At 51.4% G+C, this 54,635-nt stretch carries 63 protein-coding genes and 2 tRNA genes; 34 read left to right on the forward strand and 31 right to left on the reverse strand.

The window, feature by feature from the left end:
• Positions 1-100: 100 nt before the first annotated feature.
• The 5 genes from dnaA (at position 101) to gyrB (ending at position 6,902) form a co-directional block, all read left to right on the forward strand.
• Positions 101-1,705: a chromosomal replication initiator protein DnaA gene (dnaA, locus tag PJU73_RS00005; protein WP_237090330.1), complete on the forward strand. Its 1,605-nt coding sequence runs from the start codon at positions 101-103 to the stop codon at positions 1,703-1,705.
• A 107-nt stretch (positions 1,706-1,812) separates the two neighbouring features.
• Positions 1,813-2,916, forward strand: coding sequence for a DNA polymerase III subunit beta (gene dnaN / locus PJU73_RS00010; RefSeq protein ID WP_237090329.1), 1,104 nt, complete (start codon positions 1,813-1,815; stop codon positions 2,914-2,916).
• 191 nt (positions 2,917-3,107) lie between these two features.
• The gene (locus PJU73_RS00015; RefSeq protein WP_237090328.1) at positions 3,108-3,989 is read left to right on the forward strand and encodes an EamA family transporter; all 882 of its coding nucleotides are present in this window, start codon (positions 3,108-3,110) and stop codon (positions 3,987-3,989) included.
• Between the two features lie 83 nt (positions 3,990-4,072).
• Positions 4,073-4,345 (forward strand): hypothetical protein, encoded by a 273-nt coding sequence (locus tag PJU73_RS00020; RefSeq protein ID WP_237090327.1) that lies wholly within the window; start codon positions 4,073-4,075, stop codon positions 4,343-4,345.
• A 166-nt stretch (positions 4,346-4,511) separates the two neighbouring features.
• Positions 4,512-6,902: a DNA topoisomerase (ATP-hydrolyzing) subunit B gene (gene gyrB / locus PJU73_RS00025; protein WP_237090326.1), complete on the forward strand. Its 2,391-nt coding sequence runs from the start codon at positions 4,512-4,514 to the stop codon at positions 6,900-6,902.
• A 221-nt stretch (positions 6,903-7,123) separates the two neighbouring features.
• Here the strand turns inward: gyrB and lysA are convergent, their stop codons facing one another.
• The gene (gene lysA / locus PJU73_RS00030) at positions 7,124-8,344 is read right to left on the reverse strand and encodes a diaminopimelate decarboxylase (RefSeq protein ID WP_237090325.1); all 1,221 of its coding nucleotides are present in this window, start codon (positions 8,342-8,344) and stop codon (positions 7,124-7,126) included.
• A gap of 3 nt (positions 8,345-8,347) precedes the next feature.
• Positions 8,348-8,515 (reverse strand): LPS translocon maturation chaperone LptM, encoded by a 168-nt coding sequence (gene lptM, locus PJU73_RS00035; RefSeq protein WP_237090324.1) that lies wholly within the window; start codon positions 8,513-8,515, stop codon positions 8,348-8,350.
• Between the two features lie 403 nt (positions 8,516-8,918).
• Between lptM and cyaY the strand changes: the two genes are divergently transcribed.
• The 4 genes from cyaY to murI all read left to right on the forward strand — a co-directional run bounded on the left by cyaY (position 8,919) and on the right by murI (position 11,574).
• Positions 8,919-9,239 carry an iron donor protein CyaY gene (gene cyaY / locus PJU73_RS00040; protein WP_237090323.1) on the forward strand — a complete coding sequence of 107 codons (321 nt, stop codon included), beginning with the start codon at positions 8,919-8,921 and terminating at the stop codon, positions 9,237-9,239.
• Positions 9,240-9,243: 4 nt separating this feature from the next.
• Positions 9,244-10,050, forward strand: a complete 807-nt coding sequence (locus PJU73_RS00045; protein WP_237090322.1) for a glycosyltransferase family 8 protein — start codon at positions 9,244-9,246, stop codon at positions 10,048-10,050.
• A 69-nt stretch (positions 10,051-10,119) separates the two neighbouring features.
• Positions 10,120-10,626, forward strand: a complete 507-nt coding sequence (gene luxS, locus PJU73_RS00050; RefSeq protein WP_237090321.1) for an S-ribosylhomocysteine lyase — start codon at positions 10,120-10,122, stop codon at positions 10,624-10,626.
• A gap of 138 nt (positions 10,627-10,764) precedes the next feature.
• Entirely contained in the window at positions 10,765-11,574 is an 810-nt protein-coding gene (gene murI / locus PJU73_RS00055; RefSeq protein ID WP_237090320.1) for a glutamate racemase, read from the forward strand.
• Between the two features lie 114 nt (positions 11,575-11,688).
• On the opposite strand, the gene yihA is transcribed toward murI, so the two are convergent.
• Positions 11,689-12,345, reverse strand: coding sequence for a ribosome biogenesis GTP-binding protein YihA/YsxC (gene yihA / locus PJU73_RS00060; RefSeq protein WP_237090319.1), 657 nt, complete (start codon positions 12,343-12,345; stop codon positions 11,689-11,691).
• Between the two features lie 258 nt (positions 12,346-12,603).
• On the opposite strand from yihA, the gene PJU73_RS00065 reads away from it, so the two are divergent.
• The 4 genes from PJU73_RS00065 to tsaD all read left to right on the forward strand — a co-directional run bounded on the left by PJU73_RS00065 (position 12,604) and on the right by tsaD (position 17,967).
• Positions 12,604-13,230, forward strand: coding sequence for a c-type cytochrome (locus tag PJU73_RS00065; RefSeq protein ID WP_237090318.1), 627 nt, complete (start codon positions 12,604-12,606; stop codon positions 13,228-13,230).
• Between the two features lie 225 nt (positions 13,231-13,455).
• A complete protein-coding gene (locus tag PJU73_RS00070) occupies positions 13,456-15,414 on the forward strand; it encodes a cytochrome c biogenesis protein ResB (protein WP_237090476.1) in 1,959 nt (652 codons plus the stop codon).
• A complete protein-coding gene (gene ccsB, locus PJU73_RS00075; protein WP_237090317.1) occupies positions 15,401-16,594 on the forward strand; it encodes a c-type cytochrome biogenesis protein CcsB in 1,194 nt (397 codons plus the stop codon). The genes PJU73_RS00070 and ccsB overlap by 14 nt, the downstream gene beginning before the upstream one ends.
• A 296-nt stretch (positions 16,595-16,890) precedes the next feature.
• Positions 16,891-17,967 carry a tRNA (adenosine(37)-N6)-threonylcarbamoyltransferase complex transferase subunit TsaD gene (gene tsaD / locus PJU73_RS00080; protein WP_237090316.1) on the forward strand — a complete coding sequence of 359 codons (1,077 nt, stop codon included), beginning with the start codon at positions 16,891-16,893 and terminating at the stop codon, positions 17,965-17,967.
• Between the two features lie 394 nt (positions 17,968-18,361).
• Here tsaD and PJU73_RS00085 read toward each other — a convergent pair whose 3' ends face one another.
• The gene (locus PJU73_RS00085) at positions 18,362-18,847 is read right to left on the reverse strand and encodes a pilin (protein ID WP_237090315.1); all 486 of its coding nucleotides are present in this window, start codon (positions 18,845-18,847) and stop codon (positions 18,362-18,364) included.
• 333 nt (positions 18,848-19,180) lie between these two features.
• A complete protein-coding gene (gene aroG, locus PJU73_RS00090; protein ID WP_237090314.1) occupies positions 19,181-20,224 on the reverse strand; it encodes a 3-deoxy-7-phosphoheptulonate synthase AroG in 1,044 nt (347 codons plus the stop codon).
• A gap of 349 nt (positions 20,225-20,573) precedes the next feature.
• Here aroG and PJU73_RS00095 point away from each other — a divergent pair, with 349 nt between their 5' ends.
• A complete protein-coding gene (locus PJU73_RS00095) occupies positions 20,574-21,107 on the forward strand; it encodes an isochorismatase family protein (protein WP_237090313.1) in 534 nt (177 codons plus the stop codon).
• Between the two features lie 73 nt (positions 21,108-21,180).
• Positions 21,181-21,684: a GNAT family N-acetyltransferase gene (locus tag PJU73_RS00100; RefSeq protein WP_237090312.1), complete on the forward strand. Its 504-nt coding sequence runs from the start codon at positions 21,181-21,183 to the stop codon at positions 21,682-21,684.
• Positions 21,685-21,952: 268 nt separating this feature from the next.
• On the opposite strand, the gene PJU73_RS00105 is transcribed toward PJU73_RS00100, so the two are convergent.
• The 19 genes from PJU73_RS00105 to PJU73_RS00195 form a co-directional block, all read right to left on the reverse strand.
• Positions 21,953-23,197, reverse strand: coding sequence for an N-acetylmuramoyl-L-alanine amidase (locus tag PJU73_RS00105; protein ID WP_237090311.1), 1,245 nt, complete (start codon positions 23,195-23,197; stop codon positions 21,953-21,955).
• The gene (tsaE, locus tag PJU73_RS00110) at positions 23,185-23,655 is read right to left on the reverse strand and encodes a tRNA (adenosine(37)-N6)-threonylcarbamoyltransferase complex ATPase subunit type 1 TsaE (RefSeq protein ID WP_237090310.1); all 471 of its coding nucleotides are present in this window, start codon (positions 23,653-23,655) and stop codon (positions 23,185-23,187) included. Before tsaE ends, PJU73_RS00105 begins: the two co-directional genes overlap by 13 nt.
• 178 nt (positions 23,656-23,833) lie before the next feature.
• Entirely contained in the window at positions 23,834-25,018 is a 1,185-nt protein-coding gene (gene ubiM, locus PJU73_RS00115) for a 5-demethoxyubiquinol-8 5-hydroxylase UbiM (protein ID WP_237090309.1), read from the reverse strand.
• A gap of 711 nt (positions 25,019-25,729) precedes the next feature.
• Positions 25,730-26,068: a type II toxin-antitoxin system HicB family antitoxin gene (locus PJU73_RS00120; RefSeq protein WP_237090308.1), complete on the reverse strand. Its 339-nt coding sequence runs from the start codon at positions 26,066-26,068 to the stop codon at positions 25,730-25,732.
• The gene (locus tag PJU73_RS00125; protein ID WP_237090307.1) at positions 26,065-26,322 is read right to left on the reverse strand and encodes a type II toxin-antitoxin system HicA family toxin; all 258 of its coding nucleotides are present in this window, start codon (positions 26,320-26,322) and stop codon (positions 26,065-26,067) included. Before PJU73_RS00125 ends, PJU73_RS00120 begins: the two co-directional genes overlap by 4 nt.
• Positions 26,323-26,583: 261 nt before the next feature.
• Complete coding sequence (locus PJU73_RS00130) at positions 26,584-26,955, reverse strand: hypothetical protein (protein ID WP_237090306.1); 372 nt, start codon at positions 26,953-26,955, stop codon at positions 26,584-26,586.
• A 386-nt stretch (positions 26,956-27,341) separates the two neighbouring features.
• Complete coding sequence (locus PJU73_RS00135) at positions 27,342-29,315, reverse strand: DUF927 domain-containing protein (RefSeq protein WP_237090305.1); 1,974 nt, start codon at positions 29,313-29,315, stop codon at positions 27,342-27,344.
• 2 nt (positions 29,316-29,317) lie between these two features.
• A complete protein-coding gene (locus PJU73_RS00140) occupies positions 29,318-30,547 on the reverse strand; it encodes a DUF7146 domain-containing protein (RefSeq protein WP_237090304.1) in 1,230 nt (409 codons plus the stop codon).
• Between the two features lie 5 nt (positions 30,548-30,552).
• Positions 30,553-30,714, reverse strand: a complete 162-nt coding sequence (locus tag PJU73_RS00145) for a hypothetical protein (protein WP_237090303.1) — start codon at positions 30,712-30,714, stop codon at positions 30,553-30,555.
• Positions 30,711-30,953, reverse strand: coding sequence for a hypothetical protein (locus PJU73_RS00150; RefSeq protein ID WP_237090302.1), 243 nt, complete (start codon positions 30,951-30,953; stop codon positions 30,711-30,713). Before PJU73_RS00150 ends, PJU73_RS00145 begins: the two co-directional genes overlap by 4 nt.
• Positions 30,950-31,312, reverse strand: a complete 363-nt coding sequence (locus PJU73_RS00155; RefSeq protein WP_237090301.1) for a S24 family peptidase — start codon at positions 31,310-31,312, stop codon at positions 30,950-30,952. Before PJU73_RS00155 ends, PJU73_RS00150 begins: the two co-directional genes overlap by 4 nt.
• Entirely contained in the window at positions 31,309-31,842 is a 534-nt protein-coding gene (locus PJU73_RS00160; protein ID WP_237090300.1) for a hypothetical protein, read from the reverse strand. Before PJU73_RS00160 ends, PJU73_RS00155 begins: the two co-directional genes overlap by 4 nt.
• Before the next feature lie 87 nt (positions 31,843-31,929).
• On the reverse strand, positions 31,930-32,298 hold the full coding sequence (locus PJU73_RS00165) for a hypothetical protein (protein ID WP_237090299.1): 369 nt from the start codon (positions 32,296-32,298) through the stop codon (positions 31,930-31,932).
• Positions 32,299-32,329: 31 nt separating this feature from the next.
• Positions 32,330-32,560 carry a helix-turn-helix transcriptional regulator gene (locus tag PJU73_RS00170; protein WP_237090298.1) on the reverse strand — a complete coding sequence of 77 codons (231 nt, stop codon included), beginning with the start codon at positions 32,558-32,560 and terminating at the stop codon, positions 32,330-32,332.
• A gap of 148 nt (positions 32,561-32,708) precedes the next feature.
• Positions 32,709-33,557, reverse strand: a complete 849-nt coding sequence (locus tag PJU73_RS00175) for a hypothetical protein (protein ID WP_237090297.1) — start codon at positions 33,555-33,557, stop codon at positions 32,709-32,711.
• A gap of 63 nt (positions 33,558-33,620) precedes the next feature.
• Positions 33,621-34,898 (reverse strand): tyrosine-type recombinase/integrase, encoded by a 1,278-nt coding sequence (locus tag PJU73_RS00180; protein ID WP_272607421.1) that lies wholly within the window; start codon positions 34,896-34,898, stop codon positions 33,621-33,623.
• 370 nt (positions 34,899-35,268) lie between these two features.
• Positions 35,269-35,343, reverse strand: a tRNA-Arg gene (locus PJU73_RS00185).
• Between the two features lie 10 nt (positions 35,344-35,353).
• Positions 35,354-35,800, reverse strand: a complete 447-nt coding sequence (locus PJU73_RS00190) for a DUF441 domain-containing protein (protein WP_237090295.1) — start codon at positions 35,798-35,800, stop codon at positions 35,354-35,356.
• Positions 35,801-35,815: 15 nt separating this feature from the next.
• Positions 35,816-36,790: a polyprenyl synthetase family protein gene (locus PJU73_RS00195; RefSeq protein WP_237090294.1), complete on the reverse strand. Its 975-nt coding sequence runs from the start codon at positions 36,788-36,790 to the stop codon at positions 35,816-35,818.
• A gap of 277 nt (positions 36,791-37,067) precedes the next feature.
• Here PJU73_RS00195 and rplU point away from each other — a divergent pair, with 277 nt between their 5' ends.
• A complete protein-coding gene (rplU, locus tag PJU73_RS00200; protein WP_115225383.1) occupies positions 37,068-37,376 on the forward strand; it encodes a 50S ribosomal protein L21 in 309 nt (102 codons plus the stop codon).
• Between the two features lie 28 nt (positions 37,377-37,404).
• Entirely contained in the window at positions 37,405-37,677 is a 273-nt protein-coding gene (gene rpmA, locus PJU73_RS00205; RefSeq protein WP_237090293.1) for a 50S ribosomal protein L27, read from the forward strand.
• Between the two features lie 756 nt (positions 37,678-38,433).
• Here the strand turns inward: rpmA and PJU73_RS00210 are convergent.
• Both PJU73_RS00210 and PJU73_RS00215 read right to left on the reverse strand, forming a co-directional pair.
• The gene (locus PJU73_RS00210; protein WP_237090292.1) at positions 38,434-39,591 is read right to left on the reverse strand and encodes an NnrS family protein; all 1,158 of its coding nucleotides are present in this window, start codon (positions 39,589-39,591) and stop codon (positions 38,434-38,436) included.
• Positions 39,592-39,634: 43 nt separating this feature from the next.
• On the reverse strand, positions 39,635-40,000 hold the full coding sequence (locus PJU73_RS00215; RefSeq protein WP_237090291.1) for a hemerythrin domain-containing protein: 366 nt from the start codon (positions 39,998-40,000) through the stop codon (positions 39,635-39,637).
• Positions 40,001-40,186: 186 nt separating this feature from the next.
• Between PJU73_RS00215 and PJU73_RS00220 the strand changes: the two genes are divergently transcribed.
• The 4 genes from PJU73_RS00220 (at position 40,187) to PJU73_RS00235 (ending at position 43,130) form a co-directional block, all read left to right on the forward strand.
• Positions 40,187-40,633 carry an Rrf2 family transcriptional regulator gene (locus PJU73_RS00220; RefSeq protein ID WP_237090290.1) on the forward strand — a complete coding sequence of 149 codons (447 nt, stop codon included), beginning with the start codon at positions 40,187-40,189 and terminating at the stop codon, positions 40,631-40,633.
• Positions 40,634-40,924: 291 nt separating this feature from the next.
• Positions 40,925-41,833, forward strand: a complete 909-nt coding sequence (locus PJU73_RS00225; RefSeq protein WP_237090289.1) for an energy transducer TonB — start codon at positions 40,925-40,927, stop codon at positions 41,831-41,833.
• 198 nt (positions 41,834-42,031) lie between these two features.
• Positions 42,032-42,691 carry a MotA/TolQ/ExbB proton channel family protein gene (locus PJU73_RS00230; protein WP_237090288.1) on the forward strand — a complete coding sequence of 220 codons (660 nt, stop codon included), beginning with the start codon at positions 42,032-42,034 and terminating at the stop codon, positions 42,689-42,691.
• 4 nt (positions 42,692-42,695) lie between these two features.
• Positions 42,696-43,130, forward strand: coding sequence for an ExbD/TolR family protein (locus PJU73_RS00235; RefSeq protein ID WP_237090287.1), 435 nt, complete (start codon positions 42,696-42,698; stop codon positions 43,128-43,130).
• Positions 43,131-43,344: 214 nt separating this feature from the next.
• On the opposite strand, the gene moaA is transcribed toward PJU73_RS00235, so the two are convergent.
• From moaA to msrC, 4 genes are all read right to left on the reverse strand, one after another.
• On the reverse strand, positions 43,345-44,319 hold the full coding sequence (gene moaA, locus PJU73_RS00240; protein WP_237090475.1) for a GTP 3',8-cyclase MoaA: 975 nt from the start codon (positions 44,317-44,319) through the stop codon (positions 43,345-43,347).
• A gap of 8 nt (positions 44,320-44,327) precedes the next feature.
• Positions 44,328-44,654 carry a rhodanese-like domain-containing protein gene (locus PJU73_RS00245; protein WP_237090286.1) on the reverse strand — a complete coding sequence of 109 codons (327 nt, stop codon included), beginning with the start codon at positions 44,652-44,654 and terminating at the stop codon, positions 44,328-44,330.
• A 126-nt stretch (positions 44,655-44,780) separates the two neighbouring features.
• Complete coding sequence (locus PJU73_RS00250; RefSeq protein WP_237090285.1) at positions 44,781-45,437, reverse strand: protein-L-isoaspartate O-methyltransferase family protein; 657 nt, start codon at positions 45,435-45,437, stop codon at positions 44,781-44,783.
• A gap of 97 nt (positions 45,438-45,534) precedes the next feature.
• The gene (gene msrC / locus PJU73_RS00255) at positions 45,535-46,035 is read right to left on the reverse strand and encodes a free L-methionine (R)-S-oxide reductase MsrC (protein ID WP_237090284.1); all 501 of its coding nucleotides are present in this window, start codon (positions 46,033-46,035) and stop codon (positions 45,535-45,537) included.
• Between the two features lie 188 nt (positions 46,036-46,223).
• Between msrC and tpiA the strand changes: the two genes are divergently transcribed.
• The 13 genes from tpiA to PJU73_RS00320 all read left to right on the forward strand — a co-directional run bounded on the left by tpiA (position 46,224) and on the right by PJU73_RS00320 (position 53,429).
• Positions 46,224-46,997, forward strand: coding sequence for a triose-phosphate isomerase (gene tpiA / locus PJU73_RS00260; RefSeq protein WP_237090283.1), 774 nt, complete (start codon positions 46,224-46,226; stop codon positions 46,995-46,997).
• Positions 46,998-47,003: 6 nt separating this feature from the next.
• A complete protein-coding gene (gene secG / locus PJU73_RS00265) occupies positions 47,004-47,366 on the forward strand; it encodes a preprotein translocase subunit SecG (protein ID WP_237090282.1) in 363 nt (120 codons plus the stop codon).
• 17 nt (positions 47,367-47,383) lie between these two features.
• Positions 47,384-47,469 (forward strand) — tRNA-Leu (locus tag PJU73_RS00270).
• A 220-nt stretch (positions 47,470-47,689) separates the two neighbouring features.
• Positions 47,690-48,910: a tyrosine-type recombinase/integrase gene (locus PJU73_RS00275; protein ID WP_237090281.1), complete on the forward strand. Its 1,221-nt coding sequence runs from the start codon at positions 47,690-47,692 to the stop codon at positions 48,908-48,910.
• A gap of 88 nt (positions 48,911-48,998) precedes the next feature.
• Positions 48,999-49,283, forward strand: coding sequence for a type II toxin-antitoxin system HigB family toxin (locus PJU73_RS00280; RefSeq protein ID WP_237090280.1), 285 nt, complete (start codon positions 48,999-49,001; stop codon positions 49,281-49,283).
• A gap of 2 nt (positions 49,284-49,285) precedes the next feature.
• Complete coding sequence (locus PJU73_RS00285; RefSeq protein WP_237090279.1) at positions 49,286-49,654, forward strand: helix-turn-helix domain-containing protein; 369 nt, start codon at positions 49,286-49,288, stop codon at positions 49,652-49,654.
• A gap of 262 nt (positions 49,655-49,916) precedes the next feature.
• Complete coding sequence (locus tag PJU73_RS00290; RefSeq protein ID WP_237090278.1) at positions 49,917-50,228, forward strand: helix-turn-helix domain-containing protein; 312 nt, start codon at positions 49,917-49,919, stop codon at positions 50,226-50,228.
• A 206-nt stretch (positions 50,229-50,434) separates the two neighbouring features.
• Positions 50,435-50,743 (forward strand): type II toxin-antitoxin system RelE/ParE family toxin, encoded by a 309-nt coding sequence (locus tag PJU73_RS00295; protein ID WP_237090277.1) that lies wholly within the window; start codon positions 50,435-50,437, stop codon positions 50,741-50,743.
• Positions 50,740-51,093, forward strand: coding sequence for a helix-turn-helix domain-containing protein (locus PJU73_RS00300; RefSeq protein ID WP_237090276.1), 354 nt, complete (start codon positions 50,740-50,742; stop codon positions 51,091-51,093). Before PJU73_RS00295 ends, PJU73_RS00300 begins: the two co-directional genes overlap by 4 nt.
• Positions 51,094-51,197: 104 nt before the next feature.
• Positions 51,198-52,049, forward strand: coding sequence for a hypothetical protein (locus tag PJU73_RS00305; protein WP_237090275.1), 852 nt, complete (start codon positions 51,198-51,200; stop codon positions 52,047-52,049).
• Positions 52,050-52,228: 179 nt separating this feature from the next.
• On the forward strand, positions 52,229-52,438 hold the full coding sequence (locus PJU73_RS00310; RefSeq protein ID WP_237090274.1) for a helix-turn-helix transcriptional regulator: 210 nt from the start codon (positions 52,229-52,231) through the stop codon (positions 52,436-52,438).
• A 2-nt stretch (positions 52,439-52,440) separates the two neighbouring features.
• Entirely contained in the window at positions 52,441-52,749 is a 309-nt protein-coding gene (locus PJU73_RS00315) for a helix-turn-helix domain-containing protein (RefSeq protein WP_237090273.1), read from the forward strand.
• Positions 52,746-53,429 carry a KilA-N domain-containing protein gene (locus PJU73_RS00320; RefSeq protein ID WP_237090272.1) on the forward strand — a complete coding sequence of 228 codons (684 nt, stop codon included), beginning with the start codon at positions 52,746-52,748 and terminating at the stop codon, positions 53,427-53,429. The genes PJU73_RS00315 and PJU73_RS00320 overlap by 4 nt, the downstream gene beginning before the upstream one ends.
• On the opposite strand, the gene PJU73_RS00325 is transcribed toward PJU73_RS00320, so the two are convergent.
• Positions 53,405-53,812: a type II toxin-antitoxin system PemK/MazF family toxin gene (locus PJU73_RS00325; protein WP_237090271.1), complete on the reverse strand. Its 408-nt coding sequence runs from the start codon at positions 53,810-53,812 to the stop codon at positions 53,405-53,407. The genes PJU73_RS00320 and PJU73_RS00325 overlap by 25 nt on opposite strands.
• Positions 53,813-54,635: the final 823 nt, after the last annotated feature.

Genomic DNA, 54,635 nt, shown 5'->3' on the forward strand with positions numbered 1-54,635 from the left:
AGGCCGTCTGAAAATGCCCCGTATATTTCGGCAATACAGGTGGCTGCGTACCGCCCGCCGTTTCCGGACGTTTCCGTTTCCTAATTTTGAGCCCGACCGTATGACACTAGCAGAATTTTGGCCTCTGTGCCTGCGTAAACTTCAAATGACTTTGCCCGAACGCCAGTTTGAACAGTGGATTATGCCGCTGACGGTGGGCGAGGAAAACGGCGTGTGGGTGGTTTACGGGAAAAACCAGTTTGCCGTCAATATGCTGAAAAGCCGTTTTGCCGCCGAAATTGCCGCCGTTCAGGCCGAATTGGCGGCGGCGGGGGAGTGGGCGTTTAAAGTAGGTGTGGGTCAGACTTATGAAATGGCGGCGGAAGACTTTGGGGAAGCGGTCGAGCCGTTGCCGCAGGCGGAGGTTCGGGTAGATGAGGTTGCCGAAATGCCGGTTTCTGCGCCGCAGGTGTCAAACATACCTGCTGAGGTGCAGCCGTATCCGCTCGGCGAACAGATGAGGCCGTCTGAAAAAGCGCCGCCGTCGGCGGAACCGAAATCGGCGGTCGATATTTTGGCGCAACGCATGAAAAACCTGCCGCACGAGCAGCCGAAACCGCAGCAGGAAGCGGCGGAAACCCGCCGTCCGAAAGCGTCGGCGAAAACTCAGGCTGCCGGTGAAGGAGCGGAGGAGGTGCGTTATCAGGCAACCAATCTGTCTTCGGATTACACGTTTGAAACGCTGGCGGAAGGTAAGGGCAACCATATTGCATTGTCGGTGGCTCGTTCGATTGCCGAAAATCCGGGGCGCAATTACAACCCGTTTTTCCTTTACGGCTCGACCGGTTTGGGTAAAACCCACTTGGTGCAGGCCATCGGCAACGAGCTTTTGAAAAACAAGCCGGAGGCCAAAGTGCGCTATATGCACGCCGACGAATATGTGCGCAGCATTCAGGAAGCCTACCGCAACAACAGTTTTGATGCGTTCAAACAAAAATACAAGCAATACGATCTGCTGATTGTCGATGATATCCAGTTTATCAAAAAGAAAGACCGTACAATGGAAGAATTCTTCTATCTGTACAACCATTTCCATGATAAAAAGAAACAGTTGGTGCTGACCTGCGATGTGTTGCCGGCCAAAATCGAAGATATGGACGACCGCCTGAAATCCCGTTTTTCATGGGGTTTGACCATGGAACTCGAACCGCCCGAATTGGAAATGCGGGTGGCGATTCTGCAGAAAAAAGCCGCCGCCGCCGGCAAACACCTGACTGACGAAGCTGCATTTTTTATCGCCAATCTGATTCGTTCCAACGTGCGCGAATTGGAAGGGGCGTTCAACCGGGTCAGCGCCAGCAGCAGCTTTATGAACAAGCCCATCGATATCGATTTGGTGCGGGAATCGCTGAAAGATATTGTGGCGGTGAAACACAAAGTGATTACCGCCGATTTGATTATCGAAACCACAGCCAAGTATTACCGCATTAAAATCAGCGATATACTCGGCAAAAAACGTAACCGCAACATTGCCCGCCCCCGTCAGGTTGCAATGAGCCTGACCAAAGAGCTGACCAATATGAGCCTGCCGTCTATCGGCGATTCGTTCGGCGGTCGCGACCATACCACCGTTATGCACGGGGTGCGTACCATTACCGAATTGCGGGAAACCGATGTGGAACTGGCGCAGGATTATGAAAAACTGCTGACCATGATTCAATATTGAAGCAATAAAGCGGCCGAGGCCGTCTGAAAATGATGTGTTCCGGTACACGAATATCGCTTGCCGGACGAGAACCGTATTCAAAAATATCTGAATTGAAGGAACGATTTATGCTGATTTTACAAGCCGATCGAGACAGTCTGCTCAAACCCCTGCAAACCGTTACCGGTATTGTCGAAAGACGGCATACCCTGCCGGTATTGTCCAACGTCTTGCTGGAAAGCCGCAACGGACAGACCAATATTTTGGCCACCGATTTGGAAATCCAAATCAACACCTGCGGCCCGGAAAGTCAGGCGGGCGATTTCCGCATTACCACCAATGCCAAAAAATTCCAAGACATTCTGCGTGCCTTGCCGGAAAGTGCCATCGTATCGCTGGATTGGGAAGACAACCGCCTGACCATGAACGCCGGTAAATCCCGTTTTGCCCTGCAAACCCTGCCGGCGGAAGATTTTCCGCTGATGAGCGTGGGCGAAGACGTCAGCACCCAATTTTCGCTGACGCAGGAAATGTTTAAAAACATGCTTTCGCAGGTGCAATACAGTATGGCGGTACAGGACATCCGCTATTATCTCAACGGCTTATTGATGCAGGTTGAGGGAAGCCAGTTGCGTTTGGTCTCTACCGACGGCCACCGTCTGGCCTACGCCGCCGCCGAAATCGAAGCCGATTTGCCGAAATCCGAAGTGATTCTGCCGCGCAAAACCGTGTTGGAACTCTTCAAGCTGCTCAATCACCCTAACGAAAACATCAGCATCGAGCTGCTCAACAACCAAGTCCGCTTCCAATGCAACAATACCGTGATTGTCAGCAAAGTGATTGACGGCAAATTCCCCGATTTCAACCGTGTGATTCCGTTGGACAACGACAAAATCTTTTTGGTATCCCGCACGCAGCTGCTGGGCGCTTTGGAACGGGCATCGATTTTGGCCAACGAAAAATTCCGCGGCGCACGCCTGTTCCTGCAGCCGGGTCTGTTGAGCGTGGTCTGCTCAAACAACGAGCAGGAAGAAGCCCGTGAGGAACTGGAAATCGCCTATCAGGGCGATGCTTTGGAAGTCGGCTTCAACATCGGCTATCTGATGGACGTTTTGCGCAATATCCACACCGAAGATATGCAGCTGGCGTTTGGCGATGCCAACCGTTCGACCCTGTTTACCATTCCGAACAACCCGAATTTCAAATACATCGTGATGCCGATGCGCATCTGAGGCCGTCTGAAAACGAGCAAAGCTAAAACTTCGGTTTTGGCTTCACTAAAACTGAAAGTTTCAGCGCCTAAAAAGGTCGGACGGAAAACAAAGATAGAGCAGGGCTGTATCGATTGGATTCCGTCCGTTTTTATTTCGGGGTAATTATATCTATTCAACAATGCCCCGATTGTCTGCAAGAGGAGAAAAACATGAACATCAAAGACGGTTTGATTGCCGCCACCGTAATCGGGGTGTGGGGCATTACCTTTCTGTTTACCAAAATTGCCTTGACCGAGCTGCAGCCCATGCTCGCCGGAACCATGCGGTTTGTGCTGCTGCTGTTTCCGGCGATATTTTTTATCAAAAAGCCCGATGTTTCATGGAAATGGCTGGCACTTTACGGGCTGACCATCAGCTTTGCCCAATTTGCCCTGATGTTCAGCGCCATGGCCTTGGGTATGCCGACCGGACTGGTGGCGCTGGTGCTGCAAAGTCAGGTGTTTTTCACCGTATTGCTGGCCGCTTTGCTGTTCGGCGAAAAAATCACGCCGCAACGCTGGCTGGCGATGGTGCTGGCGGCGGCCGGACTGGGTTTGATCGGTGTCGGACAGGCGCAGGGCGATGTGCCGCTGGTTGCTCTGCTGCTGATGATTGCGTCGGCATTTTCATGGGCATCGGGCAATCTGGTGGCGAAGAAAATCGGGCGGGTGAATGCGCTCGGTTTGGTGGTATGGGGCAATGTGTGGACGGTCGCAGCATTTGTGGCGGTATCGCTGATGATGTACGGCTTTGACGGCGTGGTGCAGCAGCTTGTCGGCATGACTTGGCACGGTTGGGTCGGCGTTTTATATCTGGCATATATCGGCACATTTCTCGGCTACACCGGCTGGAGCTGGCTGCTGGCACGCCACCCCGCCGCCAAAATCATGCCGTTGGCGTTTCTGATACCGGTAGAAGCCCTGCTGGTAGGTTTTGCCATTTTGGACGAAACCCTAAACGGTTGGCACTGGGCGGGTATTTTAGCAGTTGCCGCAGGGTTACTGGTTCACTTGTTCGGCGGACGCTGGCAAATTAAATCCAAGGCCGTCTGAAATTTGTTTCACCCATTTTAGCTTCGCTGAAATTCGTTTCACTCATTTTCAGACGGCCTGAATCAGCAAGAGGAAAACCAAAAATGGTAGAACGGAAACAGGCGGTTGTTGCCGCCCACAAATTTTCGATACGCAATCGGGAGATTTTGGAACAAAGCCGCTTATGCGGCTGTTTTCACTGTCAGAAAATTTTTCCGCCCACCGAATTAAAGCCGAAGCATTTCGAGCGGGAAGCCGAAGGCGGAGAAACGGCATTTTGCCCTTATTGCGGCATAGACAGTCTGATTGGCGATCAGAGCGGTTACGCTGTCGAGCCGGAACTGCTGGCGGCGATGAAAGCATACTGGTTCGACTGATAGCATTTTCAGACGGCATGATTTGCCCGTCAAACGCCGTTGCTTGCTGAAAAATCCCGCAAAATCGGGTATAATACAGCACTATTTGCCCCGCTTTCACACATTGCCCGAAAACGCAATTCTGCGGCGGTGCGGCTTGATGTTCACTTACTGAAAGACAGAGATTATGACCGATCAAAAACACGAAGAATACGGCGCCGACAGTATTCAGGTGCTGGAAGGCTTGGAGGCAGTCCGCAAACGCCCGGGCATGTATATCGGCGACACTCAGGACGGCAGCGGCCTGCACCACATGGTATTTGAAGTGCTGGATAACGCCATCGATGAAGCGCTGGCCGGTCATTGCGATAAAATCGGCGTGATCATTCATGCCGACAACTCTGTCAGCGTATCCGACAACGGTCGGGGCATGCCGACCGGTATTCACGCCAAAGAAGGGCGTTCGGCTGCGGAAGTGATTATGACCGTGCTGCACGCCGGCGGTAAATTCGACAACAACAACTATAAAATTTCCGGCGGCCTGCACGGCGTGGGCGTGTCGGTGGTGAACGCCCTGTCCGAATGGGTAACGCTGACGATTTATCGGGAAGGCAAAGAGCATTTTGTCCGCTTCGAACACGGCAACACCGTCGAGCCGTTGAAAGTGGTCGGCGATTCCGACAAACGGGGTACGACCGTCCGCTTTTTGGCGGCGGCGGAAACGTTCGGCAATGTCGAATACAGCTTTGATATTCTGGCTAAACGTATTCGGGAATTATCGTTTTTGAACAACGGTGTCGATATCGAACTGACCGACGAACGGGACGGAAAACACGAAAGTTTCGCCCTCTCCGGCGGCGTGGCGGGTTTTGTGCAATATATGAACCGCAAAAAAAATCCGCTGCACGAAAAAATCTTCTACGCTTTCGGTGAAAAAGACGGCATGAGCGTGGAATGCGCCATGCAGTGGAACGACAGTTATCAGGAAAGCGTGCAGTGTTTTACCAACAACATTCCGCAGCGGGACGGCGGCACGCACCTGACCGCCCTGCGCCAAGTGATGACCCGCACCATCAACCACTACATCGCTGAAAACGAAGTGGCGAAAAAAGCCAAAGTCGAAACCGGCGGCGACGATATGCGGGAAGGTTTGACCTGCGTATTGTCGGTTAAGCTACCCGACCCGAAATTCTCGTCCCAAACCAAAGACAAGCTGGTGTCGGGCGAAATCGGACCGGTGGTCAATGACGTTATCAATCAGGCATTGAAAGACTTTTTGGAAGAAAATCCGACCGAAGCCAAAATCATTACCGGCAAAATCGTGGATGCCGCCCGAGCAAGGGAAGCCGCCCGCAAAGCCCGCGAAATCACCCGCCGCAAAGGCGTGATGGACGGCTTGGGTTTGCCGGGTAAACTGGCGGATTGTCAGGAAAAAGATCCGGCATTATCCGAACTGTATCTGGTCGAGGGCGATTCCGCCGGCGGTTCGGCCAAACAGGGGCGGGACCGTAAATTCCAAGCCATTTTGCCGCTCAAAGGTAAAATTCTCAACGTTGAAAAAGCCCGTTTTGAAAAAATGCTGGCCAGTCAGGAAGTTGCCACTCTGATTACCGCCTTGGGTGCCGGTATCGGCAAAGAAGAATTCAATCCGGAAAAACTGCGTTACCACCGCATCATCATCATGACCGATGCCGACGTGGACGGCGCCCATATCCGCACGCTGCTGCTGACCTTTTTCTACCGCCAAATGCCCGAACTGGTCGAACGGGGCTATATCTACATCGCCCAGCCGCCGCTGTATAAAGCGAAACACGGCAAAACCGAGCGTTATCTGAAAGACGAATTTGAAAAAGACCAATGGCTGCTCGGTCTGGCTTTGGACAACGCCAAAATCGTATCCGGCGGCCGTACCATCGAAGGCGAAGAACTGGCGAAAATTGCCAAACAATTCCTGTTGGCGCAAAACGTTATCCAACAGGAAAGCCGAGTGATTGACGATTCGGTATTGAGCGCCATGCTGTATGCCGAACCGATCAGTCTGGCCACTTCCGAAAGCACCGACCGTGCCGTTGCCGGATTAAGCCGACATTTGGACGAAAAAGAAGTCAAGCTGGAACGTATCGAAGGGCATGAAGGCGGCCATTTCATCAAAATCACCCGCCAACTGCACGGCAATGTGATGGTCAGCTACATCGAACCGAAGTTCTTAAACAGCAAAGCCTACCAAACCCTGACCCAAACCGCCGCCATGCTCGACGGCTTGATTGACGGCGAAGCCCAACTGCTTAAAGGCGACAATGCCCAACCGGTCGGCAGCTTCAAAGAAGCCTTGGACAAACTGATGAGTGCCGCCCAAAAAGGCATGAGCATCCAACGCTACAAAGGCTTGGGCGAGATGAACCCCGAACAGCTGTGGGAAACCACCATGGATCCGACAGTCCGCCGCCTGCTCAAAGTACGCATTGAAGACGCCATCGCCGCCGACGAAGTATTTGTAACCCTGATGGGCGACGAAGTCGAACCCCGCCGAGCCTTTATCGAAAACAACGCCTTGGTGGCACAAAACATCGACGCATAAAGCAGAAACAGCCAACCCGACCGAATTGAATGCGGTCGGGTTTTTTGCGGTTGGAAAGAAAGGCCGTCTGAAAATCGCATTTTCAGACGGCATGATTGTGTGTTTTGAGGGGAAGATGGCCGGTTTATTTCACGCTTCAGATACGCAACAGGATTTTTCAAACTGTCTTTTGTTCCCATCAAAAAAATCCCCTGTTTATTTAAAAACAGGGGATTTTTGAATTACAGACAGGCCAACTCGTTTGCCATTTGCTGTTCCAGCGTTTCCCGATGTCGGATCAGGCGGGCGGTGTCGCCATTCACCAATACTTCGGCGGCACGGTTGCGGGCGTTGTAGTTGCTTGCCATGCTGGCGGCGTATGCGCCGGCGCTGCGCACTACTAATAAATCGCCGCTTTCGCAGGCAATTTGGCGGTCTTTGCCCAAAAAGTCGCCGGTTTCGCAAATCGGGCCGACAATATTGGCAAGGATTGGTGGTGTGTGTTTTTCTTCTGTGTTTTCAATATGATGGTAAGCATCGTATAGCGCCGGACGCATTAAATCGTTCATCGCCGCATCCACCATCACAAAATTTTTCTCTTCTCCGTGTTTTACAAATTCGACACGGGTCAAAAGATTACCGGCATTGCCGACCAAGCTGCGGCCGGGTTCTAAAACCAGTTTCAGTTGGCGGTTGCCGAACAGGCGTTTGACGGCAGCGGCATAGGCGGCCAAATCCGGCACCTCTTCGTTTTGGTACACAATGCCGACCCCGCCGCCCAAATCAACGTGTTCCAACACAATGCCTTCCGCCGCCAGCGTGTCCACCAGCGCCAGCAGGCGTTCGCAGGCTTCGGTGAGCGGGGTGAGGTCGGTCAGTTGCGAACCGATATGGCAGTCGATGCCGACCACGTTCAGATTCGGCTGCGCTACGGCATGGCGGTAGGCAGCCAAAGCATCATCATAGGCAATGCCGAATTTATTGGCTTTCAAGCCGGTAGAAATATAAGGGTGGGTTTTCGGATCGACATCGGGATTAATCCGCAGCGATACCGGTGCCGTTTTGCCCAAACGTGCCGCCACCGCCTGAATGCGGTCGATTTCGGGCAGGCTTTCCATATTGAAACATTTTACGCCCGCATTCAAAGCATATTCGATTTCCGCTTCACTCTTACCCACGCCCGAAAAAATCACTTTCGCCGCATCGCCGCCGGCCGCCAAAACCCGTGCCAGTTCGCCGCCCGATACAATATCGAAGCCGCTGCCCAATTCGGCGAAATGTTTGATAATACTTAAATTACCGTTGGCTTTAACGGCATAGCAGACCAAAGGATTCAAATCCGCAAAAGCGGTCTGATAGGCGGCAAAGGCCTCGGTCAGCGCTGATTGGCTGTACACATACAGCGGCGTGCCGAACGTTTGCGCCAGTTGGGAAAACGGCATTTCTTCGCAATGTAAAGTCATAGATTACTCTTGGGTGTGTTTGGATGGTTGGGGAATTTTTTGTTCGAACTGCAAGCCCGTCTGAATCACGCCGAAGCGTGCCTTATCATTTTCTTTGGGCAGATACAGATCGCCTTTATAGCCGCAGCCCGCAAGCAGGCAGAGTGCAGCGATTGTTATACAGGATTTCATGATGTTCCTTTATTGCAGCCGCCAAATCCGCAGCGGAAAGAAAGATGAGTTTTAATATCTATAGTAAATTCACTTTAAAAGTATGACAACACAAACCACCGTTTCCCAATTTTAGCTTCGCAGAAACTCGTTACGCTCAGTTTCAGACGGCATTCATGTGGAATTTAAAGAACACGTGCATGCTTAGGCATGCACGCTACACCTAACCTCGTACCGCTGGTGGAAAGGGGTTAGGAGAAGGGTGGTTCACTTGGTTGCAATATTTTTTGGTTAATTCACTCTATCGCTAAAACCTTCGGTTTTCAGACGGCCTCGCATCGGATTTTTCCCGATAATCTTCCTTCCGCCGCACAAATGTGGCAAGATTCGGTATCTTAAACAAAAACCACCCAAAAATAAAGCCATGACCGAGAGCGAATTTATCCGTTTGAGCGAAGCCCTGTTTCAACACATCGAAGACCAAATCGATGAAAACGGCTGGGATTTCGACTGCTTGCCCAGCGGCAACGTCCTCACCATTGAAGCCGAAAACGGCACGCAAATTATCGTCAACCGCCACACCCCCAACCAAGAATTATGGATTGCCGCCAAAAGCGGCGGCTACCACTTTATCGAAGAAAACGGCACATGGCGTTCCACCCGGGACGGCAGCGAATTTTTCGCCGTATTAAACACCGCCCTGAGCGAAGCCGCCGGCGAAACCGTAACCATCAGCGGATTGTAAAACCATGATGAACATTGTTTTAGCAGCCGATTTGCGCATGGCAGAACAAGTTTTAACCGTCATCAAATCAGTTTGTTACCACAATCAAAACGTCTGTTTCTACCTGTTGCACAAAGAATATTCGCCCGAATGGTTTGCTCTGCTCAACCGCTATTTGGTAAAAATCAACTGCGAAATCAAAAGCATTCCGATTGATGCCACCTTGCCTGAGATATTTAAAGTGCCGCATTTGAGCGAAGCGGCGCTGTATCGGCTGATTATCGACCAAGTTGTTGATAAAAAAGCACTCTATTTAGATTGCGATATTGTCGTTACCGCCAACTTGCAGGAACTTTACCAAACCGACATCAGCCATTATTATGTCGCCGCCGTAGATGATGCCTTTATCGCCCAAACAGACGATCACTATTATCTCGAATTTCCCGATATGAAACCGTATTTCAATTCGGGCGTATTACTGATTAATGCTGAAAAATGGCGGGAAAACGATGTATTGACCAAATCCGTTAAGATGTTGAACGAATATAACTTTATCTATGCCGATCAAGATATGCTCAACATCCTGTTTGTCAAACAATGGCTGCAGCTTGACCCAAGCTATAATTTCCAATGCCACGCCCAATATGCTCTATCAGAGGAAAACTGGCAGGCATACCGTCAAAGCATCAGCGGCATACCCAAAATTATCCATTACACATCAGGGTTCAAGCCGTGGAAAAATAGCGTAGAATGCCCGTTTCGGGAACAATATTGGTTTTACTACGGTTTGGAATGGAACGACATTATCCGCCACCACCAACAGGCCGTCTGAAAACCCCATTTTCAGACGGCATTACCCCATCTTGAATCTTGAACACACTTAAATAAAAAAGGAACCATCATGCCCTTACTGGACAGCTTCAAAGTCGATCATACCCGAATGCACGCCCCCGCAGTACGCATTGCCAAAACCATGACCACCCCCAAAGGCGACACCATCACCGTCTTCGATTTGCGTTTCTGCCTGCCCAATCAGGAAATTCTGCCCGAAAAAGGCATCCACACCCTCGAACACCTGTTCGCAGGCTTTATGCGCGACCATCTCAACGGCAACGACGTAGAAATCATCGACATCTCCCCGATGGGCTGCCGCACCGGCTTCTACATGAGCCTGATCGGCACCCCAAGCGAACAAGCCGTCGCCGACGCATGGCTCGCCGCCATGCAGGACGTATTAAACGTACAAGACCAAAGCAAAATCCCTGAATTAAACGAATACCAATGCGGCACCTACACCATGCACTCCCTCGCCGAAGCCCAAGAAATCGCCCGCAACGTATTGGCACGCAAAGTCGCCGTCAATAAAAACGACGAACTGACCCTAGATGAAAGCCTGTTGGCAGAATAAAGCAGCCTGTTAAGCAACAAATAAAGCCGTCTGAAAATCGCATTTTCAGACGGCCTTTCTGCGGGCGGCGGGCGGAATGATTGAACCGTCTTTGAAAGCGTGTACAATAACGCCGTTATCTTTTATTTGCGGTGTCCCATGAAAAGCAACAAACAGCGTCCGATAGGGGTATTCGATTCCGGTGTGGGCGGGCTGACCAATGTCCGTGCCTTGATGGAACGGTTGCCGATGGAGAATATCGTCTATTTCGGCGATACCGCCCGTGTGCCGTATGGCACTAAGTCCCGTGCTACGATTGAGAATTTTGCTATGCAGATTGTTGATTTTCTGCTGGAGCAGGAAGTCAAGGCGTTGGTGATTGCGTGCAACACGATTGCGGCGGTTGCCGGTCAGAAAATCCGTCAGCAGGCGGGGGGGATGCCGGTGTTGGACGTGATTTCGGCGGGGGCGCAGGCGGCTTTGGCGGCGACCCGCAACAACCGTATCGGTGTGATTGCCACCAATACTACGGTCAACAGCAATGCCTACGCCCGTGCGATTCACGCCAGTAATTCCGAAGCATTGGTGCGCACGCAGGCAACGCCGCTGCTGGTGCCGCTGGTGGAAGAGGGCTGGCTGGATCATGAAGTTACCCGCTTGACGGCACGGGAATATCTCAAGCCGCTGTTGGCCGATAATATCGATACGTTGGTGTTGGGCTGCACTCATTATCCGCTGCTCAAGCCTTTAATCAGTCGGGAAGCCTCGGGCGTGGTGCTGGTCGATTCCGCCATCACTACCGCCGAATCGGTTGCCAAAGCCTTGGCGGAAGCGGATTTGCTCAACGAGGGCGGCGGTGTGCCGGATTACCGTTTTTACGTCAGCGATATTCCGCTGCGTTTCCGCACCATAGGCGAACGCTTTTTGGGGCGGAGCATGGATCAGATTGAAATGGTGAATTTGGGTTAGGCAGGCGGGGCATACTTAAAATGGGTATGCCCTTGATGTTGAGGCCGTCTGAAAATCTGATTTTCAGACGGCCTTGTACAAGCTGATGATGGGTATCAGTATTTCAACTGTATATCAGCTCGTCGTTTCGGGCGTTTCTTCTGCGATTTGTGCCATGCTTTCTGTTTCTACCTGATGGCGTTCAAACCATGCGCCAACGGTTTGGTTGACTTCGTCAATGCCCTGTTTTTTTAGGCTGGAAAACAGTTGTACGCTGATGGTTTGGCGTTCCATATAAGGTTTGAGCGATTTTTTGACGTTGCCCAAGGTTTTGATTTGGTCGTTTTTGGACAATTTGTCGGCTTTGGACAACAAAATATGCACCGGTCGGCCGGTGATGTGGAAAAAATCCAGCATTTGAATGTCCAAAGGTTTGAGCGGGTGGCGTGCGTCCATAATCAGCACCAGCCCGATCAGCTGGCGGCGCTGCTGCAGATAGTCGCCCAGCAGGCTTACCCAGTGGGCGCGGATGGCTTCGGGAACTTGGGCATAGCCGTAGCCCGGCAGATCGACCATAAAATGGCCGCTGCTCAGTTCGAAAAAGTTGATGTGCTGCGTGCGCCCCGGCGTTTTGGAAACGTAGGCCAGACGGACGTGGTTGGTCAAGGTGTTGATGGCGCTGGATTTTCCGGCGTTGCTGCGGCCGACAAATGCAATTTCGGCAGGTGTGTCCGGCAGGTCTTTCAAGTGATTGACGGTGGTGAAGAATTTTGCATTCTGAAAGAGGTTCATTTGATATTCCTTAAAGAGCTGTCGGGCAGCCTGTATTACAATGCCGGAACGGAAGCCTTTGCGACAGGCAGGCGGACAGTGTATCGCTGTTGCCGCACATCTTGCGCCGCATTGTAGTAATTTAATGTAAATAATGTAAATTTGGTATAGAATACCATGTTTATAGAACCATCGGTTTTAATCGGGTAAAATTTCGTCCGGTTTTGAGTATATCAAGGGCATTGTTGCGCTAGGCAATGCTGTAATCAGGAGCACTCCATGAAGAAATATTTGACTTTACTGGCCTTGGGTTTGGCAGCCGGTGCCGCCACCGCAGCACCGAAAGCCGACATTGAAAAAGGCAAACAGATTGCGACCACCATTTGCGCAGCTTGCCATGCGGCAGACGGCAACAGCGGCATTGCCATGTATCCGAAACTGTCTGCACAACACGCCGCCTATATCTACCAGCAAACGCAGGAGATTAAAGAGGGCAAACGTACCGCCGGTTCTTCCGCTGTGATGAAACCGCTGGTAACCGGCTTGTCGGAGCAGGATATCCGCAACGTGGCGGCCTATTATGCCAAACAGCAGGCCAAACCGGGCGAAGCCAATCCTAAAGAAGAATTGGAATTGGGCGCACGCATTTTCCGCGGCGGCTTGGCGGATAAGAAAATTCCGGCATGTATGTCTTGCCACGGTCCGAGCGGCGCAGGTATGCCGGGCGGCGGCACTGAAATTCTGGCGTATCCCCGTATCGCCGGCCAACACAAGGCTTACGTGATGACCCAGTTGAACGCCTATAAGAGCGGCGCACGCCAAAATGCGATGATGGCCGATATTGCCAAACGCATGAGCGAAGAAGAAATGAATGCCGTTGCCAACTTCATTCAAGGTCTGCACTAAACGCAGTCTGACATGAACCGACGCATAAGGCCGTCTGAAAACCGATTTTCAGACGGCCTTATGTGTTATCCTGCTATCGGCATGATTGTTTGAGAGCCGCCCGGGTTTCGGTATAATTCCGCCGAAGCCGTTTCAAAAGATGTTGTATAGAATCCACACGCTATGAGCCTATCTTCAAAATCCGTTCCGCTGATCCGCCGCCCGTGGTTTGCCTTTCTCAGCTCCATGCGTTTTGCCGTGGCGCTGCTCAGCCTGCTGGGCATTGCTTCCATTATCGGAACGGTGTTGCCGCAGAATCAGCCGCAGGTCAATTATCTGGTCCAGTTCGGGCCGTTTTGGTCGCAGATTTTCAATTTTCTCGGCATCTATGACGTTTATGCCTCGGGCTGGTTTGTCGCCATCATGCTGTTTCTGGTGATTTCCACCGGCCTGTGCCTGACCCGCAACGTGCCGCCGTTTTTGCGGGAAATCCGCTCGTTTCGGGAAAACGCCCAAGAAAAATCGCTGGCGGCGATGAAACATTCCGCGCAGTTGGAAGCAGGGCTGTCCCCCGAAGTGGCGGCGCAGTATCTTTCGGTACAGGGTTTCACCACCAAAACCGTCAGCCGCCAAGACGGCTCGGTACTGTTGGCGGCAAAAAAAGGCGCAGCGGGCAAATGGGGTTATATTTTTGCCCACGCCGCTTTGATTGTGATTTGTACCGGTGGCTTGATCGACAGCAATCTGCTGCTGAAAATCGGGATGCTCACCGGTAGAATCGTGCCGGACAACGAAGCCGTGTTCGCCAAAGATTTCAAACCCGAAAGCGTGATGGGGCGGAGCAATCTTTCATTTCGGGGCAATGTCAATATCAGTGAAGGGCAGAGCGCCGACGTGGTGTTTCTGAATGCCGACAACGGTATGCTGGTGCAGGATTTGCCGTTTGAAGTCAAACTCAAAAAATTCCATATCGATTTTTACGATACCGGTATGCCCAAAGATTTCGCCAGCGATTTGGAAATCACCGACAAAGCCGACGGCAGCAAAATCGAGCAGACGATACGGGTGAACCACCCGCTGACGCTGCACGGCATCACTATTTATCAGGCAAGTTTTGCCGACGGCGGTTCGGATTTGAATTTCAAAGCGTGGAATCTGAACGACCCGAAACGCCAACCGTTGAAGCTGAAAGCAACATCTATGCGGGATTTCCCGCTGGACATCGGCGACACCAAATACAAACTCGAATTCGACCAGTTTACCGCCATGAATGTGGAAGACATGAGTATGCCGTCTGAAAAAAGCGGCGGCATACAGTCGGCGGTGAACGATGTGCGTTCGGTGGTGCAGGAAAACAAACGCTTTACCAACATCGGCCCGTCGATTGTTTACCGCCTGCGCAATGCGGCGGGGCAGGCGGTGGAATATAAAAACTATATGTTGCCGATTAAGCAGGACGAAGATTATTTCTACCTCACCGGCACCCGCACGGCGCTCGACCAACCTTACCGCTGGCTGCGGATTCCGACAGACAAAGACGGCAAAGCCGATACCTTTATGGCTTTGCGGGAATTTCTGAAAAACGACACCCTGCGCCGCCGTGCCGTTGCCGATTCCGCCGCAGCCGCACCGCAGGAAATCCGCAGCCAGTTTGTCCAAGCAGCGGAAAACACGCTGGCGATTTTTGCCAAAGGCGGCTATCTGGCGCTTGATGAATTTGTCCGCCAGAATATTCCGCAGCAGGAACAGGAAAAAATGCAGGGCTATTTCTACCAAATGCTGTTTGGCGTGATGAATGCCGCATTGGAACAGACCATTCGGGAATACGCCTTGCCGCAGTGGCCGCAAAGCGAACAGCGCAACCGCTTTTTGCTGCACAGCATGGATGCCTACACCGGACTGACCGAATATCCGGCACCGGTGCTGCTGCAGTTGGACGGCTATACCGAAGTGCGTTCGTCCGGCCTGCAGATGACCCGTTCGCCGGGGGCGGCGCTGGTGTATTTCGGCTCGTTTTTATTGGTATTGGGCATCTTTTTCATGTTCTATATCCGGGAAAAACGGGCGTGGCTGCTGTTTTCAGACGGCCATATCCGCTTTGCAATGGCCTCGGCCCGCAGCGAGCGGGACTTAAAAAAAGAATTTCCGCAACATACCCTGCATTTGCAGCAGTTGCTTAAGGATTTGAACCATGACCGAAAATAATCAGAAACCTTCCCTACCGCAACACGAACTGTTGGCAAAAAAAACCGTGTTCGGCACGCTCAAACTCAGCGACTGGCTGTTTGCCGCCCTGATTGCGGCATTAGCGCTGTTTGCCCAAACCCATGTCGGCCATCATATGGACGGCTACGAAACCGCCATTTTATGGGGCAGCGTATTGATTGCCGTCTTTTTGGGCTGGCTGTTTAAGCCCTTGCGGATTTTTATGCCGCTGAGTGCGGCGCTGGCGTATGCGGCGGTTGCGCTGTATCAGGGCAATATCGGCAACGGCAGCCATTTTCTGCTTAAATTTTTCTTGAGCAGCCAGTCGGCGGTAATGTGGCAGTGTACCTTCGTATTTTTGGCATGGTTTGCCTATCTGGTCGGTCTGGCGCTGGCAGTACGCAAAAAAAGCGATAGCAATATCCTGCTGACGATGGGAACGGCGTTTGCATGGATTTCCGCTTTTGCCGGATTTACCGGCCTGTTGGTGCGTTGGCACGAAAGCTACCTGATCCGGCCGGACGCAGGGCATATCCCTGTTTCCAACCTTTATGAAGTGTTTATCCTGTTTTTGGTGATTACGGCGCTGATGTATCTTTATTACGAAGCCAAATTCGCCATGCAGAAACTCGGCGGTTTCGTGTTTACCTTTATGGCGGTGGTGGTGTGTTTTGTCTTGTGGTACAGCATTTCCCGAGATGCCCACACCATTCAACCGCTAATTCCCGCTTTGCAGTCGTGGTGGATGAAAGTCCATGTGCCGGCAAACTTTATCGGCTATGGCGCATTCTGTATTGCCGCCATGCTCGGCGTGGCGGAATTGTGGGCCATCCGCAAAGAAACGCAGGGCAAAGCCACTTGGTTGCCCGATTCGCAGGCGATTGAAGAAGTGATGTACAAAGCCATCGCCGTAGGTTTCCTGTTTTTCACCGTCGCCACCATTCTCGGCGCACTGTGGGCGGCAGACGCATGGGGACGCTATTGGAGCTGGGACCCGAAAGAAACTTGGGCGTTTATTGTATGGCTCAACTATTCCGTGTGGCTGCATTTGCGGCTGGTTGCCGGTTGGCGGGGCAAAGTGCTGGCATGGTGGGCAGTGGTCGGCCTGCTGATTACCGCCGTCGCCTTTCTCGGCGTGAATATGTTTATGAGCGGCCTGCATTCTTACGGCACATTATAGTGAACTCACTATTAAAATAGTACGGCATTGGCTCGCCTTGCCGTATTATTTATACTGTCTGCGGCTTGCCGCCTTGTCCTATTTTAAATCGAACCCACTATAGTTAAAACACTGAATTTTCCATACAAAAGTAGGCGTAGGTTGTGGTTAGCGAGGCACGAGCATAACCCAACAAAATCTTATGTTCAAGGTATTTTCAATCGTGTTGGGTCTCGACCCAACCTACGCCCTGTTTAAAAACCGTATGAATTATTCAGTGTATTTACTATATATAATTTTCAGACGGCATCACAATTATGTTGGTATTAGGAATCGAATCTTCATGCGATGAAACCGGCGTTGCCCTGTACGACACCGAACGGGGTCTGCTGGCGCACCATCTGCACACTCAAATGGCGATGCACGCCGAATACGGCGGCGTCGTCCCCGAATTGGCGAGCCGCGACCATATCCGCCGCTTGGTGCCGCTGACTGAAGGCTGTTTGAAAGAAGCCGGCGCAGCGTACGGCGACATCGATGCCGTCGCCTTTACCCAAGGGCCGGGCTTGGGCGGCGCACTGCTGGCAGGCTCAAGCTATGCCAACGCCTTGGCGTTTGCCTTGGGCAAGCCCGTGATACCCGTCCACCATCTCGAAGGCCACCTGCTTTCTCCATTGCTGGCAGACGACAAACCCGAATTCCCGTTTGTCGCCCTGCTGGTATCGGGCGGACATACCCAATTTATGGCAGTTAGAGGCATCGGCGATTACACATTGCTCGGCGAAAGCGTGGACGATGCCGCAGGTGAAGCCTTCGACAAAACCGCCAAACTGCTCGGTTTGCCTTATCCCGGCGGAGCCAAACTTTCCGAACTCGCCAAATCCGGCACAGCCGACGCTTTCGCCTTTCCCCGTCCTATGCTGCATTCGCATGATTTGCAGATGAGCTTTTCCGGCCTGAAAACCGCCGTATTGACCGCCGTAGAAAAAGTGCGTGAAAGCGAAGGCAGCGTGTCTGATCAAACCCGAAACGACATTTGCCGGGCGTTTCAAGATGCCGTGGTCGATGTTTTGGTGGCCAAGTCCCAAAAAGCCCTGCTCGATACCGGCTTCCGCACGCTGGTGGTGGCCGGCGGCGTGGGGGCTAACTGGAAACTGCGGGACGAATTCAGCCGCCTGAGCGTGAGGCCGTCTGAAAACAGCAAATCCCGCACCAACCGCAAACAGCCGCCCGCCGAACCGGTCAAAGTCTATTTCCCGCCGCTGGAATATTGTACCGACAACGGCGCTATGATCGCCTTCGCCGGTGCCATGCGCCTGCAAAACCGCCAACCGGCCGGCAGCTTCAACGTCAAACCCCGCTGGCCGCTGTCGGATATTGTGCAGACATCGTAGCGGATATGGTGCAGATATTTTGAAGCAAGGTGGGATATTGAAAACAGGGCAGCCGAAACAACGGCTTGCCCTGTTTTGATTGAACCAGCTGGACGGAGAGCAAAGTGTAGCGTGCTTGCCCAAGCATGCACGTGTTTTTTAAATTCCACATAAATGCCGTCTGAAAACGAGCGTAGCGAGTTTCTGTGCAGCTAAAATCAGATTTTCAGACGGCTTCGACACAAAACTCACAGAACAGGTGCGTGCTTTGGCCCGCACCCTACAAGTGCCGAATTAAATGGTATGGATTATTCAGTTAATTCACTATAAAACCGAAGGTTTTGCTAAAATCGTACGGTTTATTAAGTGAATTTGCTATAAAAATTCAGCTTACTCTGTTTCAGCGATATTGGATTTATTGCCCTTCATCTGCTGGTGCTGGTTTGCTGCGGCAGGCAGACGGCAGGTATTTGCCGTCTATATCGCTTTCGCAGGTCCAGACAAATGAACCCAAGTCGGCTTTTTTGTCTTTTGGAATCTCGATTTTTAACGTGAGTTTTCCGTTTTGTAAGGCCTTATTCACGCCGTCTTGTTTCATGGTGGCAATGATTTTTCCTTCGGTGTCGTTGCCTTCAATTTTTACACTTTCCACATATTCGCCTTTAATCTCCTTTTCTGTGGCAACGCCTGCTGCGGCATTGCTTTCTGGGAAGGTGCCTTTGTCCGAATAATATTCAATCAGTGCGATTTTTTGGCCTTCGGCAAGCGAAAAGGCTTCTGTAACTTGGGCTCGGGCGGTTTTGTCTTGGTAAACGGGCAGGGCAATCAGGGTCAGAATGCCGACAATGGCGATGACAATCATCAGTTCGATTAAGGTGAAACCTTGTTGGCGGGTAGGCATGATTTTTCTCCTTTATGGTTGGTTTTTATCGTGCAGCCATACAGGTTCTGTTTGCTCCGCATGGCTTGATGATATGTTTTAATCATAACCATAATGGATTGTCTGATTTTTTTCAACAGATTATTTTTTAAACATAAAATCGTGGCAAATAAATTTATGAGGCGGAATTTGCGGGCGGTTTTATTGCGGAAAATTGGGCGAGTTGTAGAAAAATCTGCTGATTGGCAGAATAAGAAATGGTTTGAATGGAAACTTTTTCAGATATCGTGAAATAACCGCATTTTCAGACGGCCTGATATTTCAAGGCCGTCTGAAAATGCGGTTGAGCGTAGATTATACCCGGCTGCGGTTGGCTTCGGCGAGCAGGGAGAGCAGCTCTTCGGTGGTATCCCAACCGATGCAGGCATCGGTAATGCTTTGGCCGTAGGTTTCCGGTTTGTCTTGGCGGCCTTCGACCAGATGGCTTTCGACCATTACGCCCATAATGCTGTTTTCACCGTTGCGCAGCTGCTGGGCAACGTCGGCGGCTACTTCCATTTGGCGGCGGTAGTCTTTGCGGCTGTTGGCGTGGCTGAAGTCGATCATCAGTTTGGCCGCCTGTTTGGCTTCGCTCAGTTGGCGGGCGGCGGCTTGAACATGTTCGCTGCTGTAATTCGGTTCTTTGCCGCCCCGTAAAATCACATGGCAGTCGGGGTTGCCGCTGGTGTGGACAATGGCGGAATGGCCGGTTTTGGTAACGGAGAGGAAATGGTGTGGATGCGATGCTGCGCCGATGGCGTCGATGGCGATTTTCAGATTGCCGTCGGTGCCGTTTTTAAAGCCGACCGGGCAGGACAGGCCGCTGGCGAGTTCGCGGTGGACTTGGCTTTCGGTGGTGCGTGCGCCGATTGCGCCCCATGAAATCAGGTCGGCGTAGTATTGCGGCGTAATCATATCCAAAAATTCGGTGGAGGCGGGCATACCCATATTGTTGAGGGTCAGCAGCAGCTCTCGGGCTTTGCGCAGGCCGTAGTTGATGTCGAACGTGCCGTCTAAATGCGGATCGTTAATCAGGCCTTTCCAGCCGACGGTGGTACGGGGTTTTTCAAAATATACCCGCATCACAATCAGCAGCTCTTTTTCGTATTTTTTCCGCAGCGGCAGCAGGCGTTCGGCGTATTCGAGGGCGGCTTTGGTGTCGTGAATCGAGCATGGGCCGATAATCACCAACAGGCGGTTGTCTTTGCCGTGTACCAAATCGGCGATTTCCTGACGGGTTTGGTGTACCAGACCGGAAGCCTGTTCGGTAATCGGTAATTCGTAAAGATGGGCGATTGGTGGTAATAATTCTTTGATTTCTTTAATTTTTACATCATCTGTTTGGTAGGCTTGGTTCATGGTTGCGGCTTTCTTAAGTTGATTCGTATTTTATAGATTATATCAAAACAAGAAATCGCCCAGCGTGTTTTCTTGTCTGAATCCACAAGGAAAGGAAGTTAGATTACCATAATCAGAATATTTGTCAAAAAGCAATTTTATTTTAAAAATATATTATAATCACAATTATTTTATTTAAAATGCCAAAAATTAGTATTTTGAAAGATATAAATATCAAATTTAATCTGTTAGTAAAAATTAACCGCCATATTGTTGCCGTCTGAAAATTGCCGGCGACGGGCGGTATCTTTTTCTGACGGAATCAGTTTATAATCGGCAGACGGCAACAGTTTGCCGCAAGGAGAAAAATATGAATGCAGAAAATACGTTATGTATCGTGGTCGATATTCAGGAACGGTTGCAGCCGGTGCTGTTTGAAGCCGAATATGCCGCAGAACGCAGCCGGATTATGATTCAGGGTTTGCAGGCTTTGGGTGTGCCGCTGGTGCTGACCGAGCAATATCCCAAAGGTTTGGGCAAAACCATTCCTTCGGTGCAGCTGCTGCTGAAAGATGTGCCGGTATTTGAAAAAACACAGTTTTCGGCGCTGATTCCCGAAGTAAAAGCCGTTTTGCAGGAGAAAAATATCCGCAACGTGATTTTAGTGGGCGTGGAGGCGCATGTGTGTATGCTGCAGACCGTGCGCGATATTCGGGCGCTGGGCTTGGAAGTGTATGTACCGTTTGACTGCACCACGTCCCGCAATCCGGCCAACAAAGAAAACGCCTTGCAGCAGATGAGAGGTTTGGGTGCGGTGGTGTCGAATACCGAAAGCATTTTGTTTACGCTGCTGGGCGATGCCAAACATCCGGCATTTAAAACCGTATCGAAACTGATTCAGTAAATATTCAGTGATGAAACAAGGCGGCAGACCATGCCGCCTTTTGTGTATAAATGGATAGAAAGGCCGTCTGAAAATGAGTTATTTTTTTCGTGAAGCCACCCAAGCCGATTTGCCGGAAATTGTTACCATCTACAACAGCACAATCGCAGCACGCAGCTCGACAGCGGATTTGCAGCCGGTCAGCGTGGCGCAGCGGCAGGCGTGGTTTGATGCCCACGGCGGCAGCCGTCCGATTTATGTGCTGGCAGAGGGCAGTGGCTGCATCGCTGCATGGGGCAGCTTCAGCGATTATTATCCCCGTCGGGCGTATCACATCAGCGCCGAAATCAGCATTTATGTGCGGCAGGAACAGCGGGGCGGCGGATTGGGGGCGCAGTTGTTGGAAAATATGCTCGCAGCAGCACCGAAATTGGGTATCCGCAACGTGCTGGCGGTGGTTTTTGCCCACAATCAGGCCAGCATAGCGTTGTTTGAGCGTTTCGGTTTCCAAACATGGGGCAGATTGCCACAGGTGTGCGATTTGGAAACCAAGCTGGCGGATATTGTGATTTTGGGGAAATGTTTGGACACGGTGTGAATCCACTATATAGTAAATCAATCAAATTCCAGTACATTCCAAACCTAACATGCCTGTCATTCCGACGAAAGTCGGAATCCATCTAGGCGGCTTAGGTAACTGTTTTTTCTTGACGGTTTCCGAATCTGAAAGATGGATTCCGACTTTCGTCGGAATGACGAGTCTGCTTGAAAATCGTACGGTTTATTAAGTGAATCCACTATAGTATGAACGGATAGGCCGTCTGAAAACCGTGTTTTTGTATTACCGGTTTTCAGACGGCCTTGAATCAGCGTTGCAATACCGCTGTTTTGAGGTATTTCTGAATCCCCTGAGAAATGGACTGGGCGCATTGTTGGCGGAAGGCGGCGCTGGCAAGCAGACTTTCTTCTACGGGGTTGGAGAGGAAGGCGGTTTCCACCAGAATCGACGGAATATCGGGCGCACGCAATACGGCGAAGTTGGCTTCGTCCACCCGTCCTTTGTGCAGTTGGTTGAGTTTGCCCAATTCGGTCAGCACATATTGGCCGAGTTTGCGGCTGTCGCGCATGGTGGCGGTTTGGGTCATGTCCAAAATCACGTTGTCCACATTGGGGTTGCCGCTGGTGCGCACGCCGCCGATGGCATCGGCGTTGTTTTGGGTTTGCGCCAGAAATTTTGCCGCTGCACTGGAAGCACCGTTCGGATTGAGGATATACACGCCCGTTCCCCGTGCGGTCGGGCTGGTAAACGAGTCGGCGTGTATCGATACGAATACATCGGCACGGCGGGATCGGGCTTTGGCGACCCGTACGCCCAAGGGAATGAAAATATCTTCATTGCGGGTCATATATACTGCATAACCCATTGCTTCCAGACGTTTTTTGGCTTCCCGTGCGATAGACAGCACAATGTCTTTTTCACGGATACCGTTTTGGCTGATGGCACCGGGGTCTTCGCCGCCGTGGCCGGGATCGAGCATGATAATCGGGCGGCGGTTGGTGCGGTTTTCAGCGACAGTGTAGCTCGGCTGCGCCGGTTCGGCAGGGCGTTTTTTGGACGGTTCGGGATTGAGCGTGCCGTTGAGCAGCGCCATCATCGGGTCGTTCACGTCCACGCCCTGCGGATAAAGGTCGATAACCAAGCGGTGTTTGAAGCTGCTCACCGGCGTGAGCGTAAACACTTGCGAATACACGCTCTGTTTCAAATCAATTACCAGACGGACGGTGGTGGCGGTGTTTTGCCCGACACGGATGCTGCGGATAAACGGATCGTCCGCCAATACTTTTTTCGACAGGCTTTGCAGCACGCTGTTGATATTGGCACCTTGGATATCGACCACCAGCCGGCGGGGATTGTCCAGCGAAAAATGCTGGTAGCTCAAGCCGTGGCTGCTTTCCAGCGTAACCCGGGTATAGGCGTGCGCCGGCCAGATGCGGGCGGCGATAAACTGTGCCGACGGAGCGGCTTTCGCCAGTGCGGAAGAAATCGGTGTCAGGGTAAAAAGCAGACCCGCCGCCCGGCGGACCATTTGTCGTCTTGTCAGTTTAACCATGCTTGTAAACTTTTCCGGCCTTGTGGCGTCAGGGCAGTTACGGTGCAGTTGCGACCGTTGTCTGCGTGGGTGAGGGCGATGGTGAGATCGGCAGCAGGCGTGAATGCGCCGCCTTGCTGCGGCCATTCAATCAGGCAGACGCTTTCTTGGGTGAACAAGTCGTCTAAGCCCGCATCTTCCCACTCTTCGGGCGAAGTGAAGCGGTATAAATCGAAATGATGGACGCTCAAAGCCGCCAGCGGATAGGATTCGACCAGAGCATAAGTCGGGCTTTTGACTGCGCCCTGATGGCCGAGCGCCTTGAGCAGCCCCCGGGTAAACGTGGTTTTGCCCGCACCGAGGTCGCCGAGCAGATACACCACCAGCGGGGCGGTCAGGCTTGCAGCCCATTCTGCGCCCAGTTGCAGCGTGGCGTGTTCGTCGGGCAGAAAACGGGAAACGGTTGCGCCGTCGTTCATTGTATTCAGTCTTTTATCGGTACAAAGGCTTAATTATGCGGGAATCGGACGGATTTGGAAACCTTAGGACGGGATTGATTGGGATTTTTTATCGGGAATTTACGATAAGGCCGCATAACAAAGGCCGTCTGAAAATGAGCAAAGCAAATTTCAGACGGCCTCGAAGAAAAGGGACAGATTAACCGGTCAGCTGTTTGGTAATCAGTTTTTTTAGTGGCGGGAAATTGTTGCTGGCACGCAATACCAAGCCGCGCAGCAGTTTGGCCGGTGCGGTTTCATTGGTGAACAGTTTCAGCAGCATATTGGTGCCGTGGTACATCGGATGGGCGTGCAGCATATGTTTGCTGTTGTAGCGTTCCAAAAGTTTGGCCGAACCGATGTCCTGACCGTTTTTCTCGGCTTCCAAAACCAGCTTGGCAAGCGTGTCGGCGCTGGACAGGCCCAAGTTGAAACCGTGGGCGGTAACCGGATGCATACCGACGGCGGCATCGCCGATTAAGGCACTGCGTTTGCTGTAAAACCGTTGCGCCAGCATACCGACCAGCGGATAGTTGTGGAAAGTGCTGACCACTTCCATATCGCCCAAACGGCCTTTGAGCTGGGCTTTGACCATCGCCGCCAATTCTTCGTTGCTCAGGGCTTTGATGGTGTCGGTTTTGTCGGCATCTACGGTAATCACCGTATTGGTGATGTATTCTTCCAGCGGCAGCAGGGCGATGGTGCGGCCGTAGTGGAAGCATTCGTAAGCAGTATGCTGGTTGGACAACGTATGTTTCATGCGGCCGACAAACATGGTGCGGCTGTAATCGTGCATATCCGACGAAATACCGAGCTGGCGGCGGGTTTGCGAGAAACGGCTGTCGGCGGCCAGCAGCAGGCGGGCGGTGAGGATGTCGCCGTTTTCCAACACAACCTGCGCCTCGTCATCGGAAGTTTTGACCTCTTTAACGGCGGTATCGGTGAGAATGGTGATGTTGTCCAGTTGCGACACCACACCGTAAGCCGCTTTGCGGATATTGTGGTTGGAAACCAGATAACCCAGACAATCCGCCGGTTCTCCCCGTGCCTCGGTCGGTTGCGGAAAATGCAGTTGGTAGTCGGAATGGCCGTTTAACACTTTGGCATCCCGCAGCGGATAAATTTCATCTTCCGGAATCAGTTGCCACATACCCAAACGCTGCATAATCTCACGGGAAAGATGGGTCAGGGCGATTTCCCGGCCGTCATACGGCGGATTCTGTAAAACAGCCAGCGGACTTCTTTCAATCAGGGTAACGCTCAGCCCGCTTCCGGCCAGTTCTGCGGCAAAGCTCAAACCGGCAGGGCCGGCGCCGACGATGAGGATATCGCTGTGTGAACTCATGGGGTGTCCTTTAATGGGTTGGTTCGGGGCGGATAATTTGTTTGACTGCATTTTCAGACGGCCTTTCCAAAGCCGTCCGGCAGAGTGTCCGCATATCAGGCAGATTATAACAAAAGATTGGGCAAAAAGCGGAGACAGATTCGGCAGAGCCGACAGTGTAAACCGGTTTTTACTTTGGGTTTAACACAGCTCAAAAAGATTCGGATTTTAAGGGGTAAATTTAACGGTATCGTGAAATAACTCCAAAACACGGCATCATTGGCTTCGCCTTGCTCAAAGAGGACGGTTTTTGTAACCGGATTAAAAACAATCCGGACAAAACCTGTCCCGTATTACTCATATAGTTAAAACACCGAATTTTCTGTACAAATCGGCAAGCTAAGTTTGCCACCTGCACTTTGTTCCCCGTCCCGCTGGCGGGAAGGGGGTAGGGGAAGGGTGGCTCGCTGTGGTGTCATATTTTTTCGGTTGATTTACTATACTGTCTTCGGTTTGCCGCCTTGTATTGCTTTTGGGTGATTCCACTATACAAATGCCGTCTGAAAAATGCGTTTTCAGACGGCCTATAGAAAAGCCTTTCGGTGAATTAATTGGCCTCGCCAACAGAGGCCTACGTTAGCCGATAAAAATATGATTTTTAATGTGAAAATTTTTTATATTTTTGCATTACCCCTAAAATTACCCCTAATTTGAGGCTTGCTAGGGGGATTTTCAGCCTATTTGGGCGGCTCGGTCTAATGTTCGGCCTACCCATTCGTTCAGACTGATATTGCTTGCAGCGGCCGCAGCGGCGGCGGCGGCGTGAACCTGCGGGCTTACCCGCACGTTAAAGCGGCCTGAATAGTGTTTGTATGGCTCTATTCCCTGTTCTTTGCATACGTCTAAAAACGTTTGCAGGCTGATTAAGCCCTCTTTCTGCAAATCCGCCACGTTGTCGGCGTAAAAGTCTGCGCCGCCGTTCAGCCCGATAAATTCGCCCCGCAGCATTTCTGTTTCGGGGTCATATTGGATTACGGCCTGATGGCCGTTGATGTTCATCAAATTGTTCATTGCGGGGTTACTCCGTTTGCTTCCAACCATTTGCGCACGGCGGCTACTGCGCCTTTGTCTGTATCGGGGCTGGGGTGTGGGCGGTGGAATACCTGCACCTGCCCGAACAGAATAACGGCTATCCTGCTGCCCTCACGCTCCTGTATTTCCGCCCCCAATTCGGCAAACAGGGCTTCTATATCCGCCCACTTGATGCTGCCCGATACGGGGCGTTTGAAGATAAGGGCTAGTGTTTTCTGATGTTTCTTTTTCATGATAGTACCGTTTTTCAGTACCGCTATTATAGCCATGCCCCCCGACTGGCGCAATATGCCGCCACGGGGCAAGGGCGGGGTGGGTGTGTTGTGGGTGTTTGTGCTTGTTTTATATTGGTATTTTATGCCAATTTAAACCCTGTTAATGCTGGTGTTAATTTTAACAAATAGTCGAAAAATACGAAAAAATCCATGCGTGAGAATGCAGGCGGTCTAGAAAAGTCAGGCCTGCTTAACTTTCTGCGCCCCCTCCCTTTGGCTTCACTTGCGGCCTGTTGCTCGGTCTATCAGTTTGAACAGGCCGCCGTTGCCTTGCTGCTGTTTTCTTAGATAGCCGTTTATCAGTGATTTAACCGTTACTTTCAATACGGTTTGCCTGATGCCGAATTCGGTTTCTTCTGTCGGTGTGATGATGCCGCACACGGTCAGCACTTCGCCCGCAGAGCAAGCGGCCATCTGTTGAATCAGGGTTTTGTCGAATACGATTAAATCGGCGTTTAAATGTTTTGTCGGTAGTGTGCCGACAGGGTAGGCAAATGCCCGCATTTTGGCAATCAGATAGGGCGAACCTCTGCTGGTTCGCATCATTTTGGGTCGCAATAACAGTTTTCCGCTGATGATTCCGTCTATCATGTTGTTATTCCTGATATTTTCTATTTTCTGTTTTTTTCTTTATAAGCAAATCGAAAAAGTTGTAGGTTTTGTAGGTTTTGTAGGTTTTTCTTTTTAAATCAATATCCTGCAAGGGTCGATTTGTAGGTATTTTGTAGGTTTTTGAGTAGGTTTTTTCAGGCGGCGGTTTTCAGACGGCCTGCATCATACCTACTGCATACCTACAGAAAACCTACAAAAAACCTACAAACGTTTTTAGCTAACTATCGCTGTTAAATATATATTGTTAAAGGGTTTATTGTGTTGTTAATATCTATCATACCTACAAAACCTACCGATTTTTGAAATTTGCTCGCTGCGTGAAAGAAAACAGGGCAAACAGGTAGCGCCTGCTTGCCCTGTCGGCTCTAAGTATCCGTGCCGCTTTCCTCCGTTTCGGGCGGGGCGATACCCCTTAGGCAATACATTCTTGTGTTCTTTGGAAGCAGATTCTGGCCTATCAAACTTGGCGGGACTCTGCGTTTATAGTTTCTGCCATCACGCCATAACCAACCCGCCGCCTCCAGTACGCTGCACACCAGCCGTATATTTTTGCCCTTGCAGATTTCTTCTTCAAATACCTTGTCGAGGATATACCATGTGGGCGTTTCGCCTGTTCTGCGGGCATCCAGCCTAAAGCCTGCGTGGTTTCGATTGGTTTCGATATTTTCGCCCAAATAATCAATCTCGCCTGCCGCCTGCTTAGGGTCTCTAGTAAAGCGTTCGCTCAAGCCGTAAAGCATCATGAAGCTGCGGGCTGTTTTCATAATATCGCTTTCCTCTTTGTTTTCCTTGCCTGCGTGTTCTAGCCAAGCATCAAAACAGGTTTTGACACCAGCCGCACCGACACCTTGGGCTAGGCCTGTAATGCCCCATTCGCCTGCCAATTCCAAGGCGGCACAGGCCAAGGCAAAGCGTTTGGCGGCTCTTATCGGCTGGCTGGATAAGTCAGAGGGTAGGGCGGACAGAAACGCATTCTGCAAAGCCAACAGGCGGGCTTTAAACGCTGATGAATCCTGCTGCATGGCCTGCGTTAATTGCGACAGATACGCCCGCCACGCTGCGCCGTGATACAGGTTTACGCTCTGTTCTAAATGCGCCGCCAAGAGTTCGGGGCGCTCGAAGCCGTGCAGGGTGTCAAACGTGCCGTAACCTGCGCCTGCATCGGCGGGAATGGCGGGCAAACGCACCGCCTGCCCTGCCTGCCATTCGTAGTTGTACTTGCGCATAAAGTGTTCAGGCTCATATTCGCCGTTAGAGATAACCAGCACCCGCCAAGTAAGATGCTCACGGTTGCCGCCCTCTTTGGCTGCCTGCCCTTTCTTAACGCCGTTAAACACGGCATAAGAGGCATAATCTAAGGCTCTGCCGTCTGCCTGTCCCATTTCGTCAAGAAACAATGCACCGTCGCTGTTGGCTGCGGCGTAGTTGTCGAAACTCAAACCCGTGCCGTTCCATTGGATTTTGAGTTGTTCGGGATTGCCGATAACCGACATCGCCACTTTGCCCGATATGCTCTTACCGATTGACGAACTGCCGAAGAAGTGAAAGCCGCCGCCCTCTTGTTTGGTAATTGCCAGCAGGGGTGCAGCAAACACCGCCCCCAACGCCAGCAGCAGGCGGCTGTTGCCCTCGGTATAGCGGGCAATATGCTGTTGCCAGTCCTCAAGGCTGCCCGCCTGCTTGTAGGCTTTGTGTTTGCTCAAATCGCCGATATAGAACACGGGTTTTGCTGCTTCGCCGATAATTTCCCCATTCGCTAGGACGTAGGCCGTCTGCGATTCATCACACCAGCCGCCTGTTTTTGTGAAGCGGTATTCTGTCTGTTCGCCCTCCCATTGTAGGTAATTCGCCAAATGTGCCATGGTTACGGTGTTTTGTCTGATACCTGCGCCATGGCTGCGCAGAAATGCCCACCCGTCAGGCCTGCCTACCGATTCCAGCGGAAACGCTATAATTTCCTCTTCACGGCTGCCTGTCGGTTTGACTTTCAATAGGCGGTAGGCCTTGCCGTCTGTACTCTTTCCTAGTCCGATAATGGTTATCGGGTCAGACAGTTTCACAGGCGGTTTTATGTATTGCGTGCCGTCTTTGGCCGTGCCGACATCGTAGAAATACAGGCCTGCATTGATGCCCGATTTCACAAGATTGTAATACGGCTTTTGGCTGTCGCCCTCTGCCTGCGTGATATTCTGCAAGGCCTCTAAATCGCTTTGGTTCAGTTCGATAACGTTTGGGCGGGGTTTGCCCTTGCCTTTGCCCCGTTTGCCTGTTTGGGCGGCTTCTTGGCCGTCTGAAAATGCGGTTTTGCGTTCGGTTTCGTGGGTTGTCTGCTTATTCATGCTCAAACTCCTTTTTGAACATTGGCCGCCAATACGTCCAGCGCATCTGCACCGACACAATCGGGCTGCCAAATCTTAATGCTGTCTAATTTGCCGTGATAGCGGCGTTGTAAGGCTTTGGCGGCTTCTATGCCGGTACGGTTCGGGTCGTTGTCGGCAATGATTACCAGTTCCCGAATGCCGTCAGGCAATACCAGCGTTTTCATGCCGTGTGCCGAGCCGCAAGCCCACACGGCCACGCCCGATATATAGCGGGCGGCTACGGCTGTTTCTATGCCCTCGCATACGCCTAAAACGCCGTTTTCGGGCTTAAACAGGCGCATGGCCGCACCTGTCAGGCTGCCTGCCGCTACCGTCTGCATTTTCTTGGCGGGTAGCCGCTGGTGTGTTTTCGGGTCAAACAGCCGCACTTTGTCGGTTTCGCCCTGATTGGACACGTTCAAATAGGTTTGGTGCAGGCCGCAGGGTTTGCCCTCGGCATCACGGTAAACGGCCACCATGGCGGGAAAATGCCCGATAATCCGCCCCGAATGCCAGTAGCCCAAGTTCGGGTGCAGGCGCAAATCGGAATGAATCGGCAACATTTCGGGGTAGGGAATCCCCCGCTTGTGCAGATAGTCGGCAATATGGCGGGTTTCCTGCCACGGTTTGCACTCCTGCCACAGTTTCGCCAACCGTTGCCGCTTTTCGGGGCTGTCGGCTGCTGCTGTTTCGGTTTGGGGCGGGGCTTTCAAGTCCACGGCGGCCACGCTGCCGCCCATGCCTAACACGCCTGCTACTGCCTGCGCCGCTTCCGTGAAGCTGTAACCCGTCAGCAGCATAATTAAATCAAAGCCGCTGCCGCCATCGGGGGTGCAGTGGTTGCAGATGAAGCCGCCGCCTTGTTTGTAGTCGGTAAAACGAAAACGGTCTTTACCGCCGCAGGCGGGGCATGGCTGGTGTTTGCGGGGGTCGGTGTAGTGTTCGGGAATGCCTAAAGCCGTCAGAATCTGCGGCCATCTGCCCCGTGCCGCTGCTTTGAGGTCATCAAGGCGGCCGTAGGACGGTTTTTGTTTGTCTGTTCTCATGATTTTGCCTTTCCAAAGGCTGTAATCAGCCCGCCCTAGCGGGAAAACGTCCGCTAGCGGGTCTGAATTGCAGAATTTAGGGGATTTAATCGAAAGGTAAGGGGTCAGGCCGTCTGAAAAGCGAAAGGCCGTTAAAACGCAGTTTTGGGCGTTTTCAGACGGCATGGCCGTTAGTCGGGGCGTGCGGTCAGACACACCGTCCACGCTCCGCCTGCGGTTTGCAGCAGGCACAGGCGGGCATAATCGGGGCGGTTTGCCAGTGATGCAGCGTATTCGGCCGCTTCTTTGGCACTGTTTGCCTGATACAGAGTGCATAAAATGCGGATAGTCATACTCTGCACCCTCCGACTGCCTGTAAAAGCTGCTGCTCACGCAAGGCCTGCTGGTCTTGCTCATGCACCCGAAACACCAGCCACACGCCTGATGTGTAAAACATACCGAAGCGTACGTTAGGGTAGGCTGTTACCAATGCCCGCAAGGCGGCATAGGCGCTTTCATGGCTGGTGTGTTGGTGTTGCGGTACGACACACAGCGGCTTTGGCGCTCGCTGGTGTAAGTTGACGGTATTCATTGCACAGCCTCCACCTGCTCGAAAAAGCGGCATTGCAGCGCTGTTTTGCCGATAAAGCGAAAATGGCGGTACAGCTCCTCGGTTCTAAGGTCAATATCCCGATATATCGGGTTATCGCACACCAGCCGCAAGCCTTTTAGGGAAAGACAGACACGCCGCAGCAGGATAGCGCCCGTGTCAAGGCTTTGCAGCAGGTACACGCCCTCGCCGATAAAGCCGCCGCAGGGGCGCAGGCCTACTGTATCGCCGACATGGAAAGTCGGTAGCATACAGTCGGATTCAAGCGTATAGGTATGCAGGGAAACGCCGCAGAAGTCGGTAACGGGAAGCGCAGAAGTGGAAAAGACAGCCTGTTTCATGCCGCACCTCCCGAAACGATACGGGAAACCGCCCATGTATCGGCTGCGGTCTGCTGGATATTGAAGCGGTAGGCCTGCGCCAGCCCCATTTTGCGGGCAACAAAGCGCTGCGCCTCGTCAAGAGAAGAGAAATTGCGGATAAAGTGGGTAATCAGTGGGCGTGAATAGCCCTTACGGATTTTTGCCATGATGATATGCACCTTTTCGGATTGGTTTTTCAATCCCGCTTTCACGCTGTCAAACGTGTGGGAGGGAAACAAAAGGCGGGTTGACAGACTGGACAATCCGATTCCAGCAGGCGTAAAGCCTCCCGCCCCCTGTTTCCCATTGGAAAAGGTGCAACAAGGGAATGCAAACGAATAGCCGCAGAAAAGGCGGCTTGTTTGCCGGATTGTATTAGGGCTGTCAAACCCTGCTGCCCGATTGAGGGCTGCGGGTTTATTCTGCGGCTGCGGTTGGAATTTGTCAACCGCCGATTTGCCGACAGCGGCGAGGCCGTCTGAAAACCGTTGTTTTGTCGTAATTTTCATGTATAATGCCCTTTCAATTTGTTGTATTGCTTTCGGGGCTTTGCCCCACAAGGCCGCCACCCCCCTTAAGAGAATGGCGGCCTTTCCTTATGCGGCCTGCTGCGCTTCAAGCTGCGCCGCTGCTTCTTCGTATTGAATGCGGTAGGTGTCGGACTGATAACGGCACAAATCCCGTTCTAATTCGGTCAATACCGCTTCTGCGGCTGCTGCTGCCTCTTTATCCAGTTCCATATAGTCAAGCTGTTGCCGTGCTTCATGGATACACGCCAGCAGGTAATCAACGCTTTCAGTCGGTACGCAGTCTTTGCCTAACAGGTCTTCTTCGCCACCGCTGGTAATGGCGGTAATTACGTCATGATTTGCCAGCAGGGCAAACAGGCCGTGGCTTTGGCGGCGGGTACAGTCTGATTCGGTTTGTTGGACGGTTTCGCTTAATGGGGAAAATTTAAGTTTCATGGTATAGCTCCTAAAAAAGTAAAAGAAAAAATTAATGCTGGTGTTGGTTGCGGCTGGCGGCTATGCGTTTGTCCAGCCATGCCTGAATGCCGTCAGACGGCCACGCTACGGCATTTGCCGCAAGGCTTACACGCATTGGAAAATCAGGGTCAAAACGTGCCTTGTCTTGCGGATTACCCTTAGCGTAAATCGCTGCACGGCTCAAACCTGTAATGCTCATTACGTCAGGTAGGCGCAGCATTCGGATTTGAATATCAGTCATTATTCAGCCTCATTCAGTCGTATAAAGAAAAACCCTGTGCCTCTCTGCTGGGTTGTAGCAGCAGTGAACACAGGGTGTATGGTAGTGAATAGGGAAATAAAATTTAAGGAAGTAACGGCGTTACTTCCGGAAATAACGCCGTTACTTCCTATTTTATTTTGCTTCTATGTTCTTGTATTAATTCATCTATCCATTTTTTGATTGTTCTTTCGGATAAAGATTGATTCGGGACTGAAACCCTCCGTTTTTCCCGTTTTGCCACAAGAACTTTTCCATCGTACGAATCTTGAATTCTCTTAATCAAGGCTGTTTTTTCGCCCCGTTTGAACAAACCGTTAGGCGAATTGTTCAGATGTTGGCGAATCAGTGGCTTGGCAATGTTTTCTTTGAATTCTGTCTTAAATGCTTTACTGATGCCGCTTTGTCTTGCTTTTTTACTCTGTTCGGATTTTTCAATTTTTTTGCCGATAGAAAATACGGAATAGTTCCCTAAAATATTGGCGGCTCGTGCCAGCAGATAAGAGGTATCCCGTAAAACATCAAACATTTCATTAATTGAGTTTCGGCTTACTGCCCCTGATAATATGCTTTCAGCGTATCCAATAATAACCATTGCGGCTGCACAAAAATAATACAATCCTTGGAAAACGCTTTCATCTGCTTCAAGTTTCTTCAAATAATAGATGCTGCCATATTCGACCCCCTCCCACAGGTTTTTTCTTAAAGAATCCGAAACGATATTTACCCCTGAATCATCGGTATCTATGATTAAGCCTAATTCTTTATAATATTTTTCCCGATACTCATAGCCGAGAGTGCAGGCCGCCCTGTAATATTCCAAGCAATCAAGTAGCACCCGATACTCTAGCTCTTTGATTTCATCGGCTGTAACCTTGATTTTTTTGAATATTTCAATAATATTCAGATAACTGCCTAGAATCCTTGGTTCTACTTCCAAGTCAATCAGTACACGTTCATACTCTAGTAAGCCTTTCATTAAATCCCCCTGTTCAATTTGTCGGTTTGCTCAATTTGTCTGCATTGCAGTTTTCAGACGGCCTCACAGCTTGGCTTGCAGGCGGGCGATTTGCTCTTCTGCAAGTTCTCTTTCGGCTTGGCGGTAACGCTCGTACAGCCAGCCTGAATAGAAAGCCATCATTTCAGCCCTCCGCTCGAATAAATCAGAGCGCATATAGGCTTTATCTACGCCTTTGGGCTGGTGTGCTAGGGCTTGTTCTGTCAGTTCGGCTGAATAACCCTGTTCCATGCACAGCCCTTTCATAAAACTTCTAAATCCATGCGGTACAGCCTTGCTTTTGCCCTCGTGTTTGCCGTCATAGCCCATTGCCGACAGCAGCCGCCCAATGGCCGCACCCGATATAACCGTGCCTTGTCCGCCGCCCCGTTTGCTTTGCGGAAACAGATAGGGCGTATGGCCTGAATGGGTGTGTAATTCTTTGAGTAACGCAACCGCCCAATCAGACAGCGGGATTTTTACGGCGTTTTTCATCTTCATGTTTTCAGCAGGAAACAGCCACACACGGCCTGTCAGGTCTATATCGCTCCATTTGGCAAGGCGCAGGGCTTCGTTTCTCATGGCGGTTAACACCAGCAACAGCAGGGCATAGCGGGTTACAGGTTCGCCGCCGCATTGAATAAAGGCTTTGAAGAATGCCACGGTTTCAGACGGCCTGATTGTCGGCTGGTGTTCTGTCTCGTGTTGAATCAGTAATACAGACGTATTGACTGCCCGCATCAGGTTTAATTCCACCAAGCCTGCGCTGGCGGCATAGTCAAACACCATGCTGGCTGTCTGCATAATCTTGGCTGCTTCGCCGCTGATTCCCTTTTCATTCAGTGATTCCGCCAGCCGTACTATATCGCTCCGTTTCATTTCTGCTATCGGGGTGTGTTCAAACAGCGGGTACAGATGGTTTTTCAGGCGTGATTGATGGTTGCGGCGGGTCTTTTCTGCTTTGCCGTGCTGCCAAGTGGCAAACCATTTTTCAGCCACGGCACAAAAGGTATTTGCTGCCGCTTCCCGTGCCTGCTGTTTTTGCTGCTGCTTCATGCCCGCAGGGTCTAAGCCCTTGGCAATATCGGACAAGGCTTCATCACGGACTGCCCGTGCCTGCGCAAGCGATAGTTTCGGATAGCTGCCTAGGTTCAGTTCCCGTTGTTTGCCCGCATGGGTGTAGCGCAGCACAAAATATTTGCCTATCCCTTTGGCTGTCTTTCTCACTACCACCGACAGGCCGTTTTCGTCCAAATCCGTGAATCTCATTTTGTTTTTTTCAGGCGGTAGTTTTAAGTTGTTGATTTGCTTAACGGTAAACATGCGCTGCAAAACCTTTAGGGGTAAAAATTAGGGGTAATTTTTCAGGCTGAAAATTTTAGGGGTAATGGATTTTAATTCAATAAAATCAATATATTATTTATATTCAGAAATCGAAGAAAGCGAGGATTTGCCCCTAAATCAGGCTATTTTAGGGGTAACGTCCCCCTGAATCAGACTGTATCATCAATCGCAAAAATAGAAAATACCCCTAAAATTACCCCTAGTTTTTATGTGGCTGCGTGTGAATTTCCGTAGATTGGCGTAGAAAATAAAAAAGCCTTTCGTTGGCTGAAAGGCTTATTGGATAAGGGATTGTGTTTATCGTAGTAGATGGGGGTAGATTAGCTGAAACAGCCTATTTTTTGAGGGTTGGCCTCGCCAACAGGAATCGAACCTGTATTTTACGCTTAGGAGGCATACGTTCTATCCGTTGAACTATGGCGAGGGTGAAACAGTCAGGCAGCGGCGACGATAAACGATAATATGCCTGCTGCAATCAAGGGGCCGACGGGTACGCCGCCGGTGAAGGCGACGCCGATAACTGTGCCGATCAGTAGGCCGGTTACCAAAACCGGTTGTGAGGACATCAGCGGCAGGCCCCGTCCGGCAATCCATGCGACCGAAATGCCGACGGCAACCGCCGCCAGCATTTTGAAGTTTAAAAAGGCGGCGAAGCCGGGGATTTGGATTTTTCCCGATACCAGCGGACTTAATACGCCGATAGTCAGCAGGATAATGCCGAGGGAAAGTCCGTATTTCTCGGCAAAGGGAATGTATTTTGCCAAGGCGGTCTGCTGCATCAGCAGCAAAACGGTTGCCGAAACGGTGATGGAACTGTTGTTGCTCAATACGCCGAGCAAAATCAGGGTAACCAGAAACAGCGGGACGAAACTGAGGTTCATAAGCGTTGCGGTTTCTTACGATACACGGGCCAGAGACTGTTCGGCAAGGCCGCGCATGGCTTGGGTAATCTCGTTGTCGGGTAATATTGCCAGCGACTCGATGGCTTTGTCCACTGCTTTGCGGGCTTCGGCGATGCAGTAGGGCAGCGCTTCGGAATTGACCACATGGCGGTGGATTTTGTCAAAATAGCTGCGGTCTGCGTGCTGCAGGGCGTGGCGGACATCTTCGGCGGCAGCCTGCGAACCGTTGTGCATCAGATAAATCAGCGGCAGGGTCGGCTTGCCTTCGGCCAAATCGTCGCCGACATTTTTGCCGATTTCTTCGGTGTCGCCGGAATAATCCAGCACATCGTCAATGATTTGGAACGCTGTGCCGACATACATCCCGTAGTCTTTCAATGCCTGTTCCTGTTCGGGCGTTGCCCCGCCCAAAATAGCGCCGACACGGGCGGCGGCTTCAAACAGTTTGGCCGTTTTATACTGAATAACCTGCACATATTCTGCTTCGGTGATGTCGATATTGCCGATGTTCATCAACTGCATCACTTCGCCTTCGGCAATAATATTGGTTGCGTCCGCCATCACTTCCAAAATCTTCATGCTACCCGAACCGACCATCAGTTGGAACGCACGGGTGTAAAGGAAGTCGCCCACCAACACCGCAGCGGCATTGCCGAAGAGATTATTGGCAGTTTTACGCCCCCGGCGCAGCTCGCTTTCGTCCACCACATCATCGTGCAGCAGCGTGGAAGTGTGGATAAATTCCACCATCGCCGCCAGCGAATACAGCTCGTCGCCGTCATAGCCGACCGCCTTGCCCGCTAAAATCGTCATAATCGGACGCAGCCGCTTGCCGCCGGCGCTGATGATATACGTGCCGATTTGGGAAATCAGCGCCACGTCGGACTGCACGGCACGGTTGATGACCACATTGACTTTGGCCAAGTCGTCCGACAGATGTTTTTGGAAATAAGGCAGGTTTTCAAGCATGGCAGAGTTTCTTCAATTCACGATAAAACGCAGCGGGAGATTATAGCAGCAAAGACGGCTTTACACATCTTTTCAGACGGCATTTTTTTAGCGGGCAACCGCTTCAGGCCGTCTGAAAACCGGTTTCGCTGTAACCGTGCAGCCGCCTGTTGCAGCGAAACACCAATCCGCCCGCCGCCGCCAATAAACTTTTGACAATACAGAAAAACAAACATATAATTCTCGGTTCGCACAATCAATGTGCGCATGATTAACCAAAATTCTCATGGAGTTGAGTATGTACGCGGTCGTAAAAACCGGCGGTAAACAATACAAAGTTACCGTTGGCGAAAAATTGAAAGTAGAACAGATACCAGCCGAACTCGACAGCCAAATCGAACTGACAGAAGTTTTGATGATTGCTGACGGCGAATCTGTAAAAGTAGGCGCACCTTTTATCGAAGGCGCAAAAGTAACTGCTAAAGTAGTGGCCCACGGTCGCGGCGAAAAAGTACGCATTTTCAAAATGCGCCGCCGCAAACACTACCAAAAACGCCAAGGCCACCGTCAAAATTTCACCCAAATCGAAATCGTGGCAATCGCCTAATTTTGAGCAAATTTAGGAGTATTTAAAAATGGCAAGTAAAAAAGCAGGCGGTAGCACCCGCAACGGTCGCGATTCAGAAGCCAAACGCCTGGGCGTTAAAGCCTACGGCAACGAACTGATTCCGGCAGGCTCAATCATCGTCCGCCAACGCGGTACCAAATTCCACGCCGGCGACAATGTAGGCATGGGCAAAGACCACACTTTGTTCGCCAAAGTTGATGGTTACGTTGAATTCAAAACCAAAGGCGCGCTGAACCGTAAAACCGTCAGCATCCGCCCTTACACCGGTTCTGACGAATAATCCGCAGCGATTAAAAAAAGCCGCACTGTTGAGTGCGGCTTTTTTGCGCTGGTCGGAATGACGGGCGTGTTGAGTTTGGAATGTGCCGGCAATTCGGTTGATTGATTATAGTGGATTCACTTAAAAAAGAGAACAAGGCAAGGGGGTACAGTTATGATGTGAAATTCACCGAACCTGTGCGTGCTGTGGTACGCACGCTACGCCAAACTCAGTAGAGTGCATGCCTAAGCATGCACGGGTTCGTGAAATTTCACATCAATTATGTTGGTGCACGACCCAACCTGCGCCCCGTACCCGTACTCTTTCTTAAGTCAATTTACTATAGTGGATTAACTGAATAATCCATACCATTTAATCCGGTACTTGTAGGGTACGCACCAAAGCACGCACTTTATGTCGAAGCCGTCTGAAAATCTGATTTTAGCTTTGCAGAAACTCGCTTTGCTCGTTTTGGCGAAACCTGCGGTTTTAGCTGCGCAGAAACTTGCTTTGCTCGTTTTCAGACGGCATTCATGTGGAGTTTAAAGAACACATGTGTACTTGGGGCAAGCACGCTGCACACCGTTCCCCGTCCCGCTGGCGGGAAGGATGGTTCACTTGGGTTGTATATTTTTTTGGTTAACTCACTATAAATCCCAACAAATCAAGCGTTCTTGTTGGGTAAAGGCACACTAAGCAAAGCCGTCTGAAAACGAGGGTAACGAGTTTCTGCGTAGCTAAAACCTGATTTTCAGACGGCCTTTGTGTTTTATCTTATCAGCCCGGACGGCCGTCTTTTCTCGGCCGCAGCAGCCACGGGGCGTATTTCCATGCGTAGAGCAGTAGGGCGGCGGCGAAGAGGGCGGCGGAGCAGCGGATGCTGTGGGTGTAGGCGGTGCCGCTGACAAAGGTGGCGAGTATGCGCACCAGTGTGGCGGCAATCATCAGCCCGAATGCGACGGGTACGGATTTGGGCGGCGGATAGATGACGTTGCCGGTGTGGCCGAGCGCCGTGCGTGCCATCATGCCGAGGGTCAGTACGCCGATACCGCCGACACCGATCAGGTGTACGCCCAAATTGAGCCATGCCGGTTTGAAATAGGCAATGCCGACGGCGAGCAGACCCAAGCCGGTGAAGGCGTAGCCGGCGAATAAAACCCACAGCATGGGTTCTTTCAAGACATCTCGATACCACCAGCGGTACACCTGCACCAAGCTGATGACACCGGCAGCGGCGGCAGCAAGGGCGGCGAGGGGCAGCAGGATTTGGTGTGCCATCAGCATGGCGGTAATCATCGGCAGCCACAGGGCGGCGTGGGCGACCCATTGCGGGCTGGGGATTTGCGGCACGTTGAGCCGTTTGGAGGTGAAAAAGGAAATAATTCGGGTGCCGATAAAGCCGATAAAGCCGGACACCATAATCAGGCCGGATTGCAATCCGGTCAGCAGGGCGGCGGGGTCAAACGGGTTTAAATGGCGGTGGAACACGGCGTGTGTGCCGCCCAAAACGAAAATGGCGAATACGGCAACATAGTTGCGTTTGTTGCGGGTACGGAATACCGGTAATGCCATACAGAATGCGCCGTACCAGAAAAACAGCGTGCCGAATATGCCTGAAGCGGCGGCACCCCAGCCGGGAATAAAGATGCTGAGGCGTGCCAGCAGCCAGCAGGCGGCGAGACCCGCCAGCATAGCGCCTCGGGTGGGCGGCTGTCCTGTCCAAGTGGCGACGGCGGTCAGCAGAAAGGCGATAACCACCAGTCCGGCGTAGCCCCAAATCATTTCATGGGCGTGCCAGTAAAAACCGGGCAATTCGGGCGTGCCTTGGTAGCCGAAGCCCCACAGCAATACCGACAATGCGCCGTACAGCGCCGCCAGCAGGTAAAACGGGCGAAATGCCATGGCCCAAACGGGGTGGCGGAAAAAGGTATTCATGGTGTGTGTTCCTTGAATTTTTGGGATTTATCGTGAATGCACTTTAGTCAAGATACGGCTCAATGGCGGGAAACAGTTCCCGTTCTTCAAAACGGGCATGGTCGCGCAGGGTTTGGGCGAAATCTGTGTTCCACGCTTCGCTGTCGTAGTCGGGCGCAGCCATTGCCGCACGCAGTTTGGCGTGGTCGTGTTCAAAGCGTTGGCGCAGCTCGGGCGCAATATGTTGCCAATGCGGGGCGAACTGTTGCTCCTCCTCTTTGAAATGTTCTTTTAATTCAATAATGTGCGGTTCGATTTCGTGGCGGTGGTTTTCAGACGGCATACGCAGAATACGCACGCACAAAGCCAGCGAGTGATGATGTTCGCGGGAAATCTGAATCAGTTTCGGGTGGCGTTTTAAGGGTTGCATGGTGCACCTTTTGTGGATTTGTGTTGGATTATTTAATAAGTTTCATATATTATGAAACTTATTGCCGCATGAAGTCAAACCGGCAACTTGCGGCAAGCCATAAATAATAGAGAGAAAAGCCATCGGAACAAAAAAAGCGCAAGCTGCGTTTTGCCGCCGGTGGCAAAAAGAGACGGATTTTACAAGATGTATTTGACGCAACATACCGATTACGGTTTGCGGGTGTTGATTTATACCGCCATCAACAATGATGCGCTGGTCAATATCAGCACCATTGCCGAAACCTACAATATTTCCAAAAGCCATTTGATGAAAGTGGTAACCACTTTGGTTAAAGGCGGTTTTTTGTCCAGCGTGCGGGGTAAGGGCGGCGGCTTGAAACTGGCGATGCCCGCCGAAAAAATCAATATCGGCGCTGTTGTCCGCTATCTCGAACCCATGCAGGTAGTGGAATGTATGGGGCAAAACAACGAATGCCTGCTGACCCCGTCGTGCCGCTTGGTCGGCATCGTGAGCGGGGCGATTCGGTCTTTTTTCAATCATTTGGACGGTTTCACGCTGGCCGATTTGCTCAACAAGCCGACTTACGATTTACTGTATTTCTCAAAAATTCCCATTAATGCCGAAGAATAGCCAAGGGTGCGGGTAAACAGGAGCGGCGCATTGAACCGCTGTTTTCAATATTTCCATGTTGCCTGAGCGCAACCCACCGATTTTTTTACAGGCCGTCTGAAAACCCGATTTTCAGACGGCCTCGGTTTGTTTTTAAAAAACTTTGTATGTTATAACAATATGTTGAAGCAATAAGAGCAAGCTAATCAAACCCAAAACCGGCTGTTTGACGTAAACGCTTATTGAAAAAAATTTTCATAAATGCGAAAAAAGTTTGCAAATAATAATAATTGCTATTACCATACGCAAACTATGAATAATCAAGACCGAATTTTCAAACCCACAGTTGTCGCCTTAGTCGGATTGCTGCATATCGGGCTGGTGGCGCTGCTGTGGCATCAACGCGAGCCGAAACTGGCCGAACTCGAGCATATCGAGTTTTTCGACATGGGCGGTATGGAAGCGGGTGGCGGCGGTTCGGAAACGCAAGAGCCGGTTGCGCCGCAGCCTAAGCCCCAGCCGAAACCGCAGCCCGAACCGCCTAAGCCTAAAGTCCAGCCCAAGCCTGAAAAACCGGTTATCAAGCCGGTAGTAACCAAAAAGGCCGAAGCGGATATCCGTCAAAAAGAAGAGAAACCGATTGAAAAACCGAAACCGGTTGAGAAAGTCAAACCAGAGCCGGTGAAGCCCAAAGTCGAGCCTAAGCCTGAACCGAAACCCGAACCCAAACCCGAGCCGAAAGTAGAAAGCAAACCTGCGCCCAAAGCCGAAGCCGAGCCGAAAGCGGCGGCTAAGGCCGAAGGCAGCGGCGGCGGTGAAAGCAAAGCCGCTCATGCCGACAGCAGCAAAGGTGCGGGCAAAGGGCAGGGCGATGCCGCAGGCGAGGGCAGCGGAAAAGGCGAAGGCAAAGGCGGTCACGGCAGTGGCAGCGGTTCAGGCAGCGGCGACGGACCGGGCAGCAGTCGCAGCAATCCGGTCAGCGCTTCCGGTTCGATTCCGACCCCGCCGTATCCGGCATTGTCGCAGGAAAACGAAGAAGAAGGCACAGTGGTTTTATCGGTATTGGTTGCACCGGGCGGCAAAGTGGCATCGGTGGACATTGCCAAGAGCAGCGGCTTCCCGCGCCTTGACCGTGCGGCGAAAAAAGCGGCGCAGTCCGGCCATTTTTCCGCTGGTGTGTGGACGAAATTCCGTGTGCCGGTACGGTTCAGTCTTCCGTAAAACGGCAATATCGGGCAGCGCTGCGTCTGCATAATGATAGAGAAAAGGGAAAAATCGTGGCAGATATGTTTTTTTGGGCAACAGCCTTGTCGCTGCTGCTGTCGGTTGCCTTGATGTTGTGGGGCGTTGTCCGCTTTATGGTGCTGGTTGCGTCCCAGCAGGATTTTTAATTTTATTTTTTAACGAGTTGGAAAAACAATGAATCTTGGAATGGTTTTTGAAACAGGCGATTTTGTCCTGATTAGCGTGTTTTTATTGATGCTGCTGATGAGCGTGGTTACCTGGAGCGTGATTATTATCCGTCTGGTCAGCTACAGCAAAGCCAAAGCAGGCAATGCGGCGGCCAAAAAAATCGTGATGGACGCTTTTACCCTGAACGAAGCAGCGCAAAAAGTCGGCAGCATCAACGCCCCGATTGCCCTGCTGACCAAAGAGTCGGTGAGTGCGTTCCAAAGCTACCGCCAAGGCGGCAAAGGCACGCTGGCGACAGCGTTGCCGCTCAACGAATATCTGGTCGGCAGCATTCACAACAGTATGAGTCAGATTATGCGCCGTTTTGACGGCGGCATGACAGCGTTGGCATCCATCGGCGCAACCGCCCCGTTTATCGGCCTGTTCGGTACGGTATGGGGCATTTACCATGCCTTAATCAACATCAGCCAAAGCGGCCAAATGAGCATTGCCGCCGTGGCCGGCCCGATCGGCGAAGCCCTGATCGCCACCGCAATCGGCCTGTTTGTCGCCATTCCCGCCGTATTGGCATACAACTTTCTTTCACGCAGCAAAAAAACGCTGACGCAGGATTTGGACGCTTTCGCCCACGACCTGCATGTGCGTCTGTTGAACCAAAAGGATTAAAATTATGGCATTTGGCCCGATGAATTCCGGCGATAACGAGCCGATGGCCGACATCAACGTTACGCCGCTGGTCGATGTAATGCTGGTGTTGCTGATTGTGTTTATGATTACCATGCCGGTTCTGACCCATTCCATTCCACTTTCCCTACCGACTGCTTCCGAATCAGCGGCGAAAAAAGACCGGCAGCCCACCGATCCCCTGCGCCTGACCATTGATGCCGACGGCAAATACTATTTCGGCGCAGAATCCGCCACCGGATTGAGTTTGGAAGAAGTGGCAGGCCGTCTGAAAACCGCCAAGGCGGAAAACGAAGAAACGATAGTCGCCATCGCCGCCGATAAAACAGTGGAATACGACTACGTCAATCAAGCCTTGGGCGCAGTCCGGGAAGCCGGAATCAGCAAAGTCGGTTTTGTAACCGAAACCAAAGCAAAATAAGCCGGACAGCTTGAGCCATGCCGTCTGAAAACAGGTTCTGCAGTGCAGAATCGGATTTTCAGACGGCATTTTTTGTTGGTGCGGAACGGGAATTGGTTTGAAAACGGTATTTTTGGGGTCTGGCGGGCGTGTTGAGTTTGGAATGTGCTACCAATTTGGTGGATTTACTATACATTTTGAAAAGCGGACGGAATTTATCCATCATACCCTATCTTCAGCCGCCGGTCAGCGCCATTACCCGAATGATTTTTTTGGGATTTTCGACAAATTCGTGTTTTTCGGGTTTGCGTAACACGGCTTGGCGGATATGGTGGTCGAGTTCGTTGTCGCTGCAGCCGCTGCGCAAGAGTTCCCGCAGCGGGGCTTTGTCTTCTTGGCCGAGGCAGAGGTGGAGGTTGCCGGTGGCGGAAAGGCGAACCCGGTTGCAGGTGGCGCAGAAGTGTTGGCTCATCGGGGTAATCAGGCCGAGGGTGAAACCGTTGTTGCTGCTGTGCCAGTAGCGTGCAGGGCCGCCGCCTATGGTTTCTTTCAGCGGCAGCAGGTCGAATTTCTGTTGCAGCTCGGTTAGGACGGGTTGGAGGCTGACTTTGGCGTGGGCTTGGCCGGTTGCGCCCAGCGGCATGGCTTCAATCAGGTTGAGGATAAAACCGTGGCGGATGCAGAAGGCGACCATGTCGTCCAAGTCGATGTCGTTGATGCCTTTGAGCGGCACCATATTGATTTTAATGCGTTCGAAACCGGCGTTTTGGGCGGCTTGGATGCCTTCCAAAACCTGAGGCAGACAGTCGCTTCCGGTGATGTGGGTAATGCAGTCGCGGCGCAGGCTGTCGAGGCTGATGTTGAGCCGTTTGACACCGGCGTTGCGCAGGGCTTGGGCGTGTTGTTTGAGTTGCGTGCCGTTGGTGGTGAGCGAAATGTCTTCCACGCCGGGCAGGCGGCTGATTTCGGCGGCAAGGTCGGCCAAGCCTTTGCGCAACAGGGGTTCGCCGCCCGTGAGGCGGAAGCGTTTGGTGCCGAGGCGGGCAAAGGCGGCGGCGACACGGGCGAGTTCTTCAATCGTCAGCCAGTCTTTGGGAACGGCAAAGCCTTTAAACCCTTGGGGCAGGCAATAGGTGCAGCGCAGGTCGCAACGGTCGGTTACGGAAATGCGCAGGTAATCGACTGTGCGGCCGAAAGAGTCGGTGAGCATGGCGGCGGTCAGTAGCGGGGCATGTCGGGGGCAATCTGTTTCGCCCATTCGTCAATGCCGCCTTGGAGGTTGTAAAGATTGTCGAAACCCGCATCGGCCAGATACATGGCGGTGTGCAGGCTGCGGATGCCGTGGTGGCAATAGACGACGATCGGCAGACCGTCGTCGGGCAACTCGTTGTGGCGCAGCGGAATCAGATTCATCGGAATATGCAGTGCGTCGGGCAGGGCGCAGACGGCGGTTTCTTCATCGGTGCGCACGTCCAGCAGATGAAAGGCCTGACCTTGCTGTTGCCAGCGTTGCAGCTCGGTAACGGGCAGTTGGGTAATGTTCATGGCGGTGTGATGTGTGTGTGAAAGGGTGGGACAGGCCGTCTGAAAAATGGCTTTGGGTTATTTCACAAAAATATTATATTGTTAAACGGTTTTCAGACGGCCTTGGTGTCGGTGGTCGGTGCCGCTTTAAAAATCAAAGTCGTCAAACGGATCGGCGGCGGTATCGTTCAGCGGCGCAACGGCGGTGTCGAACAAGACTTTCTGCTGCACTGTATCGCCGTTTTTGGTCAGCAATACAGCGTGCTGCACCGGCGCTTTGCCGATAACGGCAACCAGTCTTCCGCCGTCTTTAAGCTGCGCCAGTAGGCTTTCGGGAACGCTGCGCAGCGAGCCGCCGACATAGATTGCGTCAAACGGGCCGCCTTGCGAAGGTTCGCTCAAACCATTGTTCTGCACATAGTCGATGTTGGCGAAATCCAAGCCGTCCAACACGGTTTTTGCCGCCTGCTGCTGCGCATGGTCGCAGTCGCAACTGACCACTTTCCCCGCCAGTTTGGCGAGCAGGGCGGTGGCGAAACCCGAGCCGGTGCCGATTTCCAACACGGTTTCGGCGGCGCTTGGTTTCAAGCCTTGAACCAAGCGGGCAACGACTTTCGGTTCGAGCATTTTGCCGCCGTTGGCCAGCGGAAGTTCCAAATCGGAATAGGCCAATCCTTGGTGTTCGGGCAAAACAAACCGTTCGCGCGGGATTTCCATCAGTGCGTCCAACACATCAAAATCCAACACGTCCCACGGCCGGATTTGCTGTTCTACCATATTGAAACGTGCCTGTTCAAAGTTCATCGTCTGCTCCGTTGCTCAAAATAATGTCAAATGAAAGAATAATTATAATCCAATTATCGCCGCTTTGCTGCTTTGATGCCGTCTGAAAACCGTATTTTCAGACGGCCTGACGAGCGTGTGCCTGCGTCAGCATTCGGGCAAGCTGCGCCAGATAAACCGCATCGGTGTCGTCAAACTGTGCCAGCTTGTCGTCGTCGATGTCCAACACGCCGAAACATTGCCCGTCTGCATCAAACAGCGGCACGACGATTTCCGACTGCGACAGCGACGAGCAGGCAATATGGCCGGGGTGGCGGTTCACATCTTCCACCACCACCGTTTCCCTCTTCTCCCACGCCTGACCGCACACGCCCTTACCGAAACCGATACGGGTACAGGCCAGCGGCCCTTGAAACGGCCCCAAAACCAATTCGTTGCGCCGCCGGTCAATCAGATAAAAACCGACCCAAAACCAGCCGAACGTTGCCTTCAAAACCGCCGCCGTATTGGCAAGATTGGCAATCAGATCGGTTTCGTCCGCAATCACACATTCAATCTGCGGCAAAACTTCCCGATAACGTTCCGCCTTATCCGCCGCCGTAACATTGACCGTATGCATATCGTACCACCTCAAACAGAAAGCCCTGATTATAGAGAAATCCGTCGAAACCCGAAAGCGCAGCACAAACACTTTTCCCATATCGAGGCCGTCTGAAAAACCGCCCCGCCGCAAACGAATCTTGCATATCGCCGCCATATAAACTACACTTCGCAACAAACAACCAAAATCATCCGGAGCATAGGAAAATGTATCACGAAATCGGCATGTGGGACCAAAAATGGGTCATCGGCAACTGGAAAATGAACGGCCGCCTGCAAAGCAACAACGCCTTGATGCACCGCTTCCGAGTGATGCCGACCGCCGAAAAAGTCCTGATCGGACTGGCGGCACCGACCGTTTATCTGCTGCAACTGCACAACGCCATGCAGATTGTGCTGAACAACCGCATTCTGACCTGCGCCCAAGATGTCAGCCGTTTCCCGAACAACGGTGCCTACACCGGCGAAGTGTCCGCCGAAATGCTGGCCGACATCGGCACAGACATCGTCTTAATCGGCCACTCCGAACGCAGTCTCTATTTCGGCGAAAAAAACGAAATCCAACGCCGCAAAATGGAAAACGTCCTCAACGTCGGCCTGATTCCCCTACTGTGTGTCGGCGAAAGTCTGGAAGAGCGCGAAGCCGGTAAAGAACAAGACGTTATCGCCCACCAACTCTCCATTCTCAAAGGCTTGGACACCCAAAATATTGCCGTCGCCTACGAGCCGGTATGGGCCATCGGCACCGGAAAAGTCGCCACAGTCGAACAAATCGCCGATATGCACCGATTTATTCACAAAGAAATCTTGTCTTTGTGCGGCGAGTCTGTTAAAATCCGCATCCTTTACGGTGGAAGCGTGAAAGCGGAGAACGCCGCAGATATTTTCGCCGTGCCTCATGTTGACGGTGCGCTGGTTGGCGGAGCTTCATTGTCGTACGACTCGTTTACCGCCATCATTGATGCCGCACAAGCTGCGTAGAGAATTATGGAAGCCTTTAAAACCGTTATTTGGATTGTCAATATCATTGCCGCACTGGCTGTTATCGTGCTGGTGTTGCTGCAACATGGCAAAGGCGCAGACGCAGGTGCAACCTTCGGTTCGGGCAGCGGCAGCGCCCAAGGCGTATTCGGCTCGGCCGGCAACGCCAACTTTTTAAGCCGCACAACCGCAATCGCCGCTACAATTTTCTTTGCAACCTGCATGGCAATGGTGTATATTCACTCCAACACAACCCGCCACGGTTTGGACTTCAGCAATGTCAAACAAAGCGCACCGGTTCAGACCAAAGCAGTTTCGGATACCCCAACCGATACCCAACCTGCTGCACCGCAACCTCAGCAGCAGTAATACAGTTTAACTTTAATGCCGACATGGTGGAATTGGTAGACACGCTATCTTGAGGGGGTAGTGACCCTAGGTCGTTCGAGTTCAAGTCTCGATGTCGGCACCATCAACAGAAAAACCGTCTGATTTTCAGGCGGTTTTTTTACATCTAATACCGTCTAATCCAATCGACCAAACCCCCAACCCGCAAGGCTTTCAGCCTGATTGCCTGCTTTCCGATTTTCTATTTTCAGTCTAATATCATCTAATGCCGTCTAATTGAACCAAGCATAAATTGGGGGTATATTTGGGGGTGTCTCAAAATACCCCTGAAAAAATACCCCCAAATGCCCCTGAACGACCGACAAATCAAGAATGCCAAGCCCGCCGATAAGCCTTACAAACTGGCAGATGGCGGCGGCCTGTATCTGGCTGTTACCCCATCGGGCGGGAAGCTATGGCGGCTGAAATACCGCATCAACGGCAAGGAAAAACTACTATCAATCGGCAAATACCCCGCCGTTTCGCTGGTAGAAGCCCGTGAAGCAGCCGACAACGCCCGTAAAAGCATAGCGGCAGGAATAGACCCCGCCGCAGCCAAGCAGCAGGCCAAGAAAGAGAAACAGGCGGCCTTGCTGAATACCTTTGAGCATTTGGCGAGGCAGTGGCACAAAGACAACCTGCACCGTTGGAAGCCCAACCATGCCGCCCGTATCATGGCCGAGCTGGAAAAAGACGTTTTTCCGCAGCTTGGGGATAAGCCGATTGACGAAATCAGAGTAGCCGACGTGAAAAACCTGCTGGCGGATATTGTCGGACGGGGTGCAACGGTTACGGCGGAAAAAATCAGGCAATGGATAGGGGCAGTGTATCAACACGCAGCCAAGCTGGAGCTGACCGACCGCAACCCAGCCGCCCCGCTTAGAGGGCATTTTGAGAAAAAAGCGGTTAGCCATATGCCCGCCTTGCCCCGTGAAGAACTGACGACGTTCTATGCCGCTTTGTTAACCGCCGACATCGACCATAAAAACCGTATAGCCATGCTGCTTACTATGCTGGTGTTTCCCCGCAATACCGAACTAAGAGGCGGGCAATGGCATGAAATCGACTTTGAAGCCCGAACGTGGACAATCCCCGCCGAGCGCATGAAGATGAAACGCCCGCACATTATCCCGCTGGCCGATTGGCCGCTTGAACTTCTGCAAGAGCTGCACGGCTTGAGCAGGAATACTCCGTATCTTTTCCCCAGCCGCACGCAGACAACAGGTTTTATCAGTGATGCAACATTAAGCCGCATTATCGAACGCATGGGCTATAAAGGTCGGGTAACGCCGCACGGCTTCCGCAGCCTTGCCAGCAGCATACTGAACGAGCAGGGCTACAACCCCGACGCAATCGAGCGGCAGCTTGCGCATGAAGAAAGCAACCGAATCAGAGCGGCATACAACCGAGCCGACTATATGGCGGAACGCAAAGAAATGATGGCATGGTACAGCGACTATTTGCGTGAACGATACCACCAAGCCCTAGCCATGCTGGAAGCAGACGGCGAAACAAAGGACGTCTGAAAATGCAGACACCAGCCGCCTGCTGGTGTTTTATTTCCATTCCCTAAATGGGAAATAAGTGTATAATTCCCAAAAAAGGAATACAGCAATGCAAATCTTAGGCAAGCAGAAAATAACCGCATTTATGGCAAAACATGCCGACAGCCGTAAAGCCCTGACAACATGGCTGGCAGATGTAGAACGTGAAAACTGGCAGACATCGCACGACATTAAAGCCGTTTACCAAACCGCAGATTTTCTAGCCGATAACCGAGTTATTTTCAACATACGGGGCAACCATTACAGGCTTGTTGTCAAAGTCCGATACATTAACGGCATTGTAAGAATCGAATGGATAGGTACACACGCAGAATACAGCAAAAAGGAATTTTAAAAATGGATACCGTGAAAATTATCAAGACCGCCCAAGACCACGAAGCGGCATTAAGCCGTTTAGATGAATTAATGGATTTAAACCCCGCCCCCAATACAGATGATGATTTAGAGCTGCAAGCCTTAGCCGCCCTTATTGCCGCCTATGAAGAGAAACACCACAAAATCAATACAGACACCATTACCCCGCTTGAAATTATTCATTTCCGCATGGAACAAAACGGCCTGACCCAAAAAGACATGCAGCAGTATCTAGGCAGCCCAAGCAAAGTAAGCGAAGTATTGAGCGGAAAACGCCCCTTGAGCCTTACCATGATTAGAAAGCTGCATCACGGCTTAAAAATTCCAGCCGAATTGCTGATACAGCTTTAAACAGAACCGAGAACGTAACGGAAATCAGCCATTGCATAGGTTGGCCGTCTGAAACAAGGGGCTAATGCAAACGCATAGCAAACGCAGGGAGCAAACACCAGCCACGCAGCCGGTGCTTTATTTGGCCGTTATACGCTTTTATACACCGTTTGTATAATCAGCCATCGCAGCAGTCTAATAGCGTTTTATCCCGTCTGTTGCCGTCTGAAAACATCACGCATATAATACCTAGAATTACATAGGTATTAACGGATATGCAGCCATGAAATACAAAAGCGAAGTTTCCGAAGCCATTCACGAAACCATGCAAGACCTGCACGAAGCAGGAGCGATAGGCACCGCCACTATGCGGAAATTTGATAAATCATGCCTGACCCAAATAGAGCCGCTCGCGCCCGCCGACATCAAAGCCATCAGAGAGCGTGAAGAGCTGACACAGGCCGCCTTTGCCATTCATCTGAACATCAGCAAAAACAACATTTCCGCATGGGAGCGGGGCGTAAAGAAACCCAGCGGCGCAGCCCTAAAACTGCTGACCTTGGTTAAAAACAAAGGCATTGAAGCCATCGCATAAGCAGGCCGTCTGAAAACCCATATTACCGCCCCGAATTTGAAGCACAAGGCACATTGCCCCGCTTGGTGATACCTTTTCCCTATCATCAGGAAAAAGGCCGTAAAAACGGCGTTTTGGCGAAAATATAGAAACACATGAATATTGTAATACATTGCATTAATTACTACATTGAAGTATGATTAATACGAACAGAAAAAGGTAATTGCATGTATACCATTGTTGAATCAGTCTCATTCAAAACCAAGGCTGCTGATTTGTTCACAATAGAACAGCGTTTGGAGTTTTTTACATACTTAGCCCTTAATCCGCTTGCCGGTGATGTTATTCCAAATGGTGGAGGGTTACGCAAAATCAGATGGAAATTAGCAGGACGAGGAAAGAGAGGAGGAGTTAGGGTTATCTATTTCAATATGCTTTCAGACGGCTTTATTTACGTTGCCGACATATACAGCAAAAGCGAAAAAGAAAATCTAAGCCCAAAAGAAATCAAAGCATTGAAAGGAAATAAATCATGAAACAAGCAGAACAAGCCTTGTCTAAAGCGTTTGCCAATATCGATATAGACGCTGTAACAGCCGCTGTTATTGCAGACGACCCGGAAGCTGTCGTTATTATCAACAGTCTGAAAGAGGCCTTGCAATGCGCCAAAGACGGCATTATCGGCCGTATTACCGAAATCAATATCAGCCCAGCCGCCCAAACCCGAAACAAAACAGGCCTATCGCAAGCTAAATTTGCCGCCGCCTTGAATATCAGCCCTGCTACTTTGAGGGCGTGGGAGCAGGGGCGGCGTATGCCCAGCGGTGCGGCCGCTACTCTGTTGAAATTGATTGATAAGCGGCCGGAGCTGCTGAACGAGCTGTAAAGGCAGGAGAGCCTACTAATTCACTACTACACCAGCCAAAAGGCCGCAAAGTTTCCCCGCTTTGCCGGTGTAGTAAAACAGGGGAAATATAAGGCCGTTGTTTAATGCTAATCGATTCTTTCGCAGGATTGAGCGTAATACATCACACACCTAGATATTTAAACACCCCAAAGCAACTAGAACTGTTTGGAGATGAAAGAAAAACGATAACAGATACCCTGAAAGAAGAGCTGGAAAAAATCATTAAATTGCTTATAGAAATTGTTACAGCACGACTTTCCCCATTTGATGGCAATTCAACGCCCCCTATCGAATGGCAAAGAAAATTATCACTATGCGCCTATTCGATTGTTTTGGGCATACTGACATTATCCCCGCTAAAAAACGGCAGGCAGCCGACAGTAAAAACCGAATTAAGGCTGTTTGACCAAGGCATCAGGAGGCAATTAGACGCATGGGAATTAATGAAAATCCCCATATCAGAGCAGCAGCGGCAAGAGCTAAAAGAAATGCGAGCTATAGAAGAAAAGCGGCTGACCTACCTAGAATGCCTACCTACACACGGCACATTTGGGCGTGAAGTACAGGCAATCAAACGGATTATGGCGGCTGTTTACTATCACTTGGATATAGACATCAGTTCAGTAAGAATAGGTGTTATTTCCAACCTGTACGACATCATTCAACCCATTGGAGAATTAAAAGAATTTCCCGATTATCAGTTTTTCAGAAAACACATTGCAGCCAATAAAAACGGCATTAAGCAAGAAATAGACCATTTGAAAACTCAAATTGCAGAAACTGAAAAAACCGTAATCATCAAAAAAGATAAAACCGGCATCAGGATAACGCCAAACATTATCAAAAGCCGAAAAAAAACCGCCAGCATAGCAATACCGGCGGGCAACTATTCCAATACACAAAGCAATATTCATCATGCCATAACGGCAAATTGATTAAAAATACCAAACGCCCATTGCGGGCGTTTTTTTGCATTATGCGAAAACATCATTTTTTCTTCATTTTCAGATAATTTCAAAACACCGGAAATTTCCCGTTTCCGCATAACAGCTTATTCATCAGGAAGCCCCATAATTACCCCATCGAAACCAACCCGATAGAAAGGGGTAACAGCATGACAAACACAATCCAACGAGCCGAAGCAGTCGCCCAAACATTCGGCGTTTCCAAATCCACCGTATGGAACTGGTGCAATCCCAAGAGCCGCCATTACCGAGCCGACTTTCCCAAGCCCTTTAAAATTTCCGCCAATGCCACAGGCTGGCTAGCAAGCGAAATAACCGCCTATATCGACAAACTGGCCGCCGAGCGTGTAGGAGCGTAACCATGCAAAACAAAACCGCCCGAAACACACAAAGCATTTCAGACGGCCACACACCAGCAGGCCGCCATCATACCCAATTTGCCCCTGATTCGCAATGCAGCGAAATCCTAGCCGTCTTGAAGAGCGGGCAGAGCCTGACAAGCTACCAAGGCGCACAGATGGGCATTATCGGTTTTCACGCCCGCATCAAAGAGTTGCGGGATGCCGGTTATCACATCGCCTGCACCATGCAGCCGCACATCAACAAGCACGGCAAAACCGTTAAACGGGGCAGCTTTTCGCTGGTGTCGGAGAAAGGAGCGGCCGCATGAATACCATTACCCTGAACTATCACGATACCCCGCTGACGACCAACGGCGAAGCATGGTTCAACGCCACCGAAATAGCGGCCATGTTCGGCAAGCAGGTTTATGAATGGTTACGGCTACCCGAAACCGAGAAATACATAGCCGCCTTGTGCAAACGTGAAGAAGAAAAACAGGTAATTTCAAATACGGGATTTTCCCGTATTACAAAAAGCAGCTTTATCAGAAGCAGGCGAGGCAATAACGGCGGTACATGGCTGCACCCGAAATTAGCCGTAGCCTTTGCCCGCTGGTGTAACGTGGAATTTGCCGTATGGTGTGATGAACAAATCGATACCCTTATCCGCCAAGGCAAATCATGGCAGAGCGAACGGGAGGCGAGCAAAATCGGCTATCAAGTGATGAGCGAAATCCTACAGGCGAAACGGCAGGCAGAGGGCAAAGCCACGCAGAGCCACCATTACAGCAACGAAGCCTTATTGTGCAACGAAGCCCTGACAGGCCGCCGCCAAGCCCTAGACCGCAACAGCCTGAACCAACACCAGCTTGCCGCATTAGCCCGTTTGGAAGCCCGTAACGCCGCCCTAATCGGGCAGAGCATACCCTATCAGGAGCGAAAAGCCTTGTTGTTCAAACTGGCCGCACCGTATAACCCCGCTTTTCAGACGGCCTGCAAGCCAAGATAAGCCCTGATACCGTCAAGCACCCGCTGAAAATCGTCATGATTCATTGGCGGCGACAGATATTCACGACCGTTACGGGTTTTTCTATGGAACTTATCCAAGCGGGCAAATGAGACCGTATAGAGCATATCGCACTTTGCCCATACTTCCACATCATCAGTTTCAAGCGGATTTGGATTTTTGGACAGTTTGATATGCCACGGGCAGACAGGATTAGGCGGGGTAGTAGAGAGCGGCACAACCGCACAGAGCTTAGAACCATGGCGGGCAGATGGAGAAACCACCACCACGGGGCGAACTTTAACCATTTCGGGAGCGACAAAACCCCTGAAATCGCAGCGTAAAACATGGCTTTGTTTAGGGTAGTAAAAATCAGGAAGCGGCATAAAGCACCTTTTCGGGCAAGCAAAAAGCCGCAACAAGGCGGCCTGAAATGAAAACACCCCGCTAGGCTTGCTAATCGCTTTGCGGGGCGACTGATTCAACCTTTCGGGAATCAGATTCCTACCGGTATGGCTACCGGAAACATGCACATTATGCCCGCCGCAACCGGAAATGGCAAGTATAACCAAGCCTATCCCAGTGTAACGCAGAGCATACAGAGAGCCTAACCCGCTTTTCAGACGGCCTTAGCCTGACCCGCCAAACTAAAACCCCAACCCAATCAACACCTTTGCAAATTCCCGCCGTGCAGCCCTTGCAGCAGGCGGCGCAATCGGGCAATAATACGGCTGTCTGTTCGATAGCAGACACCAGCCGTGGAAAGCTGAACAAACAGGCAAGCAGCCGCCCAAATCCATCAGGACAAAGCGGATTTTTTACGCTTGCGCTATCCCTTGCATTATCTCTTTCAATGGTAGGCAGGGGCAAAGTAAGGCCATGCCTTGCCGGTTCTGTTTGCCGGTTTTCCACCCTTTGCCCTTTGCCCGCCGCCCGCAGCCGTGGAAAGCTGTAGCGGCATGATTAAGCGAAACAGAAAGAGAGCATCACATGAATACCCATCAAACAGCGGCCACGCCCGCCATCAGCGCAACCATGCGCCCCAGCATTACCCAACCCCTGTTTCAGCCTGTCCGCCACCATACGGCAGCCTAAGCCCCAAACCATTTGACAAACCGAGCATTGAGAATTACAGTAGCGGTTCTCTCTAAATCGAAAACCCAAATCAGCAGGGTAAACGCTGGTTTTTTATCGCCATCTTTTCAGACG

This window comes from Neisseria lisongii, from assembly GCF_028463985.1.
Lineage (GTDB): Bacteria > Pseudomonadota > Gammaproteobacteria > Burkholderiales > Neisseriaceae > Neisseria > Neisseria lisongii.

Excerpts from the sequence above, each read along its gene's own strand:
- dnaA (WP_237090330.1), top strand. The coding sequence starts at position 101 with ATGACACTAGCAGAATTTTGGCCTCTGTGCCTGCGTAAACTTCAAATG.
- dnaN (WP_237090329.1), top strand. The coding sequence starts at position 1,813 with ATGCTGATTTTACAAGCCGATCGAGACAGTCTGCTCAAACCCCTGCAA.
- PJU73_RS00015 (WP_237090328.1), top strand. The coding sequence starts at position 3,108 with ATGAACATCAAAGACGGTTTGATTGCCGCCACCGTAATCGGGGTGTGG.
- PJU73_RS00020 (WP_237090327.1), top strand. The coding sequence starts at position 4,073 with ATGGTAGAACGGAAACAGGCGGTTGTTGCCGCCCACAAATTTTCGATA.
- gyrB (WP_237090326.1), top strand. The coding sequence starts at position 4,512 with ATGACCGATCAAAAACACGAAGAATACGGCGCCGACAGTATTCAGGTG.
- lysA (WP_237090325.1), bottom strand. The coding sequence starts at position 8,344 with ATGACTTTACATTGCGAAGAAATGCCGTTTTCCCAACTGGCGCAAACG.
- lptM (WP_237090324.1), bottom strand. The coding sequence starts at position 8,515 with ATGAAATCCTGTATAACAATCGCTGCACTCTGCCTGCTTGCGGGCTGC.
- cyaY (WP_237090323.1), top strand. The coding sequence starts at position 8,919 with ATGACCGAGAGCGAATTTATCCGTTTGAGCGAAGCCCTGTTTCAACAC.
- PJU73_RS00045 (WP_237090322.1), top strand. The coding sequence starts at position 9,244 with ATGATGAACATTGTTTTAGCAGCCGATTTGCGCATGGCAGAACAAGTT.
- luxS (WP_237090321.1), top strand. The coding sequence starts at position 10,120 with ATGCCCTTACTGGACAGCTTCAAAGTCGATCATACCCGAATGCACGCC.
- murI (WP_237090320.1), top strand. The coding sequence starts at position 10,765 with ATGAAAAGCAACAAACAGCGTCCGATAGGGGTATTCGATTCCGGTGTG.
- yihA (WP_237090319.1), bottom strand. The coding sequence starts at position 12,345 with ATGAACCTCTTTCAGAATGCAAAATTCTTCACCACCGTCAATCACTTG.
- PJU73_RS00065 (WP_237090318.1), top strand. The coding sequence starts at position 12,604 with ATGAAGAAATATTTGACTTTACTGGCCTTGGGTTTGGCAGCCGGTGCC.
- PJU73_RS00070 (WP_237090476.1), top strand. The coding sequence starts at position 13,456 with ATGCGTTTTGCCGTGGCGCTGCTCAGCCTGCTGGGCATTGCTTCCATT.
- ccsB (WP_237090317.1), top strand. The coding sequence starts at position 15,401 with ATGACCGAAAATAATCAGAAACCTTCCCTACCGCAACACGAACTGTTG.
- tsaD (WP_237090316.1), top strand. The coding sequence starts at position 16,891 with ATGTTGGTATTAGGAATCGAATCTTCATGCGATGAAACCGGCGTTGCC.
- PJU73_RS00085 (WP_237090315.1), bottom strand. The coding sequence starts at position 18,847 with ATGCCTACCCGCCAACAAGGTTTCACCTTAATCGAACTGATGATTGTC.
- aroG (WP_237090314.1), bottom strand. The coding sequence starts at position 20,224 with ATGAACCAAGCCTACCAAACAGATGATGTAAAAATTAAAGAAATCAAA.
- PJU73_RS00095 (WP_237090313.1), top strand. The coding sequence starts at position 20,574 with ATGAATGCAGAAAATACGTTATGTATCGTGGTCGATATTCAGGAACGG.
- PJU73_RS00100 (WP_237090312.1), top strand. The coding sequence starts at position 21,181 with ATGAGTTATTTTTTTCGTGAAGCCACCCAAGCCGATTTGCCGGAAATT.
- PJU73_RS00105 (WP_237090311.1), bottom strand. The coding sequence starts at position 23,197 with ATGGTTAAACTGACAAGACGACAAATGGTCCGCCGGGCGGCGGGTCTG.
- tsaE (WP_237090310.1), bottom strand. The coding sequence starts at position 23,655 with ATGAACGACGGCGCAACCGTTTCCCGTTTTCTGCCCGACGAACACGCC.
- ubiM (WP_237090309.1), bottom strand. The coding sequence starts at position 25,018 with ATGAGTTCACACAGCGATATCCTCATCGTCGGCGCCGGCCCTGCCGGT.
- PJU73_RS00120 (WP_237090308.1), bottom strand. The coding sequence starts at position 26,068 with ATGAACAATTTGATGAACATCAACGGCCATCAGGCCGTAATCCAATAT.
- PJU73_RS00125 (WP_237090307.1), bottom strand. The coding sequence starts at position 26,322 with ATGAAAAAGAAACATCAGAAAACACTAGCCCTTATCTTCAAACGCCCC.
- PJU73_RS00130 (WP_237090306.1), bottom strand. The coding sequence starts at position 26,955 with ATGATAGACGGAATCATCAGCGGAAAACTGTTATTGCGACCCAAAATG.
- PJU73_RS00135 (WP_237090305.1), bottom strand. The coding sequence starts at position 29,315 with ATGAATAAGCAGACAACCCACGAAACCGAACGCAAAACCGCATTTTCA.
- PJU73_RS00140 (WP_237090304.1), bottom strand. The coding sequence starts at position 30,547 with ATGCCGTCTGAAAACGCCCAAAACTGCGTTTTAACGGCCTTTCGCTTT.
- PJU73_RS00145 (WP_237090303.1), bottom strand. The coding sequence starts at position 30,714 with ATGACTATCCGCATTTTATGCACTCTGTATCAGGCAAACAGTGCCAAA.
- PJU73_RS00150 (WP_237090302.1), bottom strand. The coding sequence starts at position 30,953 with ATGAATACCGTCAACTTACACCAGCGAGCGCCAAAGCCGCTGTGTGTC.
- PJU73_RS00155 (WP_237090301.1), bottom strand. The coding sequence starts at position 31,312 with ATGAAACAGGCTGTCTTTTCCACTTCTGCGCTTCCCGTTACCGACTTC.
- PJU73_RS00160 (WP_237090300.1), bottom strand. The coding sequence starts at position 31,842 with ATGAAAATTACGACAAAACAACGGTTTTCAGACGGCCTCGCCGCTGTC.
- PJU73_RS00165 (WP_237090299.1), bottom strand. The coding sequence starts at position 32,298 with ATGAAACTTAAATTTTCCCCATTAAGCGAAACCGTCCAACAAACCGAA.
- PJU73_RS00170 (WP_237090298.1), bottom strand. The coding sequence starts at position 32,560 with ATGACTGATATTCAAATCCGAATGCTGCGCCTACCTGACGTAATGAGC.
- PJU73_RS00175 (WP_237090297.1), bottom strand. The coding sequence starts at position 33,557 with ATGAAAGGCTTACTAGAGTATGAACGTGTACTGATTGACTTGGAAGTA.
- PJU73_RS00180 (WP_272607421.1), bottom strand. The coding sequence starts at position 34,898 with ATGTTTACCGTTAAGCAAATCAACAACTTAAAACTACCGCCTGAAAAA.
- PJU73_RS00190 (WP_237090295.1), bottom strand. The coding sequence starts at position 35,800 with ATGAACCTCAGTTTCGTCCCGCTGTTTCTGGTTACCCTGATTTTGCTC.
- PJU73_RS00195 (WP_237090294.1), bottom strand. The coding sequence starts at position 36,790 with ATGCTTGAAAACCTGCCTTATTTCCAAAAACATCTGTCGGACGACTTG.
- rplU (WP_115225383.1), top strand. The coding sequence starts at position 37,068 with ATGTACGCGGTCGTAAAAACCGGCGGTAAACAATACAAAGTTACCGTT.
- rpmA (WP_237090293.1), top strand. The coding sequence starts at position 37,405 with ATGGCAAGTAAAAAAGCAGGCGGTAGCACCCGCAACGGTCGCGATTCA.
- PJU73_RS00210 (WP_237090292.1), bottom strand. The coding sequence starts at position 39,591 with ATGAATACCTTTTTCCGCCACCCCGTTTGGGCCATGGCATTTCGCCCG.
- PJU73_RS00215 (WP_237090291.1), bottom strand. The coding sequence starts at position 40,000 with ATGCAACCCTTAAAACGCCACCCGAAACTGATTCAGATTTCCCGCGAA.
- PJU73_RS00220 (WP_237090290.1), top strand. The coding sequence starts at position 40,187 with ATGTATTTGACGCAACATACCGATTACGGTTTGCGGGTGTTGATTTAT.
- PJU73_RS00225 (WP_237090289.1), top strand. The coding sequence starts at position 40,925 with ATGAATAATCAAGACCGAATTTTCAAACCCACAGTTGTCGCCTTAGTC.
- PJU73_RS00230 (WP_237090288.1), top strand. The coding sequence starts at position 42,032 with ATGAATCTTGGAATGGTTTTTGAAACAGGCGATTTTGTCCTGATTAGC.
- PJU73_RS00235 (WP_237090287.1), top strand. The coding sequence starts at position 42,696 with ATGGCATTTGGCCCGATGAATTCCGGCGATAACGAGCCGATGGCCGAC.
- moaA (WP_237090475.1), bottom strand. The coding sequence starts at position 44,319 with ATGCTCACCGACTCTTTCGGCCGCACAGTCGATTACCTGCGCATTTCC.
- PJU73_RS00245 (WP_237090286.1), bottom strand. The coding sequence starts at position 44,654 with ATGAACATTACCCAACTGCCCGTTACCGAGCTGCAACGCTGGCAACAG.
- PJU73_RS00250 (WP_237090285.1), bottom strand. The coding sequence starts at position 45,437 with ATGAACTTTGAACAGGCACGTTTCAATATGGTAGAACAGCAAATCCGG.
- msrC (WP_237090284.1), bottom strand. The coding sequence starts at position 46,035 with ATGCATACGGTCAATGTTACGGCGGCGGATAAGGCGGAACGTTATCGG.
- tpiA (WP_237090283.1), top strand. The coding sequence starts at position 46,224 with ATGTATCACGAAATCGGCATGTGGGACCAAAAATGGGTCATCGGCAAC.
- secG (WP_237090282.1), top strand. The coding sequence starts at position 47,004 with ATGGAAGCCTTTAAAACCGTTATTTGGATTGTCAATATCATTGCCGCA.
- PJU73_RS00275 (WP_237090281.1), top strand. The coding sequence starts at position 47,690 with ATGCCCCTGAACGACCGACAAATCAAGAATGCCAAGCCCGCCGATAAG.
- PJU73_RS00280 (WP_237090280.1), top strand. The coding sequence starts at position 48,999 with ATGCAAATCTTAGGCAAGCAGAAAATAACCGCATTTATGGCAAAACAT.
- PJU73_RS00285 (WP_237090279.1), top strand. The coding sequence starts at position 49,286 with ATGGATACCGTGAAAATTATCAAGACCGCCCAAGACCACGAAGCGGCA.
- PJU73_RS00290 (WP_237090278.1), top strand. The coding sequence starts at position 49,917 with ATGAAATACAAAAGCGAAGTTTCCGAAGCCATTCACGAAACCATGCAA.
- PJU73_RS00295 (WP_237090277.1), top strand. The coding sequence starts at position 50,435 with ATGTATACCATTGTTGAATCAGTCTCATTCAAAACCAAGGCTGCTGAT.
- PJU73_RS00300 (WP_237090276.1), top strand. The coding sequence starts at position 50,740 with ATGAAACAAGCAGAACAAGCCTTGTCTAAAGCGTTTGCCAATATCGAT.
- PJU73_RS00305 (WP_237090275.1), top strand. The coding sequence starts at position 51,198 with ATGCTAATCGATTCTTTCGCAGGATTGAGCGTAATACATCACACACCT.
- PJU73_RS00310 (WP_237090274.1), top strand. The coding sequence starts at position 52,229 with ATGACAAACACAATCCAACGAGCCGAAGCAGTCGCCCAAACATTCGGC.
- PJU73_RS00315 (WP_237090273.1), top strand. The coding sequence starts at position 52,441 with ATGCAAAACAAAACCGCCCGAAACACACAAAGCATTTCAGACGGCCAC.
- PJU73_RS00320 (WP_237090272.1), top strand. The coding sequence starts at position 52,746 with ATGAATACCATTACCCTGAACTATCACGATACCCCGCTGACGACCAAC.
- PJU73_RS00325 (WP_237090271.1), bottom strand. The coding sequence starts at position 53,812 with ATGCCGCTTCCTGATTTTTACTACCCTAAACAAAGCCATGTTTTACGC.